This window comes from Pseudomonas sp. rhizo66 (assembly GCF_031931925.1).
GTDB lineage: Bacteria > Pseudomonadota > Gammaproteobacteria > Pseudomonadales > Pseudomonadaceae > Aquipseudomonas.
In genome coordinates, this window is sequence record NZ_JAUJWZ010000006.1 from 230,687 (window position 1) to 286,622 (window position 55,936).

At 59.1% G+C, this 55,936-nt stretch carries 54 protein-coding genes and 1 pseudogene (2 of these 55 cut by a window edge); 29 read left to right on the forward strand and 26 right to left on the reverse strand.

The window, feature by feature from the left end; translation table 11 throughout:
- Together pta and QZR14_RS09875 are read right to left on the reverse strand one after the other, a co-directional pair.
- A protein-coding gene (gene pta, locus QZR14_RS09870; RefSeq protein WP_250607656.1) for a phosphate acetyltransferase crosses the window boundary here: on the reverse strand, positions 1–1,450 show its 5' portion. It extends 650 nt beyond the left edge of the window; the window shows 1,450 of its 2,100 coding nt (coding positions 1–1,450); it begins with the start codon at positions 1,448–1,450; the stop codon falls past the left edge of the window.
- Positions 1,451–1,510: 60 nt separating this feature from the next.
- Complete coding sequence (locus tag QZR14_RS09875; protein WP_250607658.1) at positions 1,511–1,837, reverse strand: DUF3565 domain-containing protein; 327 nt, start codon at positions 1,835–1,837, stop codon at positions 1,511–1,513.
- On the opposite strand from QZR14_RS09875, the gene QZR14_RS09880 reads away from it, so the two are divergent.
- From QZR14_RS09880 to QZR14_RS09890, 3 genes are all read left to right on the forward strand, one after another.
- Complete coding sequence (locus QZR14_RS09880; protein WP_108591397.1) at positions 1,806–2,291, forward strand: FKBP-type peptidyl-prolyl cis-trans isomerase; 486 nt, start codon at positions 1,806–1,808, stop codon at positions 2,289–2,291. The two genes, QZR14_RS09875 and QZR14_RS09880, sit on opposite strands and share 32 nt — an antisense overlap.
- A gap of 124 nt (positions 2,292–2,415) precedes the next feature.
- Positions 2,416–2,898, forward strand: coding sequence for a glutathione peroxidase (locus QZR14_RS09885; RefSeq protein WP_123451724.1), 483 nt, complete (start codon positions 2,416–2,418; stop codon positions 2,896–2,898).
- 194 nt (positions 2,899–3,092) lie between these two features.
- Positions 3,093–4,196 (forward strand): NADH:flavin oxidoreductase, encoded by a 1,104-nt coding sequence (locus QZR14_RS09890; protein WP_311996446.1) that lies wholly within the window; start codon positions 3,093–3,095, stop codon positions 4,194–4,196.
- 136 nt (positions 4,197–4,332) lie between these two features.
- Here the strand turns inward: QZR14_RS09890 and QZR14_RS09895 are convergent, their stop codons facing one another.
- Entirely contained in the window at positions 4,333–5,532 is a 1,200-nt protein-coding gene (locus QZR14_RS09895; protein ID WP_123451728.1) for a glycosyltransferase family 4 protein, read from the reverse strand.
- 54 nt (positions 5,533–5,586) lie between these two features.
- Positions 5,587–6,339, reverse strand: coding sequence for a sulfate transporter CysZ (gene cysZ / locus QZR14_RS09900; protein ID WP_250607666.1), 753 nt, complete (start codon positions 6,337–6,339; stop codon positions 5,587–5,589).
- A 311-nt stretch (positions 6,340–6,650) separates the two neighbouring features.
- Between cysZ and trxB the strand changes: the two genes are divergently transcribed.
- Positions 6,651–7,613 (forward strand): thioredoxin-disulfide reductase, encoded by a 963-nt coding sequence (trxB, locus tag QZR14_RS09905; RefSeq protein ID WP_007912350.1) that lies wholly within the window; start codon positions 6,651–6,653, stop codon positions 7,611–7,613.
- A 187-nt stretch (positions 7,614–7,800) separates the two neighbouring features.
- Here the strand turns inward: trxB and QZR14_RS09910 are convergent, their stop codons facing one another.
- The 6 genes from QZR14_RS09910 to QZR14_RS09935 all read right to left on the reverse strand — a co-directional run bounded on the left by QZR14_RS09910 (position 7,801) and on the right by QZR14_RS09935 (position 10,888).
- Positions 7,801–8,139: a HopJ type III effector protein gene (locus QZR14_RS09910; RefSeq protein ID WP_311996447.1), complete on the reverse strand. Its 339-nt coding sequence runs from the start codon at positions 8,137–8,139 to the stop codon at positions 7,801–7,803.
- A complete protein-coding gene (locus tag QZR14_RS09915) occupies positions 8,132–8,428 on the reverse strand; it encodes a DUF1244 domain-containing protein (RefSeq protein WP_201235263.1) in 297 nt (98 codons plus the stop codon). Before QZR14_RS09915 ends, QZR14_RS09910 begins: the two co-directional genes overlap by 8 nt.
- A 96-nt stretch (positions 8,429–8,524) precedes the next feature.
- Positions 8,525–8,896, reverse strand: a complete 372-nt coding sequence (folX, locus tag QZR14_RS09920) for a dihydroneopterin triphosphate 2'-epimerase (RefSeq protein WP_007914273.1) — start codon at positions 8,894–8,896, stop codon at positions 8,525–8,527.
- Positions 8,897–9,457 carry a GTP cyclohydrolase I FolE gene (folE, locus tag QZR14_RS09925; protein WP_250607669.1) on the reverse strand — a complete coding sequence of 187 codons (561 nt, stop codon included), beginning with the start codon at positions 9,455–9,457 and terminating at the stop codon, positions 8,897–8,899.
- Between the two features lie 20 nt (positions 9,458–9,477).
- Positions 9,478–10,188, reverse strand: a complete 711-nt coding sequence (folM, locus tag QZR14_RS09930) for a dihydromonapterin reductase (RefSeq protein WP_311996448.1) — start codon at positions 10,186–10,188, stop codon at positions 9,478–9,480.
- Between the two features lie 133 nt (positions 10,189–10,321).
- Positions 10,322–10,888: an antibiotic biosynthesis monooxygenase gene (locus tag QZR14_RS09935; RefSeq protein WP_250607672.1), complete on the reverse strand. Its 567-nt coding sequence runs from the start codon at positions 10,886–10,888 to the stop codon at positions 10,322–10,324.
- Between the two features lie 214 nt (positions 10,889–11,102).
- Here QZR14_RS09935 and QZR14_RS09940 point away from each other — a divergent pair, with 214 nt between their 5' ends.
- Positions 11,103–12,062: a MerR family transcriptional regulator gene (locus tag QZR14_RS09940; RefSeq protein ID WP_311996449.1), complete on the forward strand. Its 960-nt coding sequence runs from the start codon at positions 11,103–11,105 to the stop codon at positions 12,060–12,062.
- 3 nt (positions 12,063–12,065) lie between these two features.
- On the opposite strand, the gene QZR14_RS09945 is transcribed toward QZR14_RS09940, so the two are convergent.
- Complete coding sequence (locus tag QZR14_RS09945; protein WP_016987019.1) at positions 12,066–12,671, reverse strand: hypothetical protein; 606 nt, start codon at positions 12,669–12,671, stop codon at positions 12,066–12,068.
- A 54-nt stretch (positions 12,672–12,725) separates the two neighbouring features.
- Complete coding sequence (locus QZR14_RS09950; RefSeq protein WP_250607676.1) at positions 12,726–13,202, reverse strand: PAS domain-containing protein; 477 nt, start codon at positions 13,200–13,202, stop codon at positions 12,726–12,728.
- Positions 13,203–13,356: 154 nt separating this feature from the next.
- On the opposite strand from QZR14_RS09950, the gene QZR14_RS09955 reads away from it, so the two are divergent.
- Positions 13,357–13,812, forward strand: coding sequence for a flavodoxin (locus QZR14_RS09955; RefSeq protein ID WP_250607678.1), 456 nt, complete (start codon positions 13,357–13,359; stop codon positions 13,810–13,812).
- Here QZR14_RS09955 and QZR14_RS09960 read toward each other — a convergent pair.
- Entirely contained in the window at positions 13,802–14,689 is an 888-nt protein-coding gene (locus tag QZR14_RS09960; RefSeq protein ID WP_250607680.1) for a LysR family transcriptional regulator, read from the reverse strand. The two genes, QZR14_RS09955 and QZR14_RS09960, sit on opposite strands and share 11 nt — an antisense overlap.
- Before the next feature lie 96 nt (positions 14,690–14,785).
- On the opposite strand from QZR14_RS09960, the gene QZR14_RS09965 reads away from it, so the two are divergent.
- The 5 genes from QZR14_RS09965 (at position 14,786) to QZR14_RS09985 (ending at position 18,783) form a co-directional block, all read left to right on the forward strand.
- Entirely contained in the window at positions 14,786–15,172 is a 387-nt protein-coding gene (locus QZR14_RS09965) for a CidA/LrgA family protein (RefSeq protein ID WP_250607682.1), read from the forward strand.
- Positions 15,162–15,848: an LrgB family protein gene (locus tag QZR14_RS09970; protein ID WP_250607684.1), complete on the forward strand. Its 687-nt coding sequence runs from the start codon at positions 15,162–15,164 to the stop codon at positions 15,846–15,848. The genes QZR14_RS09965 and QZR14_RS09970 overlap by 11 nt, the downstream gene beginning before the upstream one ends.
- A 131-nt stretch (positions 15,849–15,979) precedes the next feature.
- Positions 15,980–16,762, forward strand: coding sequence for a class II aldolase/adducin family protein (locus tag QZR14_RS09975; RefSeq protein ID WP_093436071.1), 783 nt, complete (start codon positions 15,980–15,982; stop codon positions 16,760–16,762).
- A complete protein-coding gene (locus QZR14_RS09980; RefSeq protein ID WP_250607688.1) occupies positions 16,762–17,664 on the forward strand; it encodes an alpha/beta fold hydrolase in 903 nt (300 codons plus the stop codon). Before QZR14_RS09975 ends, QZR14_RS09980 begins: the two co-directional genes overlap by 1 nt.
- A gap of 207 nt (positions 17,665–17,871) precedes the next feature.
- Positions 17,872–18,783: an SDR family oxidoreductase gene (locus QZR14_RS09985; RefSeq protein WP_311996450.1), complete on the forward strand. Its 912-nt coding sequence runs from the start codon at positions 17,872–17,874 to the stop codon at positions 18,781–18,783.
- 48 nt (positions 18,784–18,831) lie between these two features.
- Here the strand turns inward: QZR14_RS09985 and QZR14_RS09990 are convergent, their stop codons facing one another.
- From QZR14_RS09990 to QZR14_RS10000, 3 genes are all read right to left on the reverse strand, one after another.
- The gene (locus QZR14_RS09990; protein WP_250607690.1) at positions 18,832–19,455 is read right to left on the reverse strand and encodes a hypothetical protein; all 624 of its coding nucleotides are present in this window, start codon (positions 19,453–19,455) and stop codon (positions 18,832–18,834) included.
- 418 nt (positions 19,456–19,873) lie between these two features.
- Positions 19,874–20,134 carry a hypothetical protein gene (locus QZR14_RS09995; protein WP_311996451.1) on the reverse strand — a complete coding sequence of 87 codons (261 nt, stop codon included), beginning with the start codon at positions 20,132–20,134 and terminating at the stop codon, positions 19,874–19,876.
- Entirely contained in the window at positions 20,134–20,379 is a 246-nt protein-coding gene (locus tag QZR14_RS10000; protein ID WP_250607694.1) for a hypothetical protein, read from the reverse strand. The genes QZR14_RS09995 and QZR14_RS10000 overlap by 1 nt, the downstream gene beginning before the upstream one ends.
- 722 nt (positions 20,380–21,101) lie before the next feature.
- Between QZR14_RS10000 and QZR14_RS10005 the strand changes: the two genes are divergently transcribed.
- From QZR14_RS10005 to QZR14_RS10020, 4 genes are all read left to right on the forward strand, one after another.
- Positions 21,102–22,895, forward strand: coding sequence for a DUF1302 domain-containing protein (locus QZR14_RS10005; RefSeq protein WP_250607696.1), 1,794 nt, complete (start codon positions 21,102–21,104; stop codon positions 22,893–22,895).
- 23 nt (positions 22,896–22,918) lie between these two features.
- Entirely contained in the window at positions 22,919–24,286 is a 1,368-nt protein-coding gene (locus tag QZR14_RS10010) for a DUF1329 domain-containing protein (protein WP_311996452.1), read from the forward strand.
- 139 nt (positions 24,287–24,425) lie between these two features.
- Positions 24,426–26,972 (forward strand): helix-turn-helix transcriptional regulator, encoded by a 2,547-nt coding sequence (locus QZR14_RS10015; RefSeq protein ID WP_311996453.1) that lies wholly within the window; start codon positions 24,426–24,428, stop codon positions 26,970–26,972.
- Positions 26,973–27,124: 152 nt separating this feature from the next.
- Positions 27,125–30,589 carry a dermonecrotic toxin domain-containing protein gene (locus QZR14_RS10020; RefSeq protein ID WP_311996454.1) on the forward strand — a complete coding sequence of 1,155 codons (3,465 nt, stop codon included), beginning with the start codon at positions 27,125–27,127 and terminating at the stop codon, positions 30,587–30,589.
- A gap of 29 nt (positions 30,590–30,618) precedes the next feature.
- Here the strand turns inward: QZR14_RS10020 and QZR14_RS10025 are convergent, their stop codons facing one another.
- Positions 30,619–31,398 carry an IclR family transcriptional regulator gene (locus QZR14_RS10025; protein WP_311996455.1) on the reverse strand — a complete coding sequence of 260 codons (780 nt, stop codon included), beginning with the start codon at positions 31,396–31,398 and terminating at the stop codon, positions 30,619–30,621.
- A gap of 164 nt (positions 31,399–31,562) precedes the next feature.
- On the opposite strand from QZR14_RS10025, the gene hmgA reads away from it, so the two are divergent.
- The 4 genes from hmgA to QZR14_RS10045 all read left to right on the forward strand — a co-directional run bounded on the left by hmgA (position 31,563) and on the right by QZR14_RS10045 (position 36,327).
- A complete protein-coding gene (gene hmgA, locus QZR14_RS10030; protein ID WP_311996456.1) occupies positions 31,563–32,867 on the forward strand; it encodes a homogentisate 1,2-dioxygenase in 1,305 nt (434 codons plus the stop codon).
- A 3-nt stretch (positions 32,868–32,870) separates the two neighbouring features.
- Positions 32,871–34,175 (forward strand): fumarylacetoacetase, encoded by a 1,305-nt coding sequence (gene fahA, locus QZR14_RS10035; protein ID WP_311996457.1) that lies wholly within the window; start codon positions 32,871–32,873, stop codon positions 34,173–34,175.
- Positions 34,176–34,187: 12 nt separating this feature from the next.
- On the forward strand, positions 34,188–34,823 hold the full coding sequence (maiA, locus tag QZR14_RS10040) for a maleylacetoacetate isomerase (RefSeq protein WP_311996458.1): 636 nt from the start codon (positions 34,188–34,190) through the stop codon (positions 34,821–34,823).
- 148 nt (positions 34,824–34,971) lie between these two features.
- Entirely contained in the window at positions 34,972–36,327 is a 1,356-nt protein-coding gene (locus tag QZR14_RS10045; RefSeq protein WP_095125417.1) for an MFS transporter, read from the forward strand.
- 87 nt (positions 36,328–36,414) lie between these two features.
- On the opposite strand, the gene QZR14_RS10050 is transcribed toward QZR14_RS10045, so the two are convergent.
- Positions 36,415–37,218, reverse strand: coding sequence for a SirB1 family protein (locus QZR14_RS10050; protein ID WP_250607709.1), 804 nt, complete (start codon positions 37,216–37,218; stop codon positions 36,415–36,417).
- A gap of 185 nt (positions 37,219–37,403) precedes the next feature.
- Between QZR14_RS10050 and QZR14_RS10055 the strand changes: the two genes are divergently transcribed.
- The gene (locus QZR14_RS10055; RefSeq protein WP_311996459.1) at positions 37,404–38,423 is read left to right on the forward strand and encodes a Leu/Phe/Val dehydrogenase; all 1,020 of its coding nucleotides are present in this window, start codon (positions 37,404–37,406) and stop codon (positions 38,421–38,423) included.
- Positions 38,424–38,598: 175 nt separating this feature from the next.
- Here QZR14_RS10055 and QZR14_RS10060 read toward each other — a convergent pair.
- A pseudogene (locus QZR14_RS10060) lies at positions 38,599–38,853 on the reverse strand (YebG family protein); the annotation flags it as partial.
- A gap of 327 nt (positions 38,854–39,180) precedes the next feature.
- On the opposite strand from QZR14_RS10060, the gene QZR14_RS10065 reads away from it, so the two are divergent.
- A complete protein-coding gene (locus QZR14_RS10065) occupies positions 39,181–39,681 on the forward strand; it encodes a phosphate-starvation-inducible protein PsiE (protein ID WP_026000737.1) in 501 nt (166 codons plus the stop codon).
- On the opposite strand, the gene QZR14_RS10070 is transcribed toward QZR14_RS10065, so the two are convergent.
- The 3 genes from QZR14_RS10070 to QZR14_RS10080 form a co-directional block, all read right to left on the reverse strand.
- The gene (locus tag QZR14_RS10070; protein ID WP_311996460.1) at positions 39,678–39,995 is read right to left on the reverse strand and encodes a DUF3509 domain-containing protein; all 318 of its coding nucleotides are present in this window, start codon (positions 39,993–39,995) and stop codon (positions 39,678–39,680) included. The two genes, QZR14_RS10065 and QZR14_RS10070, sit on opposite strands and share 4 nt — an antisense overlap.
- Positions 39,996–40,240: 245 nt before the next feature.
- Positions 40,241–41,542 carry a serine/threonine transporter gene (locus QZR14_RS10075; protein WP_311996461.1) on the reverse strand — a complete coding sequence of 434 codons (1,302 nt, stop codon included), beginning with the start codon at positions 41,540–41,542 and terminating at the stop codon, positions 40,241–40,243.
- An 86-nt stretch (positions 41,543–41,628) separates the two neighbouring features.
- On the reverse strand, positions 41,629–43,005 hold the full coding sequence (locus QZR14_RS10080; protein ID WP_311996462.1) for an L-serine ammonia-lyase: 1,377 nt from the start codon (positions 43,003–43,005) through the stop codon (positions 41,629–41,631).
- A gap of 135 nt (positions 43,006–43,140) precedes the next feature.
- Here QZR14_RS10080 and QZR14_RS10085 point away from each other — a divergent pair, with 135 nt between their 5' ends.
- Positions 43,141–44,088: a LysR substrate-binding domain-containing protein gene (locus tag QZR14_RS10085; RefSeq protein ID WP_007914183.1), complete on the forward strand. Its 948-nt coding sequence runs from the start codon at positions 43,141–43,143 to the stop codon at positions 44,086–44,088.
- Between the two features lie 200 nt (positions 44,089–44,288).
- Positions 44,289–44,693: an HPF/RaiA family ribosome-associated protein gene (locus tag QZR14_RS10090; protein WP_250607718.1), complete on the forward strand. Its 405-nt coding sequence runs from the start codon at positions 44,289–44,291 to the stop codon at positions 44,691–44,693.
- Between the two features lie 395 nt (positions 44,694–45,088).
- Here the strand turns inward: QZR14_RS10090 and QZR14_RS10095 are convergent, their stop codons facing one another.
- From QZR14_RS10095 to QZR14_RS10110, 4 genes are all read right to left on the reverse strand, one after another.
- On the reverse strand, positions 45,089–45,457 hold the full coding sequence (locus QZR14_RS10095) for an endonuclease domain-containing protein (RefSeq protein ID WP_311996463.1): 369 nt from the start codon (positions 45,455–45,457) through the stop codon (positions 45,089–45,091).
- Positions 45,458–45,718: 261 nt separating this feature from the next.
- On the reverse strand, positions 45,719–48,052 hold the full coding sequence (fecA, locus tag QZR14_RS10100) for a TonB-dependent Fe(3+) dicitrate receptor FecA (RefSeq protein ID WP_311996464.1): 2,334 nt from the start codon (positions 48,050–48,052) through the stop codon (positions 45,719–45,721).
- Between the two features lie 91 nt (positions 48,053–48,143).
- Entirely contained in the window at positions 48,144–49,076 is a 933-nt protein-coding gene (locus tag QZR14_RS10105; protein WP_311996465.1) for a DUF4880 domain-containing protein, read from the reverse strand.
- On the reverse strand, positions 49,073–49,561 hold the full coding sequence (locus tag QZR14_RS10110; RefSeq protein WP_311996466.1) for a sigma-70 family RNA polymerase sigma factor: 489 nt from the start codon (positions 49,559–49,561) through the stop codon (positions 49,073–49,075). The genes QZR14_RS10105 and QZR14_RS10110 overlap by 4 nt, the downstream gene beginning before the upstream one ends.
- Positions 49,562–49,751: 190 nt before the next feature.
- Between QZR14_RS10110 and QZR14_RS10115 the strand changes: the two genes are divergently transcribed.
- The 6 genes from QZR14_RS10115 to QZR14_RS10140 form a co-directional block, all read left to right on the forward strand.
- Complete coding sequence (locus tag QZR14_RS10115) at positions 49,752–50,057, forward strand: DUF3649 domain-containing protein (RefSeq protein ID WP_311996467.1); 306 nt, start codon at positions 49,752–49,754, stop codon at positions 50,055–50,057.
- A complete protein-coding gene (locus QZR14_RS10120; protein WP_311996468.1) occupies positions 50,054–51,640 on the forward strand; it encodes a PepSY-associated TM helix domain-containing protein in 1,587 nt (528 codons plus the stop codon). Before QZR14_RS10115 ends, QZR14_RS10120 begins: the two co-directional genes overlap by 4 nt.
- Positions 51,640–51,966, forward strand: coding sequence for a DUF3325 domain-containing protein (locus QZR14_RS10125; RefSeq protein ID WP_311996469.1), 327 nt, complete (start codon positions 51,640–51,642; stop codon positions 51,964–51,966). The genes QZR14_RS10120 and QZR14_RS10125 overlap by 1 nt, the downstream gene beginning before the upstream one ends.
- Before the next feature lies 1 nt (position 51,967).
- Positions 51,968–52,534: an RNA polymerase sigma factor gene (locus QZR14_RS10130; protein WP_311996470.1), complete on the forward strand. Its 567-nt coding sequence runs from the start codon at positions 51,968–51,970 to the stop codon at positions 52,532–52,534.
- Complete coding sequence (locus tag QZR14_RS10135; RefSeq protein ID WP_311996471.1) at positions 52,531–53,520, forward strand: FecR family protein; 990 nt, start codon at positions 52,531–52,533, stop codon at positions 53,518–53,520. The genes QZR14_RS10130 and QZR14_RS10135 overlap by 4 nt, the downstream gene beginning before the upstream one ends.
- Before the next feature lie 200 nt (positions 53,521–53,720).
- A protein-coding gene (locus QZR14_RS10140) for a TonB-dependent siderophore receptor (protein WP_250607723.1) crosses the window boundary here: on the forward strand, positions 53,721–55,936 show its 5' portion. 214 nt of this gene lie beyond the right edge of the window; only the first 2,216 of its 2,430 coding nucleotides appear in the window; it begins with the start codon at positions 53,721–53,723; the stop codon falls past the right edge of the window.

Below are 55,936 nucleotides of genomic sequence, written 5' to 3' on the forward strand. Positions count from 1 at the left end.
CCAGCATCATGGTGCCGATCACCACGGTGTCTTCCAGTTGCTGCTCGGCCATTGGCGCGTTGAGGCTTTTAGTCTTGCGCAGGGCGACCATCGGCTCGACGTAGCGCTCGCGGATCAGATCCGGATCGAGAATCTCCAGGCCGGGCGGCAGCACGATGCCTTGGGCGCGGGCGACCGCTTCGACGTCTGCAGGTTTGGCCAGCAACACGCAACGGGCAATCCCGCGTTCCTGACAGATCGCCGCCGCTTGCACGGTGAACGGCTCGCTGCCTTCGGGCAGGACGATGCGCTTGTTCGCCGCTTGTGCGCGCTGAATCAATTGATAACGGAACACCGCCGGCGACAGGCGCATTTCCCGTGGTGTGCCACAGCGCTGGTGCAGCCACTTGGCGTCGAGATGGCTGGCGACGAAGTCGGTGATGATCTCCGCACGCTCGCGGTCGTCGATGGGGATTTCCTTGTTCAGGCCGTTGAGCAGGTTGGCGGTGTCATAGGAGCCGGTGCTCACCGACAACACCGGCAGACCGGCCTGCAACGCGCCACGGCACAGATCCATGATGCGCGGATCGGGCAGGGTGTCGCTGGTCAGCAGCAGACCGGCCAGCGGCACGCCGTTGATTGCTGCGAGGCTGACGGCGAGGATGATGTCGTCGCGATCGCCCGGGGTGACCACCAGCACGCCGGGCTTGAGTAGTTCGACGGTGTTGCGCATGGTCCGCGCGCAGATGATGATTTTGGTCATGCGCCGGGTTTCGTAATCACCGGCATTGAGCACTTGTGCGCCCATCAGGTCGGCGACGTCGCGGGTACGCGGCGCGTTGAGTTCCGGCTGATAGGGAATGCAGCCGAGCAGGCGGAAATCACCGCTGCGCAGCAACGGCGAATGTTCCTTCAGACGCGCAGCGAAGGCGTCCATGCTCTCGTCGGTCTTGACCTTGTTGAGGATCACCCCGAGGACTTTCGGGTCTTTCGGGCCACCGAACAATTGCGCCTGCAATTCGACTCGGCCGGAGAGTTCGGCGAGCACTTCGTTTTCCGGTGCCGAGACCAGAATCACCTCGGCATCCAGACTCTTGGCCAGGTGCAGATTGACCCGCGCGGCGTAACTGGCGCTGCGGGTCGGCACCATGCCTTCGACAACCAGCACGTCTTTGCCGATGGCGGCTTGCTGATAGAGGGTGATGATTTCTTCGAGCAGTTCATCGAGCTGACCATCGCCGAGCATCCGCTCAACGTGGGCCAGGCCCAGTGGTTGCGGCGGTTTCAGGCCGTGAGTGCGCGACACCAGTTCAGTCGAGCGCTCAGGGCCGGTGTCGCCCGGATGCGGCTGGGCAATCGGTTTGAAGAAGCCGACTTTCAGCCCGGCTCGCTCAAGCGTGCGCACCAGCCCGAGGCTGATGGAGGTCAGACCCACACCAAAATCGGTGGGCGCGATAAAAAAAGTTTGCATGCGAATTCTCTAAAGTTGCATGGCAATGGTGGCGTTCTATACGTGACCGCCTACCGAAATTCAGTCGCCAAGGTTATCGTTAACCGGGCCTTGTGCGCACCAACCACAGGCAAAGGGTTGGCCTATTTTTTCAATACGTTGCGCCGCATCAAGAACCCAGGCGCGCGATTGCCAGGGCGGCTGGTGGCGCAGGTGCTGGGTGTGGCCGCAGGAAAGCTCGACGACCCAGTGACCGTCCTCGTCCTGATGAAAGCCTGCGATCGTCGAAACCCGTTTGTCCGGGTTGTGTTCGCTTTCGCGCGATTGCTTCGCTAAACTTGGCCTTTCTATATTCTTATGCAAAAGGTCTCGCCCCATGCTGATCGCCGCCAATAAGGCTGTCTCCATCGACTATACCCTGACCAACGACGCTGGTGAGGTCATCGACAGCTCCGCCGGCGGCGCTCCGCTGGTCTACCTGCAAGGCGCAGGCAACATCATCCCGGGCCTGGAAAAAGCTCTGGAAGGCAAAGCTGTTGGTGACGAGCTGGAAGTCTCCGTTGAGCCGGAAGACGCTTACGGTGAATACGCCGCTGAGCTGGTCAGCACCCTGAGCCGCAGCATGTTCGAAGGCGTTGACGAGCTGGAAGTCGGCATGCAGTTCCACGCTTCGGCGCCGGACGGCCAGATGCAAATCGTCACCATCCGTGACCTCGACGGCGACGACGTTACCGTTGATGGCAACCACCCACTGGCTGGTCAGCGCCTGAACTTCAAAGTGAAGATCGTTGCTATCCGTGACGCCAGCCAGGAAGAAGTCGCTCATGGCCACGTCCATGGCGAAGGTGGCCATCACCACTGATTTTCTGCGCTAAGCTTCGAGTTACTGGAGAGGCGCCTGCGGGCGCCTTTTTAGTCCGCGGCTGTCCTTGGTGGTCTCGCCAAGTGGCTGTTTCGAGTAGAACACGGGAATCTTGGAGTTCGTCATGAGTGCTTTTCACGACCTTAAGTTGACAGCCCTGGATGGTCAGGAGCTACCGCTGGCACCGTTCAAGGGCCAAGTCGTGCTGGTGGTCAACGTCGCCTCCAAATGCGGCTTGACGCCACAGTATGCGGCGCTGGAAAACCTCCATCAGCAATTCAAAGGCAAAGGCTTTAGCGTGCTGGGCCTGCCGTGCAACCAGTTTGCCGGTCAGGAGCCAGGTACCGAACAAGAGATCAAGGATTTCTGCAGCCTCAACTATGGCGTGACGTTTCCGTTGTCGAGCAAGCTTGAAGTCAACGGTCATGATCGTCACCAGCTCTATCGTCTGCTGGCAGGCGAGGGCGCCGAGTTTCCCGGTGACATCACCTGGAACTTCGAGAAGTTTCTGCTCGGCAAGGACGGCCGGGTGCTGGCCCGGTTCTCTCCGCGCACGGCACCGGATGATCCGACCATTGTTCATGCGATTGAAAAAGCGCTGGGCTGAAACAGCAAGATCAAAAGATCGCAGCCTTCGGCAGCTCCTACAGGTGGCCTCAAACCCCGTGTAGGAGCTGCCGAAGGCTGCGATCTTTTGCTTTGCGTCTTTTAATCCTTAATCACCCAAATCAATAGTGCTGTTCAAAGGGTTCGCGTCTCCATATTATCGCCGTCATAAAGCCTTCTCTGTGGAGCCCTTCGATGCCCGTTCAAGCCTTGTTCAAACCGTTCCAACTCGGTGCCCTCGAACTGCCGACCCGCGTGGTCATGGCACCGATGACTCGCTCGTTTTCTCCAGGCGGCGTGCCTAATTCGAAAGTCATCGAGTACTACCGTCGTCGCGCGGCCGCCGGTGTTGGCCTGATCATCACCGAAGGCACCACCGTTGGCCACATAGCCTCCAACGGCTATCCGAACGTGCCGCAGTTCTTCGGTGACGCGCCATTGGCCGGTTGGAAGAAAGTCGTTGATGCGGTTCACGCCGAAGGTGGCAAGATCGTTCCGCAACTGTGGCACGTCGGCAGCGTGCGCCGCATCGGCACCGAGCCGGACGCCAGCGTGCCGGGTTACGGCCCGTCGGAAAAACTAAAGGACGGTCAGGTCGTAGTGCACGGCATGACTAAACAAGACATCCAGGACGTCATCGCGGCTTTCGCCCAAGCGGCCAAGGATGCACAGAACATCGGCATGGACGGCGTGGAAATCCACGGCGCCCACGGTTACCTGATCGACCAGTTCTTCTGGGAAGGCAGCAACCAGCGCACCGATGAATACGGCGGCAGCCTGGCCAACCGTTCGCGTTTCGCCATTGAATTGATTCAAGCGGTGCGTGCGGCGGTCGGCGAAGGCTTCCCGATCATTTTCCGTTTCTCGCAGTGGAAGCAGCAGGATTACACCGCGCGTCTGGTGCAAACCCCAGAGGCGTTGGGTGAATTCCTCCAGCCGCTGTCCGATGCTGGCGTGGATATTTTCCACTGCTCGACGCGTCGCTTCTGGGAGCCTGAGTTCGACGGTTCCGAGCTGAACCTGGCCGGCTGGACGCGCAAACTGACTGGCAAACCGACCATCACCGTAGGCAGCGTTGGCCTGGATGGCGAGTTCCTGCAGTTCATGGTCAACACCGACAAGGTCGCGCAACCGGCCAGTCTGGAGAACCTGCTGGAGCGTCTGAACAAAGAGGAGTTCGATCTGGTGGCGGTGGGGCGCGCTTTGCTGGTCGATCCGGACTGGGCGCAGAAAGTTCGTGAAGGGCGTGAACAGGATATTTTGCCGTTCAGCCGTGAGGCGTTGATGACGCTGGTTTAAGCGGCGCTTTCACTGGCCCCTTCGCGAGCAGGCTCGCTCCCACAGGTTTCTCTGCTGTTCACAAAATGTGTGTTCACCGAGGATCCCCTGTGGGAGCGAGGCTGCTCGCGAAAGCTGTTCTAAGGTCAGCAAAGATTCAAGGCAATGTCTGCGCATTCGGCACCACCTGCTCCCCCACACAAGCCCCGCGCAAGTGCTTTTCAAACTGCTCGATAACCGCCGGCCAACCCTGGCGACTCGCATGCTGCCGCGCATTCAGGCGCACACAGCGCAGCCGCTCATCCTCTTCCAGTAACCATGCAGCGGCATCGCAAAACGCCTCTTCATCTCCGGGCATCGCCAATACGCCGTTGTAACCGTGGCGAATATGTTGCGCCGCCGCAGCCTGATCGTAAGCCACCACACCCAACCCGGAGGCCAATGCTTCCAGCACCACGTTGCCGAAGGTTTCGGTCAGGCTGGGAAACAGAAAAACATCGCCGGATGCGTAATGCGCCGCTAATGCTTCACCGCGCTGCGCGCCGCAGAAAATCGCCTCGGGCACATCCTTTTCCAGCGCCAGCCGCTGCGGCCCGTCACCGACGACGACCAATTTCAGATTGCGCTGTGGATAAGTGTCGCGCAGTTTTTCGAAGCAGCGCTTGAGCAGGCCAAGGTTCTTCTCCGGCGCGAGGCGTCCTACGTGAATCACCGCAATGTCCTGCTCGGATAGGCCCCATTGCTCACGCAAGGCATTCAGCCGTTTGCTCGGGTGAAACAATTGGCTGTCCACGCCACGCGACAACAGCGCCAAGCGCTCGAAATGCCGTCGCTCCAATTCCAGCCGCTGGCTGACGCTCGGCACCAACGTCATCGCCGAGCGATTGTGAAACCAGCGCAGATAATGCGTGAGCATTCGCGTCAACAGACCGAGGCCATACTGACTGGTGTATTGCTGAAAGTTGGTGTGAAACCCGCTGACCACCGAAATCCCCAAACGCCGCGCCGCCCGTAACGCCGACAAACCGAGCGGCCCTTCCGTGGCGATGTACAGCACGTCCGGACGCTGACGTTTCCAGCGTCGCAGCAGCTTGTGCATCGACGACTGACCCCATTGCAGCCCCGGATACCCCGGCAATGGCCAGCCGCGACACAACAGCAGCGCGTCATCTTCACTGCGCTGTGGATCACCGGCCTGACGCGGGCGCACCAGTTCCACTTGGTGGCCACGCGCGCGCAAGCCATCGCACAAGCGTCCAAGGGTATTGGCCACCCCGTTGATTTCCGGTGGGAAGGTTTCGCTGATCAGGGTGATGTGTAGAGCTGTCGTCATGACCTCAGTGTCGACTGAGGCCATGTCGTGCTTGTGACGTTCGGATGATGGATTTGTGACGCGCTATCGGTCAGTGGCTCAGCGCTGAGTCACGAGGTTTTCTGAACCGCGTTCGCGCACCCAGAACAGCGTCGCCCCGGCCACAGCTGCTGGCATCATCAGGATGTTGACCACCGGAATCAGCAGTACCAGATAGACGATCCCGCCAAAACTCATGCTCTGCCAGCGCTTCTGCCGCAGCCAGGCGAGCATCTCGTTCCAGCCCAGCTTGTGGTTGTCCGCCGGGTAGTCGATGTACTGGATCGCCATCATCCATACGCCGAACAGCAGCCACAGCGGTGCGGCAATGATATTCACCACCGGGATGAACGAGAGAATGAACAGGCCGATGGCACGCGGCAGGAAGTAGCCGAGTTTGCGCATTTCCCGGGCGAGGGTGCGCGGGATCATCGCGATCAGTTCGCCCCAGCTGAATGCCGGAAAATCATCGGTGCCGCGTACCACCACTTCGACTTTTTCCGCGAGAAAGCCATTGAACGGCGCGGCGATCACGTTGGCCAGCATGGTGAAAGTGAAAAACACCATCAGTGCCACCAGCACCACAAACAACGGCCAAAGAATGTAGCTGAGGAAACTCAGCCACTCGGGTAGCGATGGCATCAGCGTATCGACCCACAGGCTGAACTGGTGGCCGGCCAGATAGATCAATCCGACGAACAGCACCAGGTTGATCGCCAGCGGCAACAACACGAACAGGCGCAAGCCGGGGCTGAGGACCAGTTTGAGGCCTTCGCGCAGGTATTGCGGGCCGGACAGAACAGGGGCGGGCATAAGGTGCTCCGAGCAAGGGAAAACGCGCCGACCTTACCGGCTTTGCACCAGTGGTGAAAGCGCGGCAGAGTGATCGACATGCACTGTAACAAAGACGTCCATCTCGTCAGTGTGTCGGCATAGAGACCACCTATGAGCTGGATTGTTAAACCGTATTTCCTTAATCTTGCCCCCCTCGATACGCTGCACCCAACTTTTTACAGGACTGTCGAGCTCAAGCCTTCCCCAAGGTTTTCCACGGTCCTTTTTTATTCCCGCCGGCAGTCCGGCGATCCGCGCCCGTTTTTCGGCCCGGTCAACAGGAGCAGGTCATGTCTGAAGTCCGTCATTCGCGAGTGATTATTCTCGGTTCCGGCCCTGCCGGTTACAGCGCTGCGGTATACGCGGCCCGCGCCAACCTCAAGCCACTGCTGATCACTGGCATGCAGGCTGGCGGTCAACTGACCACTACCACCGAAGTCGACAACTGGCCGGGCGACGTTCACGGCTTGACCGGTCCAGCCCTGATGGAGCGGATGCGCGAGCACGCCGAGCGTTTTGAAACCGAGATCGTTTTCGATCACATCAACGCTGTGGATTTCGCTGCCAAGCCTTACACCCTGACCGGTGACAGCGCGACCTACACCTGCGACGCCCTGATCATCGCCACTGGTGCCAGCGCGCGTTACCTGGGCCTGCCGTCGGAGGAAGCGTTCATGGGCAAAGGCGTTTCCGCCTGCGCCACCTGCGACGGCTTCTTCTACCGCAACAAGCCTGTTGCAGTGGTTGGCGGCGGCAACACCGCTGTTGAAGAGGCGCTGTACCTGGCCAACATCGCCAGCACCGTGACCCTGATCCACCGCCGCGAAACCTTCCGCGCTGAGAAGATCCTGATCGACAAGCTCAACGCCCGTGTGGCCGAAGGCAAGATCATCCTCAAGTTGAACGCCAACCTTGACGAAGTCCTGGGCGACAACATGGGCGTGACCGGTGCGCGTCTGAAGAATAACGACGGCAGCTTCGACGAAATCACCGTCGACGGCGTGTTCATCGCCATCGGCCACACCCCGAACACCTCGCTGTTCGAAGGTCAGTTGACCCTCAAAGACGGCTATCTGGTCGTGCACGGTGGCCGTGAAGGTAATGCCACTGCAACCAGCGTCGAAGGCATCTTCGCTGCCGGTGACGTGGCTGACCACGTTTACCGTCAGGCCATCACCTCGGCCGGCGCCGGCTGCATGGCGGCACTGGACACCGAGCGTTACCTGGACGGTCTGCAGAACGCTTCGTTCTAAATCGCAGACATAAAAAAACCGGCCACATTGGCCGGTTTTTTTGTGCCCGAGAATCACAGTCACCACAGATCAAATGTGGGAGCGAGCCTGCTCGCGAATGCGGTTTATCCGTCGACATCAATGTTGAATGTCAGTCCGTATTCGCGAGCAGGCTCGCTCCCACAGGGGATTGTGGTTGGCTATGGAATCAGCGGCGGGTCAGGGATTGGGTAGTGAACTTCACGCCGGCCAGGCCATGCTGGATCAATGCACGGATATTGCCGTGATCACTGCCCTCAGGCGTGGCCACCACCGAACGGTAATGCTCGCCAAACGCCAGCAGCGCTTCTTCATCGCTCAGACCTTCCAGCAGCGCCAGACCCAGGGTCTTGCACGAGCCTTCGTTCTGCCCGGCGGCGTTTTCCACGCCGCCGTTGTTGAAGGCCTGCGGCTGGTAGTCGTAACCGGCGGCGATGAACGTCAGGGTGTCGGCGAATGCGTGCTCGCCGCTCTTCAGGCTGCTGCGCAGGCTGTTCAGATCACTCATGGGTTTTTCCTTTGGCGAACGCGGCTTGTTGCTCGGCGTTGGCTTCTTGCTGATATTGGGCTTTCCACTCGGCGTACGGCATGCCGTAAACCACTTCGCGGGCGTCATCGAGGCTGACCTCGATCTGGCGCTCGTCAGCTTCGGCCTTGTACCACTTCGACAGGCAATTGCGGCAGAAGCCGGCGAGATTCATCAGGTCGATGTTCTGCACGTCCTTGCGGCTGTCCAGGTGGGCGACCAGCCGGCGGAAGGCGGCGGCTTCGAGTTCGAGGCGTTGTTGCTCGTTCATGGGAGTCTCTGCGAGACAGCTTCAAGCGACGAGCTTCAAGCTGCAAAATGGGTGGCGGTGATACGAAGTTTACAGCTTGCCGCTTTAAGCTTGAAGCTAGCGGCTCGCTGCAAGCGTGATTGACACCGACTCGGCAAAACGCAGCGCGTGCGGCTTGTCGACTTCGACTTCGGCATACAGCACTGAACCGTTGCTCATCACCAGATCGAGCAATTCCTGAGTCAGGCGTTCGAGCAGCGCAAAGCGGTTGCCCTCGACGTGGGCGATGATCGCTTTGGTGATCGTGCGGTAATTCAGCGCGTGGTCGATATCATTGTCACGCACCGCTTCCTGCGCGGCATACAGAATGGTCAGGTTGATCAGCACATCCTGCTTGTTGAGGATTTCGTCCTCGTTGATCCCGATAAAGGTGCGCAAGCGCAGATCCTTGACCCGGATGCGCGCCATTCCCGGCTGAAGTTGTGGCATTTACTTGCTCCGTCCAATCAATTGCAGGAACTCCTGGCGGGTGTTGCTCGACTCGCGGAACGCGCCGAGCATGACCGAGGTGTTCATGGTCGAATTCTGTTTCTCGACACCGCGCATCATCATGCACATGTGTCTGGCCTCAATGACGACCGCGACGCCGGCGGCATCGGTGACCTGTTGCATTGCGTCGGCGATTTGTCGGGTGAGGTTTTCCTGAATCTGCAGGCGCCGGGCGAACATGTCCACCAGTCGCGCGATTTTCGACAGACCCAGCACCTTGCCCGTCGGAATATAAGCCACATGGGCCTTGCCGATGAAGGGCAGCAGGTGATGTTCGCACAAAGAGTACAACTCGATGTCAGCGACGATGATCATCTCGTCACTGTCCGAGGCAAACAGCGCGCCGTTGACGATCTCATCAACGCTCTGTTCGTAACCATGACACAGGTATTGCATGGCCTTGGCCGCGCGCGCAGGGGTGTCTTGCAATCCTTCACGGTCGGGATCTTCGCCGAGGCCAATGAGGATTTCGCGGTAATTCTCGGGCAGTGAGCGGGTCATGGACATCCTCGCGAGTCGGCTTACTTGACGTGCCGTCCGCCGTTGACGGTCAGGGTCGTACCGGTGACATAAGGGTTGTCGAGCAGATAGCGCAGGCTCTGGTAGATCACTTCGCTGCCGGGTTCGATGCCCAGCGCGGACTTGGCCAGTGCCTTGGCGCGGTACGCCGCGTCGTCGTCGGGATTGAACAATAGCAGGGCCGGGGCGATGCCGTTGACCTTGATTGCCGGCGCATAGCGGGCGGCGAAGGACAGGGTCAGGCTGTCGAGCCCGGCTTTGCTGGCGCAATAGCCGATGTGTTTGCTACTGCCTTTGCGTGTGACATCGTCGCTGATGTGGACGATGTCAGCGGGCGTCGAGCGTTGCAGCATTTCGCCACAGTGCAGGTTGATCAGGTACGGCGCGAGCATGTGCAGATTGAACATCTGCGTGAACGCTTCGGCCTCATAGCCTGGGGTTTCGACCAGCCACTCGGAGGCGTTGTGGACGATGGCGCGCAAGCTGTCGGTGTGGGTTTTCAGTTCATTGATGAACGCGAGGATCCCGACCTCGCTCGAGAAGTCGGCGAACAGGCCAATGGCGCCCAGATCGCGCAGCGTTTGCACACCCGGGCGTTCGCTGCGGTAGGTGAAGATGACGCGATGGCCGTCTTCGAGCAACCGCTGCGCACAATGCAGGCCGACACGCTGGCCGGCACCGGTGATGAGGATCGGGGCTGAGGAATCAGGCATGAACGGCTCGCATCGCGGTTGGAGTAAAAACTATAACAGCGACGAGCCTGAAAAGATCGCAGCCTGCGGCAGCTCCTACCTTGGCCTGTATGCAGTCCTGTAGAAGCTGTCGAGTGCGACGAGGCTGCGATCTTTAATGTTTCTGAGGTGCCGCCGAAACAGGCAGTCGCACCGGCGTACTGTTCAGCCAGTTCGCCAGCAATCGGGTCGACAGCGGGATAAAGAAGTAAACCATCAACGGCGTCAGGCACGCGGTGCTGATCAAAATCCGCGGCAACAGGCTCAGTTCTGCGAGCAACGGGCCGAGGACAAAGTTGAACAGCAGTGACACCGGAAAGAACGCCAGCCAGATCGCAACGGCCTGCTTCCATCGTGGAGGACGTTGCCCGGCAGCGCCGAACCAGCCTTCGATGCCACTGACCCGATGCTCTTTGGGGTGGGCGAACAGATCGCTGCCACGGCTCAGCCACGCGGTACGTGAAACCGAATGCTCCCACGCATGCAACGTTTGCTCATCGACAAAGCGGAAGATGATCTGGAATTCGTTATCGCCGGGTGGCGGAGCGAGCACGCCGGAGCCCAGATAACCGGGGAAATCAGTGGCCAGTTGTTCGCCTTCGCGCAGCCAGGCGATCAAGTCTTGATAGCGGCCATCAGCGACGCGACGGGCAACCATCAGCGTGACGGGGGAAGTAGACATTATGTATCTCCGTATTTCGATTGCGTCGCTCCGGGTAGGAGTTTCGCCTGACGCAGGACCGGGGTAGAGGCCTACGCTTTTCAACAAGCAAGGATTATTCCGGATTTTCACGATTAAACCAGCGACGTTCTTCGCATTTCATCACTTGAACCCAATCGGGGCATAAGCGTTAGAATAGGATCCAATTGACCCGACATGGAAGTTGAACGCCCCTATGCCTGTGATCACGGACGCAAACCCTGCCACGCAGGCCTCTGTTGCGCTGGAACGCGCCGATTTGTTCCCGATTCGGGAGGTCGCACGCCTGACAGGTGTAAACCCGGTGACCTTGCGCGCGTGGGAACGGCGCTACGGTTTGATTCAACCAACACGCACTGAAAGTGGGCATCGGCTCTATTCGATGACCGATATCGAGCGTGTGCGCAGCATCGTCGACTGGATTGATCGCGGTGTTGCCGTGAGCAAAGTCGGCAAGATCCTCGCCAAGACCGAGCCGATGAAAGTATTGGCGCACATCATCCCGGATGACCTGGTGCAGGCCGATTATCTGCAATGGCAGGAGCAGATCCAGCAGGCGGTCAGTGCGTTCGACGACCAGCAACTGGATCGCGTCTATGGGCAGATTTTCTCTTCCTACGCATTGTCCGTGGTATTTCAGGACATTCTCATGCCGTTATGGCTGCAGATGTTGCAGCGCCAGGACGCGTTCGGACAAACCAGCGAGTGGCTGTTCTTCGACGGGTTCCTGCGGGCGCGGGTGTTGCAACGGATCGTCATGCTGCGTGGCACGCAACCGCGTCGGGTGATCGTCAGCGCACTGGCCGGGCAATGCCGGGAGCTGGAGTTGCTGGTGGCGGCGTTGTTCCTCAGTGATAGCAATTCCGGCGTTCGGGTGCTGACGACAGGTCAGCCGTTCGATGAACTGACGTTGGTGTGCGAAAAGATCAAACCTGATGCACTCGTGCTGTTTTCCAATCACGCCCCCAATGCCGAATTGCCTCGGCGTCTGAACCGCTTGGCGTTGAGTCTCGAATGTCAGTTGATGCTGGCGGGCGACGCTTCAGATCTGGCGCAGGACAGCCTGGCCGGATCGTCAGTTGCGTGCCTGGGCAATGAAGGCGCGAACATGCGTCAGCGCATGCTGCAGTTTCTCGCGGGGAATCTGGACACCTGAAACTCAGGTGTGAAGGGCGGGATGCGTCAGGCGATGTTGCTGCAGGATGAACTGGCGCAGACGCTCTGTTTCATCGGTGTCGGTCTGGCTCAGTTCGTAGGCGTAGAAACCGCTCTCGGTTTCCCGTTCGAAATTGCCCCGCAATGAAATCCGCTCGTAGCCCGAAGGGCTGAACCACAGCGCGAAATGCTTGGGTGGCTTGGTCTTGTTGCGCACTTCCAGCAGCACACCTTTGTGCGAAACCTCGTGGACCCACAACGTGCCCGGCTGCCCCTTGGCATTTTCCAGGGCAACCGGCTCTTCGAGAGTCAGTCGCCATGGCCGCACCATCGGGCCATCTTCATAAATACTCGGTACACCGAGACGCAGATGCAAAGCGTGGAACTCGTCTTCCACCAGATGCAACGGGAAAGTCATCTGCTGATTTTCGAAGTTGGCCTGAATGGTCACTTGCTCGTGAGCGGCAAGGCGGGTGAGCAAATCACGGATCTGCGAACCGCCGTTAACCAGCAGACTCGACGTCGCATCCCGCACGTTCAGTTGCGGGTTGTGCTGCATGGTCTGGATAAAATCCAGCTCATCCTGAGTGAGGAGGGCGTCGCGCTGCATGGCTAACTCGAAAGATATAGATACAAAGTCATTGGTGATTGTAGTTAATGACACTTAGTTCGCGATTTTGTTTTGACCGTTTGTCGCTTTCAATGCTGCCAATTCTGCTTTGAGGGCAGCGACTTCAGCTTCCAGTTGAATCACGCGCTGTTGCGCCTTGACCTGAACCGTGACGTCCTTCTGCACGCCAACGAAATAGGTCTGCCCGTCTTCGACGTTTTTCACCGTTGAAAGCGACAGTTCATTCCAGAACGGTGTGCCGTCCTTGCGATAGTTGCGCAGGATTTCCCGGCACGATCCATTGTTGCGCAAGACTTCGCGAATCAGCGCCAGACTCTCCTGATCACGATCACCGGCCTGCAGAAACCGGCAGTCCTGATAAAGAATCTCCTCGCTGGTATAGCCGGTCAGACGTTCGAAAGCCGGGTTCACATAAATCAGGATGTTGTCCTGTTCACCTTCCTTTTCAGCGACCACGATCCCGTCGTTCGACGCGTTGATCACCATTTGCAGCAGGTTGGCGTTGATCATCTTTGAATCCTTTCAGAGTTGTCAGTGGCACGCATTCTAGAAGAACCGCAGGCGCTGTCTACTGGCCATTACCGCCAATTGAGATCCAGTCGCAGCTTTGCGCTTGAGGCTGTTACTATCGCGGCTCTTTTTTTCCAGTTTCAGGATCAGATTGATGAAAGTCGCCATCCTCTCCGGTTCGGTCTATGGCACCGCCGAAGAAGTCGCCCGTCACGCCCAGAACCTGTTGAAAGCCGCGGGCTTTGAAACCTTCTACAACTCGCGCGCCAGCCTCGCCGACATCCAGGCGTTCGGCCCCGAAGCATTGCTCGCAGTGACCTCGACCACTGGCATGGGCGAATTGCCCGATAACCTGCAACCGCTGTATTCGGCGATTCGCGATCAGTTGCCAGCGCAATTGCTCGGTTTGCCGGGCGCGGTGATTGCCTTGGGCGACGCCAGTTACGGCGACACTTTCTGCGGCGGTGGTGAGCAAATGCGTGAACTGTTTGGCGAACTGGGCGTGCGTGAAGTGCAAGAGATGCTGCGCATCGACGCCAGCGAAAGCGTCACCCCGGAAACCGATGCCGAGCCTTGGCTGGCGCAGTTGATCGAAGCGCTCAAGGGCTGATTGCCCGTTCACGCAGCAGGCTCAGCCACGCCTGTGCGGCTTTCGACAGATAGGCGCCGCGCCGCCAGATAAACGCGATATCCCAACGCAGATAATCCGGCGCGCGCAAGGTCAGGCGCACCACGCCTGGCCGCACTAGCCCGCGAGCCACCACGCTGGGCAACAGCACCACGCCTTGCCCGGCGGCCACCAGCGCCGCAAGGAAATCCGCCTGACCGCTGCGTCCGCCTTCCTTCGGTGTGAAACCCAGTTGCTGGCACGCCTGCAGCAAGCGGTCGTTGAGCACGAAGCTGCGCTGATAGAGCAGAAAGGGGGTCTCGGCCAACTCCTCCAGACCAATCTCGCCTCGATCGGCCAGCGGATGATCCACGGGCAGCAGGGCGTCGAGTTTCTCATCGCAAAACGGCTGACAGTCGAATTGCGGATCCTTGGGCAACAGACTGCCACCCAACTCCAGTTCACCGCTGAGCACCGCCTGCTCGATGTTGCGGCTACCGCCCTCAAGTAACTGAATGCTGATATTCGGATAGCGTCGGCGGTATTCGGCAAACAATTCTGCGAACAGTGCATCGCTTCCCAGCAGTGGCAAACCCAGGCGCAGTTCTCCACGCGCCAGATGACTCAGATCATCCAGTTCCGCGAGCAATTCGTTGCGCAAGCGCAGCATGCCCTCGGCCCGTTGCAGCACCACGCTGCCGGCAGCGGTCAGGCGTAACTGTGAACCGAGCCGTTCGAGCAATGGCGTGCCGAGGCTCTGCTCCAGTTGTGCGATCTGTTTGCTCACCGCTGACTGGCTGATGTGCAGGGTTTTTGCGGCCTGGGTGAAACCGCCCTGATGCATGACTTCGACAAAACTGCGCAGCTGTTTGAATTCCATTGCTTGATTCCATTTTGGAATGGCATTGAGTCTAACAATTCGCTTCAGGGATGGCAGGGCACTTCATAAAATAAGTGCCTGTCTGGAGAGCAAAACATGAACACTGTCACCCTCAAACACCTGTCTCGTCTTCTCGCCGAACTCGCCGTGTTGCTCGGCCTCTACCTGCTTGGCTGCCAGCTCGGCGCCTGGCTGGCGTGGCCGATTCCCGGTGGCGTGATCGGCATGGCGCTGTTGCTGCTGGCTTTTGCCTTCGGCTGGATAAAACCCGCCGCCCTGCAATTGGGCGCGGGCTTGCTGATGGCCGAAATGTTGTTGTTCTTCATACCGGCGCTGATGAGTCTGCTCGACTACGGCGCGCTGCTGCGCAATGACGGCTGGCGAATCCTGTTGGTAATCGCCGCCAGTACATTAATGGTGATGCTGGTGACGGCTTTCACCGTAGAGCTTGCCGTGCGCATGAGGCGTTCCCATGAAGCTTGAATGGATGCCGATGTTCTGGCTGGCCTTTACCCTGTTGGCGTACTTGTTCAGTCGCTGGTTATATCGGCGCACCGGACGCTACGTGTTGTCGCCGCTGATACTGGTGCCGGCGTTGTTGCTGGCGCTGGCTGTGCCGTTGCACACCGCTTATGCCGAATACTCCAGCAATACCCATTGGCTGATGTTGGTGCTGGGCCCGGTGACCGTCGCCTTCGCCGTGCCGATCTGGCAGCAGCGTTGCTTATTGATGCGGCACTGGTCGGCACTGCTGCTGGGCATGGTGGCCGGCAGTGCGGCATCGATCGGTACTTCCTTCGGATTGGCCAAGGCATTGGCGCTCGACAGCTCCGTGACGATGTCACTGGTGCCACGCTCGATCACCACACCGTTCGCCATGCCGCTGGCACAAAACCTCGGCGGCGTGCCGGAGTTGACGGCGGTCTTCGTGATGTTCACCGGTGTGTTCGGCGCAATGCTCGGCGGGGTGCTGTTGAAGTGGTTGCCACTGCGCAGCGCCTTGGCCCGCGGCGCGTTGTTCGGGGTTGGCGCGCACGGAGCCGGGGTCAGCCGGGCCCATGAAGTGGGCGGTGAAGAAGGTTCTGTCGCCGGGCTGGTGATGGTGCTGACCGGGTTGCTCAACCTGTTTGCCGCGCCTTTGTTGGCGTCGTGGCTTTGACATGGATCCAAGGAGTTTGCATGGCTGACCCGTTCAGTCATCAAGCTGGCTGGCAATGCAACTACGCGATGCTCTGCGCCTGACTAGACTGCTCGTACGTGCAGAACAATAAGAACGCAGAGGTGCATACAGTGAGCGTAGCCCCCGTCCAATCGTCCCTTAATGTCAAAGACCAGGTCAGCGCCGCGGAATGGCAGACCCGCGTCGATCTCGCCGCTTGTTATCGTCTGGTCGCCTTGCATGGCTGGGACGATCTGATCTTCACCCATATTTCCGCCAAAGTGCCGGGAACCGAAGATTTCCTGATCAACCCGTTCGGTCTGATGTTCCATGAGATCACCGCCTCGAGCCTGGTGAAAGTCGATCAGGCCGGCAACAAACTCATGGACAGCCCCTACGAGATCAACCCCGCCGGCTACACCATCCACAGCGCCGTGCACGAAGTGCGGCACGATGTGGTTTGCGTGCTGCATACGCACACCGCTTCCGGTGTCGCGGTGTCGGCGCAAAAGCAGGGTGTGTTGCCGATCAGTCAGCAGTCGCTGTTCGTGCTCTCCAGTCTGGCCTATCACGGCTACGAAGGCGTGGCGCTGAACCACGAAGAGAAGGCGCGCCTGCAAGCCGACCTTGGCGAAAACAATTTCCTGATGCTGCACAACCACGGTCTGCTGACCTGTGGTGGCACCATCGCCGACACTTTTCTGATGATGTTCACCTTCCAGCGCGCCTGCGACATTCAGGTCATGGCGCAAACCGGTGGGGCTGAACTCATCGCCATCGAACCGCAAATTCTGGCGGGCGCCAAAGCGATGATCGCCGGCGTCACCAAAAGTGCTCAAGGCATGGGTGGCGCGCTGGCCTGGCCAGCGTTGCTGCGCAAACTCGATAAACAAGACCCCGGATATAAACTCTAATGCCTCTTGCCGAGATTCCTCTGTGTGTCTGGCGTAAACGCAGCCAGACGTTTGTCTTTCGTGGCCAGCCGATTCGCTACTGGACGGCGGGGCAGGGTGAGCCGCTGTTGCTGATTCACGGTTTTCCGACCGCCAGTTGGGATTGGCATTACCTGTGGCAGCCACTGGCCCAGCGTTATCGGGTGATCGCCTGCGACATGCTTGGTTTTGGCGATTCGGCCAAGCCGATCAATCACACTTACAGCCTGCTGGAGCAGGCTGACTTGCAGCAGGCCTTGCTCGCGCATCTGCAGGTCGAGGAACCCGTGCATGTGCTGGCGCACGATTACGGTGACAGTGTTGCGCAAGAACTGCTTGCCCGACACTACGAAGACAAGATCGAGATCGCCAGTTGCGTGTTTCTCAACGGCGGATTGTTCCCGGAAACCCATCGTCCGGTGCTGATGCAAAAATTGCTGCTCAGCCCGCTGGGCTGGATGATCGGTCGTGCGTTCACTCGCGACGCTCTGGTGAAAAGCTTCCGGCAGATCTTCGGCCCGCAAACCCGCCCAAGCGAAAGCGAACTGGACGATTTCTGGAGCCTGGTCGACAGCAATCGCGGGCCTCGGATCATGCATAAATTGATCAGTTACATTCCCGAACGCCGTGTGCAGCGTGATCGCTGGGTGACGGCGATGCAGCGCGGTGAAATTCCGTTGCGGGTGATCGATGGCGAAGTCGATCCGATTTCCGGGGCGCACATGGTCGAGCGTTACCGTGAATTGATCCCCGACGCCGACACGGTGTTGTTGCCGGGCATCGGCCACTATCCACAGACCGAAGCACCGGTGCAGGTGCTCAAGCACTATCTGGCGTTTCGCGATCGTTTTGTGCTGCCGCCGCGCAAAGTGGCCTGCTCCTGAAAATCAAAAGATCGCAGCCTGCGGCCCCTCTACACAAATCCAATGTAGGAGCTGCCGCAGGCTGCGATCTTTTGATCTTTTGTTTCTTTGACGGCCTCATCATCCCCCAACCTTATCGCGCACCATTCAGCCTCAGCCGTATTCGTTGTGACCCAAAGCCCTGTGCCTGACACTCAGGCTCAATACTGGCCTGCTGGAGTTGCTGCGATGAATGAGTCTGTGCGTTTCGAAGATAAAGTCGTGATCGTCACCGGAGCCGGTGGTGGCCTCGGACGCGCCCACGCATTGTTGTTCGCCAGGCAGGGTGCCAAAGTGCTGGTCAACGACCTCGGCGGCTCGACCCAGGGTGAAGGCGCCAACGCCTCCGCCGCCGATCGCGTGGTGGCAGAAATCCGCGAAGCCGGCGGCATTGCCGAAGCCAACCACGACTCGGTCACCGACGGCGACAAACTGGTGCAGAACGCCCTCGATGCCTTTGGCCGCGTCGACGTTGTCGTCAACAACGCCGGGATCCTGCGCGACAAGACTTTCCACAAAATGGACGACGCCGACTGGGATCTGGTTTACCGCGTCCACGTCGAAGGCGCCTACAAAGTCACCCGCGCCGCCTGGCCGCACCTGCGCGAGCAAAACTACGGCCGGGTGATCTTCACAGCCTCAACTTCAGGTATCTACGGCAACTTCGGCCAGTCCAACTACGGCATGGCCAAACTGGGTCTTTACGGTTTGACCCGCACCCTGGCCATCGAAGGTCGCAAGAACAACATCCTCGTCAATGCCATTGCGCCGACTGGCGGCACGCGCATGACCGAAGGCCTGATCCCGCCGCAAGTGTTCGAGCAACTGAAACCGGAACTGGTCAGCCCGCTGGTGGTGTATCTGGCCAGTGAACAATGCCAGGAAACCTCCGGACTGTTTGAGGTCGGTGGCGGCTGGATGGGCAAGGTACGCTGGGAGCGCAGCCTCGGTGCAGGGTTTGATCCACTAGTGGGCTTCTCGCCGGAAGATGTCGCGGCGCACTGGCAGCAGATTTGCGACTTCGAAGGGGCGGCGCATCCGAAGGACAATATTGAGGCGCTGAAGGAAATGATGGCGAATTTGCAGAAGTATTCGCTTTAAAAGACGTTTGAGCCTCGCTGCGTTCTCGATGCGGCGAGGCTCGTTCCATTATTCCTTGTACCGTTTATCAATCATGAACTCCGGGATTTTCCAGTTTGGACCCGGAATGGCGACAGCCGCATTGCCCTCAGCCAATACACCCTCATGAAATAATTCCTCATACGCTCTCCACAATTCACCGCGCGCGATGACTTCAAATCGATAACGCCCGAACAGTGTGTCGATTGAGGGAAATGCCAAACCGATAGCCAAAACTGATAACAAGTCTCTGAGATTTTCTTGCCTGACAGCTTGTTCGAGTTTTGCAATCGAACTCTTGGATCCGCTGACGCATTCAAATGCTTCCACCTCCTGTTTTTTCGCAGCGTCGATGGCCTCGTCGGTATAGCGTAATGACTCATCGTCGCTCAGTTTGAAGTCTTCAAGTGTGGCCGTATGGAGGTTATTCCAAAGGGATGGATTACTTTTGGGAATGTAGTCGTCGGCGAATCCCATCGCTCTGAATCGCTCCATCATTCGAAGTGAATAGGCATAGAACCGTCGATCGGTATCGCTCATCTCGAGCTTGCGCTCCAGTATGGCGTCAAGACGCTTGATCATGATGAGGTTGGCTGCAGACCCTTTTCCTTCAATTTTTGTTTCGGCTCCCTCAACAAAACTTTGCTCCAACATTCGTTTTACTCACTGCGAATTTTTCGGTTTGCGGAGCAATTAACCTACATCAGCTTTCGAACGGAAATATCTGCATCAATCGTCAGTAATGAACTGTTTAGTTGTATGAATAGTGGGGAGGGCGGTTTGATAGCTTGGCATTAGAAGATCAAACAAGGAGATTTCCTACAGCAATGGGGGAATCTTCCCGCTGATGCAGGTGAGGTGGCTAAAACGGCACCCATAAAATAGGCCGCTGCAAACGCAGCGGCCAAGGTAAGACGTTTGATCAAGGAGCGACAAATCACCCTGAGCAATAATTTCTCCCTAGCATTGGCAGCAGATTAGTGATTTCGAAGAAACGGCGCATCCGAAGAACAATATAGGTGCGCTGAAAGAGATGAGGCCACCAAGCTCGAGCTTGGCGGCCAACAACCCATTAAACGTATCGTTTTTCGGCCATAAATTTTGGAGCCTTCCAGTTGGGGCCTTTAATAGCTAAGCCTTTATCCCCGTGTGCCAGTACTCCAGACGCGATAAGTCGAGTGTAGGCATCCTCTAGGGCTCCATATTTACTGATCAAATCTCGGTTGTATTGTCTGATCATCATGTCCAGGTGCGGATTTGGTTTGAACAGTGAAAATACGGTGACGATGTCATCCAATGGTTCATTTTTCACAATTTGCTCAATGGTATTCATTACCACATCTCCTTAAGCAACTTCTGGTACTCACGCTCTTCTTGCCGCCTTGCAGCTTCCAGCGCCTCTGGCGTATATAACAACGTTGGATCATCTTTAAGCTTGTAATCCTCCAGTGTTGCAGTGTGGACGTTGTTCCATACGGAAGAGTCTTTATCGGGCATTTCCGTGTCGCCATATCCCAAGGCTTTAAGCCTTTCGAATTCTCTGATCTTATGAGTGTAAAAGCGTTTGTCGGTACGCATATTCATGTCCTTTTGAATGTGCGTGATAACTCGCTGGTAAGTCAGCGCGGCCGATAGTGACGTCCGTGTCACCAGCGAGGGGTTGAGGTGTTTCAAGTTACATCAGACTTGCGGTTACAAAATCTGAGAAGCCCGTAAGTAACAGGGCGTTGTTTCGAGAGGGTTTTCGCAGGCTAATAACAAAGCAGGGAGAATTCTTCTGCGACGCAGGAAAGGTCCTACGTCGTTCTCGGAAAGTGTTTGCAGGCAGTAGGGAATACTTTTTCAACGCCCATAAAAAAGGCCGCTGCAAACGCAGCGGCCAAGGTAAGACGTTGGATCAAGGAGCTACAAATCAACGTCAGTGAACACCGGGGCGATAAACCGAAGTCTTCGATTCATCTGAAATCTGTCAGCAATGGCCTGAGTTGCTCAAAGGTCAGTGCTGCGTGCTTCGCGGTGTGTGCCGTGAAAGCCCGCTCAGAATAAGGTCTTGAACGCGTAGGAAAAATACCGATTCCGGACATGCACTGTTGCGGGGCACGTAACAGTCCCGTGATCCCATGTGCACCATGCGCGGCACTGATGATCCGCCATCCAGCCGATCCATGAGCGGCGCAAAGCCCCGTCGCGCAAGGCCATTCATTCTTTCGAGCGACAACACGAATACCTCCTTGGTGCGCTTATCGACGCGCTTGTCCGGCAGTAGGGTGAGGCCTTCTGTCACTCACCGGGGAAGACGCATGACAAAAACAACAATGCGCGCCATCTTCACACCGCAGGCGCTGGCAGCCGCGGTGGCTCTGGGTTGCTGCGCCCAGGCGCAAGCAGTTGCGTTCAACATTGGCGAAATCGAGGGCACCTTCGACTCGTCGCTGTCGATCGGTGCGAGCTGGGGCATGCGCGATGCCGACAAGTCGCTGGTCGGCACGGTCAATGGGGGCACCGGGCAATCCTCGACCGGTGATGACGGGCGTTTGAATTTCAAGAAGGGCGAGACCTTCTCGAAAATCTTCAAGGGCATTCACGACCTCGAACTCAAGTACGGCGACACCGGTGTCTTCGTGCGCGGCAAGTACTGGTACGACTTCGAGCTGAAAGACGAAGACCGCGAGTTCAAGCCGATCAGCGACAGCGGCCGCAAGGAAGGTGCGAAGTCTTCCGGTGCGCAGATTCTCGATGCGTTCGTCTATCACAACTATTCCATCGCCGACCTGCCGGGCACTGTGCGTGCGGGCAAGCAGGTGGTGAGCTGGGGCGAAAGTACGTTTATCGGCAACTCGATCAACAGCATCAACCCGGTCGACGTCTCGGCGTTTCGTCGCCCCGGCGCCGAGATCAAGGAAGGCCTGATTCCGGTCAACATGCTGTTTGGCTCCCAAGGCCTGACCGATCAACTGACCGTTGAAGGTTTCTATCAACTGGAATGGGACCAAACCGTTCTCGACAACTGCGGCACCTTCTTCGGTGTCGACGTGGCGGCGGACGGTTGCAACAACGGCTACACGGTCGGCAACCCGGCGATCGCGCCGTTGGTGCCGCTGACCCAAGCCTTTGGTCAGGGCATTCAGGTCACCCGTGAGGGGGTGGTGATTCCCCGTGGCGGCGACCGCGATGCGCGTGACTCCGGGCAATGGGGGACCGCGTTGCGCTGGCTCGGTGACGACACTGAGTACGGTCTCTACTTCATGAACTACCACAGCCGTACGCCGACGGTAGGCACGACCACGGCCGGTCTTTCGACACTGGCTGCCTTGCCGGGCATGGTCGGGATCGCCAATGGCCTGGCCCCCGGCAGCGGTTCCGGCCTGGCCCAGAGCGTGATGCTCGGACGCGGTGGCTACTACCTTGAGTACCCGGAGGACATTCGTCTCTACGGCGCGAGTTTTTCCACTACATTGCCCACCGGCACGGCATGGACCGGCGAGATCAGCTACCGGCCCAACGCTCCGGTGCAGGTCAACACCAACGACCTGACGCTGGCGCTGCTCAACCCGATTGCCGGCGGTGCCGCGTCACCGATCGCCACCGATCCGGGGTCTGATAACAAGGGTTATCGGCGCAAAGAAGTTACGCAGATCCAGAGCACCCTCACGCACTTCTTCGATCAGGTCTGGGGCGCTCAACGCCTGACCTTGGTGGGTGAAGCAGCGGTGGTGCGGGTCGGCGGTCTGGAGTCGCGCGACAAGCTGCGTTATGGCCGTGACTCGGTGTACGGCCAATACGGTTTCGGCGGCGACACCGACGGTTTTGTCACCTCGACGTCGTGGGGCTACCGCGCCCGGGCGATCCTCGACTACGCCAACGTGATTGGTGGGATCAACCTCAAACCGAACCTGTCGTGGTCGCATGACGTCGCCGGTTATGGCCCCAACGGCCTGTTCAACGAAGGCGCGAAAGCGATCAGCGTCGGCGTCGATGCCGACTACCGCAACACCTACACCGCGAGCCTCAGTTACACCGACTTTTTCGGTGGCGACTACAACGTCCTCGAAGACCGTGACTTCGTCGCCCTGAGCTTCGGCGTGAACTTCTGATCTGCCCGAGAAGGATGAATGCAATGCGCAAAATGATTCTGCAATGTGGTGTGCTGGCCCTGAGTCTGCTGGCGGCCAATGTGATGGCGGCGGTATCTGCGGAGGAGGCCAACAAACTTGGCACCAGCCTGACGCCGCTCGGCGCCGAGAAGGCCGGAAACGCTGACGGTTCGATCCCGGCATGGACCGGCGGCATCCCGAAAAACGCCGGGGCGGTGGACAGCAAAGGCTTTCTCGCCGACCCGTTTGCCAATGAAAAACCGCTGTTCACCATCACCGCAGCCAACGTCGACAAGTACAAGGACAAGCTCTCCGACGGTCAGGTGGCGATGTTCAAACGCTACCCGGAAACCTACAGGATCCCGGTCTACCCGACCCACCGCACGGTCGCCGCACCGGCGGAAATCTATGAGTCGGCCAAACGCAGTGCGCTCAATGTCACCAGCATTAACGACGGTAACGGCCTGGCCAATTTCACTGGCAACCGCTACTACGCCTTCCCGATTCCGAAGAACGGCGTGGAGGTGTTGTGGAACCACATCACCCGGTATCACGGCGGTAACCTGCGGCGCATCATCACCCAGGTGACACCGCAGACCAACGGCAGCTACACACCGATCCGCTTCGAAGAAGAGATCGCCGTGCCGCAATTGATGAAGGATCTCGACCCGGAAAAAGCCGCCAACGTGCTGACCTTCTTCAAGCAGTCGGTGACCGCGCCGGCACGTCTGGCCGGTAACGTGCTGCTGGTCCATGAAACCCTCGATCAGGTGAAGGAACCGCGTCTGGCATGGATCTACAACGCCGGCCAGCGCCGCGTACGCCGGGCGCCGCAAGTGGCCTATGACGGCCCGGGTACCGCCGCCGATGGCCTGCGCACATCGGACAACTTCGACATGTTCTCCGGCGCACCGGATCGCTACGACTGGAAACTGGTCGGCAAGAAGGAAATGTACATCCCGTACAACAGCTACAAACTCGACTCGCCGAAGCTCAAGTACGACGACATCGTCAAGGCCGGGCATATCAATCAGGACCTGACCCGTTACGAACTGCACCGGGTGTGGGAAGTGATCGGCACGGTGAAACCGAACGAGCGGCACATCTACGCCAAGCGTCACATGTACATCGATGAGGACAGCTGGCAGGTGGCGCTGGCGGACCACTACGACGGTCGCGGGCAACTGTGGCGTGTCGCCGAAGGCCACGCTCAGTATTACTACGATCACCAGGCCCAGGCCTACACGCTGGAAGCGCTCTACGACATCATCGCCGGTCGCTACATTGCCTTGGGCATGAAGAACGAAGAGAAGCACAGTTTCGAGTTCGGCTTCGAAGCCAAGGCTGCCGATTACACCCCATCGGCCCTGCGCGCAGAGGGTGTGCGGTAACGTTTTTGCTACAAGGGCAAGGCAAAAGGCGACCGCACGGTCGCCTTTTTTATGGGCGTCAATCAGCGTGCTGAATACTCGTCAACAAGCGCGCAGGAGAGGGCTAGGGTGAGCGCACAATGATAAGAAGGCTCACCCGATGACCGCCATGACCCCGTGCCTGGATCGACCCGGATTTTTGCCAAGACTTTCTTCATATCATCAGCCTCGCAGTCGTTTGAGTGCACCTCTGCTGGCATCGAGTGCGCGGGTCAGGCTGTTGTGCGCACCCGCTGGCAGTGGCAAAACCGCTCTGCTCACCGAATGTCTTCTGCAGGTGCGTGCAGACTGCGAGGCGATTTGGCTGCCGCTCGCGGGAGCAGTGCTCAGCCGCGAGGAGTTTTGCCTGCGTCTGACTCGGGCGCTCGGGCTGGTCGAAGGCCTTGACGTTACGCATCTGATGACGGAACTGGCAGGTTGGTCCAGGCCGACTTCGCTGTTCATCGACGATTACAGTCGTCTGCCGGATCCGGCTCTGGATGCTTTGCTGGATCGTTTGCTGGCTGTCAGCAGCCCGGCGCTCACCTGGTGGATCAGCACGCGCCGCCGGCCGCAGTGCAACTGGCCGCGCCTGTTGCTCGATGACGAACTCTACGAATCCGAGCGCGCCAACCTGGCGCTGACTCACGATGAGGTTGTACCGGTGTTGCGCCATTTGCCGCCAGATCAGGCGGACCGTGTCGCCGCCCGTATCATCCAGCGTACCGGCGGCTGGTGCGCGGGTGCGCGCATGGCGCTCCTGCAAAAGTGCGACTGGTCGCAAAACCTGCAGCCGCAACAGCGTGTCGACACTCTGCTCGATTATCTGCAGCACGAACTCTTCAGTAATCTGACACCCGAGCAGGACGAGGCGTGGCGTGTTCTGGCCCACCTGCCACGGTTTAACGCGGCATTATGCGAGCATTTGTTCGGCGCCGGTGAAGGCGCACAGTTGCTGCATGATCTGCAGATGCTGGGCTGCTTTATCGAGCCATGGCAGGAGTCCGCCGACTGGCTGCAGGTCTTCCGCCCGCTGTCGCGAATCATGCAGGAGTCGCACTGGCCGTGTGCGCGTTCGTGGCACCGGCGCGCCTGTCAGTGGTTCACTGTTGCGCAGGATTGGCGAGCGGCGTTCGAGCAAGCGTTGTTGGCCGAAGAATACGAAACCGCCGTGAGCCTGTTGCAGCATTTGAGCTTCGAGGATTTGTTGGAAGATCAGACGGTCGTCCTGCTGTTGCGCTTGCATGAGGAGCAAAGCCGGGAGCTGACCTTGATGACACCGCAACTGATCAGGCTGGTCACGGGGGCATTGCTGTTCGCCGGCCGATTCGACCAGGCCGCGCAATGCATGGCCCATCTTGCCCGCTTCATGCCACAACCGACGGCGCACCTGGAGCAGCAACTGCTGGCACATTGGCAGGCGCAACACGGTTGGCTCTGTCACCTGCAAGGGCAAATGGAGCCGGCGCGCGCCTGTTTTCAGGAGGCATTGTCAGCGCTGAATGATGATGCCTGGCAGGGCCGTTTGATGTGTCTGTCGGGGCTCACGCAGCAGGCATTACTGTGCGGTGAACTCGATCAGGCCCATGCTCGCAACCGCGAGGCGCTGTGCCTGGCACGCGCGCACGGCTCCCTGTTGTTCGAAGGGTTGCTCGAGCTTGATCATGCGCAATGGCTCGAGCAGCGAGGCGCGCCTGTGCGTGCCGAAAACCTGCTGGTGGACATTGAGCATTTGCTGCGCCAGCGCACCCTGGTACCCACGCCGCTGCTGGGCCGGATTGCCCTGCGACGAGGCCGGCTGGCGCTGTGCATGGGGCTTGAAAAGCAGGCTGCGGATCTGTTCAGCCGAGGCCTTGAAGACTGCTTGCGCAGTCAAGACAAACGGGTTTTGTATGGCTACCTGGGGCAGGCTCAACTGGCCGGCAATCGAGGCGATTATGCCTGCGCTTTCGAACGCCTGCGCGAGGCCGAAAGGGTCATGCAGCAGCGGCAGATTCCCGATACGGTCTATCGCGGTGTTGTGCTTCAGGTCAGCAGCCAGTTCTGGTTGCAGCAGGGCCGACCGCAATTGGTGCAAGAGGCCTTGGGCCGGCTGTTACGGCACTACCGTGGACCCTCTGCACTCCAGGCGCCGCCCGCGACGTTCGAGCTGATTATTCGCATTGAATACCTGCTGGCCTGCGCGCATACGCAATTGAATCCGGGTGAAAACTGTCTGCCAAGCCTTGAGCGTTTGTTGAATGAGGCTCAGGCCAGAGGCATGTTGACGGCGGAAACGGAGTTGCTGCTGGCCTTCGTCCAGTTGGCTGAATCGAGCGGTGACACGTTGGCGGCGCAGCAAGCTTTCCAGCGAGCCGGGATGCTGGTGGAACGCTGCCAATTGCAGCAAGCCATGCGGGAGTGGGAGTTACGCAGAGCCACAGTGTCTGACAAGCAGTTTCCTGCCTGGCAATGCGACAGCCATGATCTTGTTCCGGTCCTCAGTCGACGTGAGCGCGAAGTGCTGATGTTGATTGCTCAAGGTGCTTCGAATCAGCAAGTTGCCGAACAACTTTTTATTTCGTTGCATACAGTAAAAACCCATGCGCGGCGGATTAACGGAAAGTTGGGTGTGGAGCGCAGGACTCAGGCTGTGGCGAAAGCAAAGTTGATGGGAATACTGGTTTGATATTGTGGTTTTCTGTGGGTGTAAATGTTTTTAGTTGTTTGCTGGCATGTTTTGTAAATTGTTCGGACTTCATATTGATTTGAAAAGAAACTACCTTGCGGCCATCTACAGGGCTGTACTCGCAGCTCTGGATAAACAAGTAAGGAAGTACTGTGGTTAAGTTATTTAAAAGTCTGATGCGCGGCTCGAAGGGCGAGCAAGTGTCCTGGGCTGAAGAGTGGAACAAGGCAAGCCAGGCAAAAGCAGACCTGTTCAAAGTCATCGACGCGATGCCGAGCGTGCTGGATATTCTTCGCAACATGCTTGAAAGTGAATTGAAACGTTTGGGCAAGACAGTCGATATCGACAAAGTCTATGTCAATACGGATCCTGCTTTTCCTGCCAACGAAAACCGACCTTCGGGCAGCCTTTGGGACGTCACTGTGCATTGTCTGAATAACAACGTCAGCCCCGCTTACATAGTGGGCGGTGATGGTGTGTTTTTTCTGCCTGACACGTTCAGTGAGCAATTCAAAGTCAAGGTTCTGAATACGCTTATTGTCGAAGATCTGATCGCTGCTGTTTCTGCCGGTCTGGAAAAAACGTTGCGAACCGAGATCACAAAGTTCTGGGCGGCGCCAGCGAAAACCCTTCGCCCGGACACTGCACCGCTGTCGAACAAGCAGACTTTCATCGAAGCGTACGCCGTGGTCACGAGTGCAGAGCTTTCCCTGTCGGTCATGGCCAACAATTTTGATGCCTGGTTGGGGGAGCGATTTGCCTATCTGCTCGACGCAGACGCCGGACGCGCAGTGTTTGAAGTGAAGTTGCAACCGGCGCAGGATTACCTTCTGTCGCTACAGCCCTGTTTCGTTCTGGACAATGCCGAGCGTCCGCAGGCAGAAATGCCGCTGGTCAACGAGTCGACTTCCTATCTTATGCACACGCCGGAAAACGGCTTCGAGTTCTTTGAAAAAAATACCGAGCTGCACAGCAAACTACAGCAGCGGCTGTCTTTGGGTAGCGACCAGATCCGCTACCTGAAAGCCACACAAAGTCCTTACGCCTTCTGCGTAGAGACTCATCTCAAAGGCCAGCTGGAAAGCGTGTCGTCCTTGCTCGGTGCCCGGGAACAACTGGAAAGTCCGCTCACCTCCGCGCTGCAGGAGAATCAAGGCTTGCACGTGCTGCGCTACGGTATCAACACCCGCTTCTATCTGCTTTGGGCTGCATTGAAACGCACCGACTGGCCGCTCTGGCTCCATGCCGCCGGTAGCGATATTCAACAGCGATACAAGGAGCTTGATGAGTCCAGGGATGAATACCAGGCAGCTTATTCAACTGTCTTCGATGCGTACTTTTCGTTTAAGGATTATGTGGTGCGTACGTTTGCCGAATGGGCGGACAGGACGCTCGGGGAAGACCTTGATCCAGAAACGATCAGTGTCCATAGCTCGTACACGCTGAAAATTGCCGGACGTACGGTTGAACAGGAAGACACCCGGACGCTGACGGAATTTATCGTTTTCGGACTGCATGACAATGGTTATAAAGCGACGCTGACTATCATCGGCGCTCCCGAGGGAAGTCGGCTGACGGTAGTAGCGCTTGAACAGTGGCTGGAGAGTCGTAACCTGCGACTGACATTTACCGGCAGCCTGGCATCCTCGCCCTCGCTTGATTACCAGGAGGCTTACCGCAACTACCTCTTCAGCCAGATGGAGTTTGCAGTTTTTGTTGCTCGTCACTCCGGAAAGCTGGACTCCACCGATGCGAATATCATCGCGCGAGCCATGGCCAATGACCCTGCGGTGACTATTCATGGATTGAAAATCAGTTATCAAGTACCAGCCTTGAAAGATGTTCTGATGATTTCGACCAGAGAATATGTACCGTCGCTGATGTTGGTCAAAACGCCTGTCGGGGAATTTGAACTGATAAAATTTGCCGATGTTTGGGCGGCGCTACGCTGGCTGGAGACAGCATTCTCATCAGATCGTGAATACGCTGCACGGATGATCCATCCAGACTACCTGTACGAATCAGGCAAGTTGCTCGGCAGAGATCGCACAGAGCTGGAGTACCGCTATGAACTCGACAGCCGGCCAGTCAATCTTGGCCTGAATCCCGCGGCACCGTTGGCAGACTATGTAAATGTCGCTTACCGAGCCGAAGTTGCTCTGCACAAGGCGATTGCTCCGGTAGGTTATCGGGCGCTTGGCATCGAAGGCCGCAAGCGCTACTCGCGTCTGACAACCGAACTCAAGGCGCTGTCTACGGTTGATGGACGAGAAAATGGTTTTCCGACATTCGAACAGTTCACTTATGACGCGGTGAAAGCTCAGATAGAAGACACTTTGCGTCAGCGTGGCAGCAACGTATCGGTCAATCCCGACCATATCATTGTGCAAACCGAAGATTTTCGTAAGAGCGTTACCGATGTTTTGCTTGAGGGACTCGCCTTTGAAGCGGTGCATCCGGCTTACGAAACCAAATTCAGCCCGAAATACTATTTGGTGAATGGCCATCCCGACGTTGAAAAACTGGATATCCGAGACCTGTCCTCGCTGTCGAAAACTTTCCGTCCCGGCGACAGATATGCCGCGATGCTGAAAGCGCAATATCAGAACAAGGCTCATCCTGATTACGCCTTCAAGCGCGCAGTACACGCCCGAAAAATTCGCTGTGAAATGTACTGCAGTGCTTTTGCCGACTATACCAATGGCAGATTATCGACAGAGTCTTTCACTGCTATCCAACGAATTATCGATAATCTGAAAGAAAGCGGCGGCTATCAGTCAATTGTGGATAGCGTCTCCGAAGGTGACGTCGGGCTGTATAAATTCAATATCGGCAAGTTGGGGTTGACGGCTGCCTATGACCGCACGGTGGGCGGCGTTTATATTTTCCGGCTGAAGTTGTCTTCAGGTTTCGTCGATTTGCTCTACACGCCTGACGCGCCAGACATGGTCAGTTTCCGGCCGATCGCTGAGTTCATTCCTTCTATTCGTTTCCGATACGGCCCGTTCAGGAGCTACTACAGCGAGCGGATACTGCTGGTCGACCAAAAGGTGATCAACGACTATTTCGCCAGTCTGGTCGCAACCGTCGATGCTAAACCGGACATTCGCACGCAGCAGCGTTCGTTACTGCCTGATCTGTTCACTTTCCATGACGAGCGAGTGCGCCGTGTATTGAGTGATATCGACGAACGCACCACCAGTCTCAATGAAATTGTCGCCGGTATTGTTTACGACAACCTGTTGAAGGCGGCGAACATCGTGAGCCTGCTGGTGCCTCCCGTGGGCACTGTCGTGGTGGCTGTGCAGATGATGAAAAGCATCTACGACGCTTCGCAGTCGCACCGACGGGGTGATTATTCCGCCGCGCTGGGACATATACGGGATGTATTGAGCGAACTGCTGACATTGGGTCAGGCAGCGGCGGCGGGCGCACCGGTTAAAGAACTGACTCGCGCGCAACGTTCGTTCCTCAGTTTGTTTGAAGACGCTCGGACAGTCGCCGAACTCGTTACGTATTACACCGGCCATGAAGACCCCACAGATGAACTGCTTGGTTTCTTCAAGTCACTGATGGAAGGTGCTGACTCCGCATTGAGCAAGACCACGGTTCGTTGAGCCGTTTCGAGCGCTCTTAGTCCGCGGATTTATCTTTCATAACCCATTCGCCAACTCACGGCCCGCGTCGCCGCCAGCAACCGCTGCGCCGCCGGGCCGTTTTCGTCGGCGTGGAACAATGAGGCCGGGCCGACGATGGTCAACACGGCGGCGACATGGCCGACGGCGTTGAACACGGGGGCGGACAACGCATCCACACCCGGCATCAGCAGGCCATGCACATGATGCAGACCGCGTTCGCGGATCTGTTCGCACAGGGTTGCGTAGGTTTTTTCGTCCTTCAACGGATGATCCACAGCGGCAATTTCCTGCTCGCGCAACTCATCGGTTTCCCGATGGGGCAGGTAGGCGCTGAACACCAGTCCGGTGGATGAACTGAGCAGTGGCAACACTGAACCCAGTTGCGTCACCACCGTCACCGCGCGCACCGCAGGTTCGATATGCACCACGGTCGCGCCCTGATTGCCCCACACCGCCAAAAAGCAGGTTTCGTTGAGTTCGTCGCGCAGCTCGGACAACGGCAGGGCGGCGACTTTCAGCACGTCCATACTGTTGAGTGCGGCGAGGCCGACGCGCAGCGCTTCACGGCCGAGGCCGTAATGGTTGGTGGCGGCGTTCTGCTCGGCAAACCCCGAGGCGATCAGCGCTTGCAGATAGCGGTGCACCTTGCTCGCTGGCATCTGTACGTGTTCTGCCAGACGCGACAACGAAGTGGACGGTGACAACTCGGCCAGCGCCTTGAGGATGTCGGTGCCGACTTCGGCGGAGCGGACTTTCTGTTTGCCGTTGCTGTCGCTGGTTTTTTCCATGGTGCGGCCGGGTTCCGAAACGAATGGGCGTCTTTATAGCTTGACGCTGGATAGCGAGCAAATTACGTTATGCGTAATCAGATTACGATAATAACAACCCCGGCGTGCCGAGACCTCTGAGCCAGAGCGATGGGCCACTGCCGACTCCCTGTTCAGGAGGCTCCATGAACCTCGATTCAACCGCCCAGGTGCTGGCGTATCAGTCCGGTTTCGGCAACGAATTCAGCTCTGAGGCGTTGCCCGGCGCGCTGCCTGTCGGCCAGAACTCCCCGCAAAAAGCCCCGTACGGCCTCTACACCGAATTGTTTTCCGGCACCGCGTTCACCATGACCCGCAGTGAAGCGCGGCGCACCTGGATGTACCGGATCCAGCCGTCGGCCAATCACCCGGCCTTCGTCAAACTGGAGCGGCAACTGGCCGGCGGCCCGCTGGGCGAAGTGACGCCCAATCGCCTGCGTTGGAATCCGCTGGATGTTCCAGCCGAACCGACCGATTTCATCGACGGTCTGGTGAGCATGGCCGCCAATGCCGGTGCCGAGAAACCGTCCGGCATCAGCATCTACAACTACGTCGCCAACCGTTCGATGGAGCGTGTGTTCTTCAATGCCGACGGCGAACTGCTGCTGGTGCCGCAGCTCGGTCGTCTGCGCATTGCCACTGAGCTCGGCTTGCTGGACGTTGCGCCGCTGGAAATCGTCGTGCTGCCGCGCGGCCTGAAATTTCGTGTGGAATTGCTCGACTCGCAGGCACGCGGTTACGTCGCCGAAAACCACGGCGCGCCGCTGCGCCTGCCGGATCTGGGGCCGATCGGCAGTAACGGTCTGGCCAATCCGCGTGACTTCCTCACCCCGGTCGCCGCCTACGAAAACCTCCAGCAACCGACCACATTGGTGCAGAAATTCCTCGGTCAGTTGTGGGCGACAGAACTCAATCACTCACCGCTGAACGTGGTCGCCTGGCACGGCAATAACGTGCCGTACAAATATGACCTGCGCCGTTTCAACACCATCGGCACGGTCAGTTTCGATCACCCGGACCCGTCGATCTTCACCGTGCTGACCTCGCCGACCAGCGTGCACGGTCTGGCCAACCTCGACTTCGTGATCTTCCCGCCACGCTGGATGGTCGCCGAGAACACCTTCCGTCCGCCATGGTTCCACCGCAATCTGATGAACGAATTCATGGGCCTGATTCAGGGCGAATACGACGCCAAGGCCGAAGGCTTTGTGCCCGGCGGTGCATCGCTGCACAGCTGCATGAGTGCCCACGGCCCGGACGGCGAGACCTGCACCAAAGCGATCAACGCCGAGCTCAAACCGGCGAAGATCGACAACACCATGGCCTTCATGTTCGAGACCAGTCAGGTGCTGCGCCCAAGCCGCTTCGCCCTCGACTGTCCGCAACTGCAATCCACTTATGACGCCTGCTGGGCCACTTTGCCCGCCACGTTCGACCCGACCCGGAGATAACCCATGACGCAGACTTCCATCACCCGCAGCTGGGTTGCCTCGGCCAACGGCCACGCGGACTTCCCGTTGCAGAACCTGCCGCTCGGTGTGTTCAGCACCAATGCTGCGGCGCCGCGCGCTGGCGTGGCGATTGGCGACCACATCTTCGATCTGCAAGTCGCGCTGGAAGCCGGGCTGTTCGACGGCGTCGCGCGCAGTGCGGTCGAAGCCATGCACGGCGGCCAGTTGAACGCGTTCTTCGAACTCGGTCGCGAGGCACGTGTGGCTCTGCGTTCGCGTCTGCTGGAACTGTTCAGCGAAGGCAGCACACACCGCGGCAACATCGAAGCCCAGGGCGCGAAACTGCTGCCACTGGCCGCCGATTGCCAGATGCATCTGCCAGCACGCATCAGCGATTACACCGATTTCTATGTGGGCATCGAGCACGCGCAGAACGTCGGCAAACTGTTCCGCCCTGACAACCCGCTGCTGCCGAACTACAAGCACGTGCCGATCGGTTATCACGGTCGCGCCTCCACCGTGCGTGCTTCCGGTACCGACGTGCGTCGCCCGAAAGGCCAGACGCTACCTGCCGGTCAGACCGAGCCTGTGTTCGGCCCGTGCGCACGCCTGGACTACGAGTTGGAACTGGGCATCTGGATCGGTCAGGGCAACGAAATGGGCGATTCGATCGCCATCGGCGATGCGGCTGAACACATCGCCGGTTTCTGCCTGCTCAACGACTGGTCGGCGCGCGATATCCAGGCCTGGGAATACCAGCCACTGGGTCCGTTCCTGTCGAAGAGTTTCATCACCAGCGTCTCGCCGTGGGTGGTCACAGCCGAAGCGCTGGAGCCATTCCGCACCGCTCAACCGAAGCGTCCTGAGGGTGATCCGCAGCCGCTGCCTTACCTGTTCGATAAACGTGATCAGGATGGCGGTGCCTTCGACATCGAGCTGGAAGTTCTACTGCTCACCGAAGCCATGCGCGAGCAGAACCTGCCGGCCCATCGTCTGACCCTGAGCAACACCCGTTACATGTACTGGACCGTTGCGCAAATGGTCGCTCACCACAGCGTCAACGGTTGCCAGTTGCAGGCCGGTGACCTGTTCGGTTCGGGCACCTTGTCTGGCCCGGAGAGCGGTCAGTTCGGTAGCCTGCTGGAAATCACCGAGGGCGGCAAAAAACCGATCGAACTGGCCTCTGGCGAGGTGCGTAAATTCCTCGAGGACGGCGATGAAATCATCTTGCGTGCGCGTTGCGCCCGTGACGGTTTTGCTTCGATCGGCTTCGGCGAATGCCGCGGCAAAGTGCTGGCGGCGCGCTGACAGGAGCGGCTTATGGATCTCTATACCTATTACCGTTCGACCTCGTCGTACCGGGTGCGGATCGCGCTGGCGCTGAAGGGTCTCGACTATCAGGCGTTGCCGGTCAATCTGATCGCGCCGCCGGGTGGCGAGCATCGGCAGGCAGCGTATCTGGCGATCAATCCACAGGGGCGGGTGCCGGCCTTGCGCACTGACGAGGGCGGTTTGCTGACTCAGTCGCCGGCCATCATCGAGTACCTGGAAGAACGTTATCCACAGGTGCCGTTGCTGCCGGAAGATCTTTTCGCCCGTGCGCAGGTGCGCGGTGTGGCGGCGGTGATCGGTTGCGACGTACATCCGCTGCACAACGTCAGCGTGCTCAATCGCCTGCGCCAGTCGGGGTATGACGAGCCGCAGGTGGTGGAATGGATCAGTCACTGGATCAGCCAAGGGCTGGCGACGGTGGAGCAGTTGATTGGCGATGAGGGCTTTTGTTTCGGCGAGTGGCCGTGTGTGGCGGATGTGTACCTGATTCCGCAGTTGTATGCGGCTGAGCGCTTCAACGTCAGCCTTGAGGCGTATCCGAAAATTCATCGGGTTGCCGCACTGGCGGCTGAACATCCTGCGTTCATGAAGGCCCATCCTGCCAACCAACCCGATACCCCGTAATTCCCCTGTGGGAGCGAGCCTGCTCGCGAAGGCTGAGTGTCAGTCACCGTTCATTTGGCTGACACAGCGCATTCGCGAGCAGGCTCGCTCCCACAAGATTTGGCGTTGAACTACCCAAAAATCATAAAAACAAAACAGGTGCCTTGCGATGCATAACCAGATTGCCAGCTTCCGGGCGGCACTCGACGCCCGTCCTGTGTCCCGATATCAGTGGTTGCTCTTGATCCTGCTCGCCTTGCTCTTGGTCACCGACGGCTATGACGCCCAGGTGCTCGGTTATGTGGTGCCTGCGCTGGCGCAGGACTGGGGTCTGGAAAAATCTGCATTCGGGCCTGTGTTCAGTGCCAACCTGCTCGGCCTCACCCTTGGTTCCCTGGCCGTCACGCCGCTGGCCGACCGCTTTGGCGTGCGGCGCATTCTGCTCGCCTGCGTACTGATCTACGCCACGCTGACGGTGCTGATGGTTTTCGCCGACTCGCTGAACACGCTGATGATCGCGCGCTTCATCTGTGGCATCGGTATGGGCGGGGCGATGCCCAGTGCCATGGCATTGATGTCGGAATACTCGCCACCGCGTTTGCGCACCTTGATGGTGACGCTGGCGGCCTGTGGCTTCTCGTTCGGTGGCGCGGCGGGTGGTTTCGTCGCCGCCGGGTTCATCGATCAGTTCGGCTGGCAGGCAGTGTTCCTCGCCGGTGGTGTCACGCCGTTGCTGCTGTTTCCGTTTCTCTGGTGGATGCTGCCGGAGTCCCTGCCACGTCTGCTGCGTGATGCACCGCCGTATGCGCGGCTGCGCAAAGTTACTGCGCGCATGCTGCCGGACTGGCAACCGCCCGTTGCAAGCGTCGAACAGAACGAGCGCGAGCAGGGCAGCAAACTGACGGTGGTCGAGTTGTTCCGCAATGGCTACGCGCGGCCGACCTTGCTGATCTGGGCGACGTTTTTCGTCAGCCTGATTCTGTTGTATTTCATGATCAGCTGGCTGCCGACGCTGCTGCTGGAAAGCGGCCTGAAGCTCAACGAAGCCAATCTGGTGACGTCGATGTTCCTCTTCGCCGGCACCTTGGGCGCGATCTGCATGGCCTGGTTCGCGGACCGCTTGAAGCGCAAGGTTCGTTTGTTGTCTGCGGTGTTGGCAGGGGCGGCGCTGTGCACGATTCTGCTTGGGCTTAATCACGACAATCCGCGTTATCTGGTGGCCTGTGTTTTTGCCGCCGGGTTCTGCATCATCGGCGGGCAACTGACGCTGAATGCGTTTGCCAGTAATTTCTACCCGGCGCATGTGCGTGCGACCGGCACCGGTTGGGCGTTGGGCGTGGGGCGTTTTGGTTCGATTCTCGGGCCGCTGTTTGGCAGCCTGCTGCTGGCGATGCACATTCCGGTGGCGCAGATTTTCTTCTTCTGTGCGATCCCGGCGGTGATTGCTGCATTGCTGATCATTCAGGTGCGTTCGCCCACCGAAGGAAGTTCGGCAGTTGGAATGGGGATATCTGTCAAATCCTGAAGAGCAAAAGATCGCAGCCTTCGGCAGCTCCTACATTGAAATGTGTATTCCCATGTAGGAGCTGCCGAAGGCTGCGATCTTTTGTTTTTAATGAACGACGGAATTGGGCGGCAGGTGCCCGAGGCGCTCGGTCAGGCGCAGGCGCTGAATCGGGTCGTCACTCAGCAATAACGCTCGCTCCAGGTCGAAGCGCTCGGCATTCGGGCAGTCGAGCCGCTGATAAAGACTGGCCCGAGCCAAGTAATCCGCGGCGCCGGCGTCACCCAGTTCGAGCACGCGTTCGGCGTCGATCAGCGCGGCGATGAAATCATCGTGAGTCAGGTGCAACTGGCGCAGGTTGCGCGACAAGCGCTGGAGCATCTGCTGGGGGCTGGCGGTCAGCAGGTGTTCGGCGGTCAGCTTCATGTTTGGCCCGTACTGGCGCTGCAACAATTCGCGACAATCATTGGGGTACAAGCGCCGGCCGCCGCACGGATCGAGCAAGTGGTCGGCACCGGGTACGCGCAACAGGAAGTGCCCGGGGAAGTTGACCCCGACCAGAGGTATCTCCAGGCGACGCGCCAATTCCAGAGCAATCAGCGCCAGTGCCAGCGGTTGGCCGCGACGGGTCTGTAACACTTTGTGCAACAGCGCCGCCTGCGGACGCAGCGGCAGAAAGTCGTCTTGGGCAAAGCCCAGATCCGTCATACGGCGCAACAGGGGCTGCGCCAGTTCACTGACCGGCAGCATCGGCAAGCCGTAGCTGACACGTTGTTGCAGGTCTTTGAATTCTTGTAACAGTGCCTCGGGATCGACCGCTTTTTCGTGCTCGGCCGCCATCCACAGCGCAGCTTCGAACAGCGCAGGCGGTGAACGGTGCAGGCATTCGAAAAAACGTTGTCGCGCACTCATCGAAATCTCCGGGGAATGCCTCGTTTTAGCCCCGTCCGCGAGATTCGTCCAGTGCCCCGCTGTGTGGCTGTCGGGTTATTCCGCAAAGCTGTTGTCGGCGCGGACGCTTATTCCGGTGCGCTCCAGCAATTTTCAGGCGCAGGCCTATACTGGCGTTCTACAAGAAGTGATTCGGGAGCCCAACGATGTTTGCGCTCATGCAAAGCACTCGCCTGGAATCGCTGCACCTTAGCGTCGACCCGATCACCGGGTTGAAGGCGGTCATTGCCATCCATAACAGTCGCCTCGGGCCAGCCTTGGGCGGATGTCGTTATCTTGCCTACCCCAATGACGAATCTGCCGTCGAGGACGCCATTCGCCTCGCTCAGGGCATGAGTTACAAGGCTGCGCTGGCGGGGCTGCCGCAGGGCGGTGGCGTGGCCGTGATCGTGCGTCCGGTTCATGTGGAAAGTCGTGGCGCGCTGTTCGAAGCCTTTGGCCGCTGCATCGATCAGCTCGATGGCCGCTACATCACCGCCATCGACAGCGGCACCTCGGTCGCGGACATGGATTGCATCGCCCAACAGACCCAGCATGTCACCAGCACCACGTCAGCCGGCGACCCGGCACCGCATGCTGCCATGGGCGTGTTTGCCGGCATTCGCGCAACGGCGATGGCCCGGCTGGGCAGCGATAATCTCGAAGGCTTGCGCATCGCCATTCAGGGCTTGGGCAATGTCGGTTTTGCCCTGGCCGAACAACTGCACGCCGCCGGGGCGGAGCTGCTGGTCAGCGATATCGACCACGGCAAGGTGCAACTGGCGATGGAGCAACTCAACGCTCACCCGATCGCCAACGACGCGCTGCTCAGCACACCGTGCGACATCCTCGCGCCGTGCGGTCTGGGCGGGGTACTGAACAGCCACACCGTCACGCAACTGCGTTGCTCGGCGGTGGCGGGTTCGGCGAATAATCAACTGACGCATCTGGATGTCGCCGATCAACTGGAGCGGCGCGGGATTCTGTATGCGCCGGACTACGTGATCAATGCGGGTGGGCTGATTTACGTCTCGCTGAAACACCGTGGTGAGGAATTGCCGACGATTACCGCGCATCTGTCGAAGATCAGTTCGCGGCTGACTGAAGTATTTGCTCACGCGCAGGCGGAAAAACGCTCGCCGGCGCGGGTGGCGGATGAGTTGGCAGAGAAAGTTTTGTATCGCTGAAACGCAAAAGATCGCAGCCTTCGGCAGCTCCTACAGGAAATACGTATTCCAATGTAGGAGCTGCCGAAGGCTGCGATCTTTCAAGGGGCGCTGATTACTTCGCGGCTTTTGCCGCTTTGGCTGGCTTGGCCTGCGCTTCAGCAGGTTCTGCCGCCTCAGCTTGTTCAACGGGCTCGGCCGGTGCGTTGATCAGCTCCGACAGTGCATCCGGCTGGCTCTTGAACGCCCGGGCGAACACATCGCGATTCTTCGCCATGTAGATCCCGGCTTCTTCCACTTGCTGTTCAGTCAGGGACGGAACGGCTTTTTGCAGGACATCGGCCAGATATTCGGCCAGTTCGAGCATTTTGTCATGACGGTCAGCTTCGGCTTTATCCATGAACAAGCGCTCCAGATCTCGGCTGCTGCGGTATACCACTTCGACGGCCATTCACCACCTCACATGCCTTCACATTAAGTTGTCTTGACGACTACTGTATCCATATACAGCGAAAAGGATAAGCGAATCCCTGCGCCATGGGTAGTGGCTTTTTAATGTAGACCGGATTCAGGGTTTGTCAGGGGATCGTGTTGCAGCATTCGCAAGCAGGCTCGTTCGCGCAAAAGCACAAGAGGTGCGACCAAACGCCACGGCGCGGGTTTGGCGGCGGCTCGCCATGATGGCGTGGCCTCTTTTCTGCATGAAAACCGTTACGTGCAGAAAACCGTCACGTCCAACACGCACCATCCGCTCGCATTCGAGCTAAGGAACATCATCGTGAAAATCAACTGGGCCGAGAAACTGCGGCAAAACGTGCATCAACTGGCCGAGTCCCTGGGCAACCTGTTCGTCGAGACCTTCCACTATCTGGCGTTGTTCGCCATCGGTGCGGTGACGGCGTGGGCGGCGGTGATGGAGTTTCTCGGGATGCTCGAGGAAGGCCATATCAAGATCGATGACATTCTGCTGCTGTTCATTTATCTCGAATTGGGCGCCATGGTCGGGATCTACTTCAAGACCAACCACATGCCGGTGCGCTTCCTGATCTACGTGGCAATCACCGCGTTGACTCGTTTGCTGATCTCCAACGTCTCGCACCACAACCCGCCGGACATGGGCATCATCTACCTGTGCGGCGGCATTCTGCTGTTGGCGTTCTCGATTCTGGTGGTGCGTTACGCCTCGTCACAATTTCCCTCGGTGAAGATCGAGAAACCGCAACGCAAACTCGGCGCCGGTTCCAGCGAGCATCCGGAAGTCGAGAAGGGCGAGCTTTAAAGCCCGGCCGCTTGTCCGGGCTGGCCGACGATGCGTGGCGGTGGCGGGGTCAGCCCGTCGCCGCTGGTCATCGCTTCGAGGATCGCCATGGCACTGTGGCCCTGTTCGATGGCAATGCCGAATTGAATGCTTTGCACCAGGCGCTTTAGGCGCACGGGGTCGTTGCGCTGCTCGGCGCTGATCATGCGTTTGGCCACGATCCGGCCGCTGTTGGACAGGGTCAGCATGATGCTGCCGTCCAGGCCCTGAATGCTCAGGTTGATCTGATAGTCCGGCGCGAAGGCATCGGTAATGATCTGAAAAGGATTGTCCATGATGCGTCACCGCCTGATTGAACGTGCAGTTGTTGACCGGCCGTGATCGGGTTGGTTCGCCCAACCGGATCATCGGCCATTCCGTGGCCTGTATTTGTTGCTTCATGTCGCAGCTGTCGAGTGAAACGAGGCTTCGACAGCTCCCACAGGGGTATAGCAAGGGCTGTGCCGGGAAAATTGTCGAACAATGAACACGGGGATAAAAAAGGCGAGCCACGCGGCTCGCCTTTTTTAATGGCCCGTTTTCAGGGCAGAACCGAGTAGATGATCGCTGACAGTGCAATCAGGCCGATCAGCACCACAAACACGTTGGACACCTGGCCAGAATACTGGCGCAAGGCCGGCACGCGGCGGATGGCGTACATCGGCATCAGGAACAACAGACACGCAATCACCGGTCCGCCGAGGGTTTCGATCATGCCGAGGATGCTTGGGTTGAACGTCGCCACGGCCCAGCAGCTGAGGATCATGAACACGGCTGTGGCGCGGTTCAGCCAGCTCGCCGACATCACCCGGCCACGGCTGCGCAGGCTTTTCACGATCATGCCTTGAAAGCCTTCGCTAGCACCGATGTAGTGGCCGAGGAAGGATTTGGTGATGGCCACCAGCGCAATCAGCGGCGCGGCGTAAGCGATGACCGGGGTCTGGAAGTGGTTGGCCAGGTACGACAGGATCGAAATGTTCTGCGCCTTGGCCGCAGCCAGGTCGGCCGGCGACAACGCCAACACACAGCTGAAGCAGAAGAACATCACCGTCACCACCATCATGCCGTGGGCCATGGCGAGGATGCCGCTGCTCTTGCGTTCGGCCTGCGCGCCGTAGCGTTGTTTCTGATCAACGGCAAACGCAGAGATGATCGGCGAATGGTTGAACGAAAACACCATCACCGGGATCGCCAGCCACAGGGTCTTGAAGAAGGCGGACATTGGCATGGCTTCTTGGGCACTGGCGAAAAACGCGCCGTTCCAGTTCGGAATCAGGCTGAGCGCCAGCAGTAACAGCGCGGCAACAAAGGGATAAACCAGCACGCTCATGGCTTTGACGATGACGCTTTGCCCACAACGCACAATCGCCATCAACCCGAGGATCAACACCAGCGAGAGGATCGCGCGGGGTGGCGGGGCGATGTGCAATTGGTGTTCGAGAAAGCTGCTCAGGGTGTTGGTCAGCGCGACACTGTAAACCAGCAGGATCGGGAAGATCGCAAAGAAATACAGCAGTGTGATCAGTTTGCCGGCACCGATGCCGAAGTGCTCTTCGACCACTTCGGTGATATCCCCGGAGCGTCCGGACAACACGAAACGGGTCAGCCCACGGTGGGCGAAAAAGGTCATTGGGAATGCCAGTACGGCGAGAATCAGCAACGGCCAGAAACCGCCGACGCCGGCGTTGATCGGCAGGAACAAGGTGCCAGCACCGATCGCGGTGCCGTACAGGCCGAGCATCCAGGTGGTGTCGAATTTGCTCCAGCCCTTGTGGGCCGTTTCTGCATTGCGTGTGCGGTCTACAGCGGGATTTTCGGCAGCAGGTGTACGTACATCGGTCATCGGTATCGCCTCGTTATTATTTTTGCTCGGGCTCACGGTTGGCAGGCCGCTCTGTGCGGCCTGCCGGGGCGGTCAGGGAATGCGCCTCAGCATTCCACCCAGCTCACGGCCAGGCCGCCCCGTGAAGTCTCTTTGTATTTGTCGTGCATGTCGGCGCCGGTATCGCGCATGGTGCGGATCACCCGGTCGAGGGAAATGAAGTGTTTGCCGTCGCCGCGCAGGGCCATTTGCGTGGCGTTGATTGCTTTCACGGCGGCGATGGCATTGCGCTCGATGCATGGCACCTGTACGAGGCCACCGACCGGATCGCAGGTCAGGCCGAGGTTATGTTCCAGGCCGATTTCGGCGGCGTTTTCCAGTTGCTCCGGGGTGGCGCCGAGCACGTCGGCCAGGCCAGCGGCCGCCATCGCGCAGGCCGAACCGACTTCACCCTGGCAGCCCACTTCTGCACCGGAGATCGAGGCATTTTTCTTACACAGAATGCCGACGGCGGCCGCGCCCAGAAAGAAAGCGACGACATCATCGTCAGACGCGTCCGGATTGAACTTCATGTAGTAGTGCAGAACGGCCGGGATGATTCCGGCTGCACCGTTGGTCGGCGCAGTGACCATGCGCCCGCCAGCGGCGTTTTCTTCGTTGACGGCGAGGGCGAACAGGTTGACCCACTCCATTGCCGACAGCGTCGAACTGATCACATTCGGCTTGCCGATTTCCAGCAGGCTGCGATGCAGTTTCGCTGCACGACGCGGCACGTTCAGGCCGCCTGGCAGGATGCCTTCGTGGCGCAGGCCTTGTTCGACGCACTCACGCATCACCGACCAGATGTGCAGCAGGCCCTGGCGAATTTCCGCGTCGCTGCGCCATGCGCGCTCGTTGGCCATCATCAGTTCGGAGACGCGCAGGTTGTGCTGTTTGCACAGCGCCAGCAGTTCGGCGGCGCTGGAAAAATCGTACGGCAACACCACGTCACCGGCGGAGGCGACTGCGGACTCGGCTTCCGCTGCTTCGATGATGAAGCCGCCGCCGACCGAGTAGTACGTCTGCTCGAACAGCTCGGCTGTTTCGCCAAAGGCTGTCAGCGACATGGCGTTCGGGTGGTAGGGCAGACTCTCATCCAACAGCAGGAGATCTCGCTGCCAGTTGAAGGCAATTTCCCTTTGTCCGGCGAGGGACAGGTGGCCAGTTTCACGCAGTTGCTGAATGCGCGGATCGATGGTCGAAGGGTCGATGCTGTCCGGCCATTCGCCCATCAGGCCCATCACCGTAGCGCGGTCGGTGGCATGGCCGACGCCAGTGGCCGACAGCGAGCCGTACAAACGAATTTCGACACGGCGTACATCGTTCAACAAATGCTGATCGATCAGCGCCTGAGCGAAGGTCGCAGCAGCGCGCATCGGGCCGACGGTGTGGGAACTGGACGGGCCGATGCCGACTTTGAATAGATCGAAAACACTGATAGCCATGCTAAACCCTTACAAGCAATGGAGTGGGAATCGCTGCCATTTTTTGTAGGACAAGCGCAATGTCGGCGATACTGCCTACCTCGGTCCTACGTGACTAACGAAACTTCCTAAGTAAGCCTTTAGCAGGACTAAACGATGAGTCGTCAATTGCATGCCCAGACCTATGTCTGGCTGCAGGTGTTTTCCTGTGCCGCGCGGCACCTGTCGTTCACCCGTTGTGCCGAAGAACTGCACATCACCCCGGGTGCGGTCAGTCAGCAGATTCGTCAACTGGAAGAGCGCCTCGGCTTCCGTCTGTTCCATCGGCGGGCGCGTGGTGTGGAACTGAGTGCGGAGGGGCAGCGGCTGGCGATCACCGTCAACGAGGCGTATGGCAGTATCGATGCCGAGTTGCGTCGACTGGACGCCGGGATGATCAGCGGGATTTTGCGCGTGCGCTCGATTCCGTCGTTCCTCAGCAAGTGGCTGACCCCGCGTCTGCCACGCCTGCAACAGCGCTATCCGGATATTCAGCTTCGGCTGGTCGCCGAGGACAGTAGCGTGCCGTTGCACGAAGGCGACTTTGATCTGGCGATCGATTTGAACGACGGCAGTTACCCGGGGCTGTTATCCACAGCCTTGCTCGACGAGCAGATTTTCCCGGTGTGCGCGCCGAGCCTGTTGCGCGGGCGACCCCCCTTGCACGGGCCGGCGGATCTGGTGCATTTCCCACTGCTGCACGACATCACCGCCTGGCGTGGCAGTTATGAATACGCGGAGTGGGAATTCTATTTGAACGCGATCGGCTTTGAGGGCGCCGACGTACGGCGTGGGCATACGTTCAATCGCAATCACCTGACCATCGAAGCGGCGATCGCCGGCATGGGGGTGGCGATTGCCCGCCGCACCTTGCTTAACGATGAGTTGGAGCGGGGGACGTTGATTGTGCCGTTTGGCCTGTCGGTGCCCAATCACAAACGCTACGTGTTGCTCTATGCGCCGGGCGCTTTAAGCCATCCGGGTGTGCGCGCGGTGCATGATTGGCTGGTGGAGGAGGCGGGGATTTTTCGCAGCTTGCATCCGTTGAATGACGGGCAATTGTGAGCAGATTTTGCCGGGTTGCGAAGCGACCCAACTCCCGACCTTACCAGTGCTTTGCTCGGTTGTCCGGCTTTTTTTGCGAATGAATATTTATCTTTTTTCAGGGGTTGAAATGTTCGGCAGTCGGGCCGATTGTTGTAACCAGGAGGTCAGGAAATTCAACTCAAGGCCTCTCACGAGCTAGCTGAAATAAGGGATGAACTATGCAAATCCAAGTCAACAGCGATAACCATATTCAAGGCAGTAAACGACTGGAGGAGTGGGTACGTACAACCATTGAGAGCACGCTCGAACGTTATGAAGAAGACCTGACCCGTGTCGAAGTCCACCTGAGTGACGAGAACGGTGACAAACCAGGTCCCCATGACTTGCGCTGCCAGCTGGAAGCGCGGCCGAAAGGCCATCAAGCGATTTCCGTGACCCATAAGGCCGATTCGCTGGAACAGGCGATCGACGGTGCAGCCGAAAAACTTGAGCATGCACTGGAGCACCTGTTTGGCAAGCTGCGAGGCAAACCCCGCGCCGCCATCGTGCCATTTAGCAAGGCGAATGACGCTCTGCTGGAGGAAGAATTTCTGGAGAACGAACAGGCAGCGATCAACAGTTGATGCGCTGATTTTATAAGCCAACCAATGAGAACGGGCCTGCCAATGCAGGCCCGTTTTTGTTTGTGTGGTTGGATGGTTTTCGGTTATGGCATGAGAAAGCAGGCCCTCACCCCAGCCCTCTCCCGGAGGGAGAGGGGGCCGACCGAGGTGTCTGAAGAGGTACGTCGACCTGAAAGACCGAGTCGATTATGGATTCGGTGAAGCAGAATCAGATCAGCGTATCTCGCAAGCGTCCCCCAATCAGGCCCCCTCTCTCCGGGAGGGGGCCGACCGAGGTGTCTGAAGAGGTACGTCGACCTGGAAGACCGAGTCGATTATGGATTCGACGCAGTACTTTCAGGTCGGTGTATTTCTCAAGCATCCCCCAATCAGTTCCCTCTCCCTCTGGGAGAGGGTTAGGGTGAGGGCATTTTTCGATTCGCTGCAATTCTTATGATCTGCTCCAGCACATCGTCCATCTGCTGGATCACCTCAAGATTACTGAAACGCACGACTTCAATGCCCTTTTGATTCAGATAGCGCGTCCGGCGCTGGTCATGAATTAGCCCCTGCGTTTCAGCGTGCTGGCCGCCGTCCAGTTCGATCGCCAATTTCAGCTCGGCACAGTAAAAATCCAGCACATAGGGCGGACAGGGAAACTGCCGACGAAATTTCAGATGGGCGATTTGGCGTGAGCGGATTTTTTGCCAGAGCAGGTGTTCGCAGTCGGTTTGCTTGGCGCGTAACTGGCGGGCGAATTGGGCGAGGGTGGGGCGGGTTTGCATGCTTCACGATCCTTGTGAAGTTGGTTTGAAGTTTTACTTTAGACCATGACCTGCTGACCTGCTGACCTGCTGACCCTCACCCCAGCCCTCTCCCGGAGGGAGAGGGGGCCGACCGAGGTGTCTTGCGGGGTACATCGACCTGTAAGACCGAGTCGATTATGGATTCGGCACAGCACGTTCAGGTCGGCGTACCTCGCAAGCATCCCACGATAAGTCCCCTCTCCCTCTGGGAGAGGGCTAGGGTGAGGGGCTTTTCAATCTTCAGAACGCTACAGACGTCTGCACATAAACCGTGCGCGGCTCACCCACATACTTGCCCTTGTTGTTGTCATCAAACGAGCGCGTGAAGTACTGCGTGTTGAAGATGTTCTTCACCCCCACCGCCACATTCAGATCCGACAACTGCGGGCCGAAGTCATACCCCGCGCGGCTGCTGAACAGCATGTAACCGGGGATCTTGCCGGTGCTGCCATCGGCACTTTCCTTCGAGGTGTTGGCGTTGTCGGCAAACTGGTCGCTCTGGAAGCTGCTGTCGAGATTGAGCTTCCACGGCCCTTCGGTGTAACCCACACCAATCGTGCCTTTGTGTTTCGACGAGAACGGTACGCGATTGCCCTTGTTCGGTCCGTCTTCGCGGATAGTCGCGTCAACATAGGCGTAAGTGGCGTAGACATCGAAACCGGCCAGCGCCGGGCTCAAGTCATCCAGTGCGTAGTTGACGCTGGTCTCGATGCCTTGATGGCGGGTTTCGCCTCGTGCGATCACCGAATCGTTGGTCTGGTTGCTTTCGTACTGGTTGTCGAAGTTGATCAGGAACGCGCCGATCTCCGCGCGCAACGCGCCGTTGTCATAGCGCGTGCCGAGCTCCCAGGTGCGGGCCTTTTCCGGTTTCACTTCGCCGCTGGTTACACGGTTGGGCATCTGGCTGTATTGCACGCTGCCGAACGAGCCTTCGGTGTTGGCGTACAGGTTCCAGCTGTCCGTCAGTTGATAGAGCACGTTCAACGCCGGCAACGCGGTGTTGTAATCGCCTTTGTATTTGGCGTTGGTCAGGTTGTTGGTCTGCTGCGATTCGATCATCTCGTAGCGCACACCCGGGGTGATCGTCCATTTGCCGATGTCGATGCGGTCGTCGACAAAGAACGCATTGGCCTCAGTGCCGCCACGGGTGTCACGATCATTACGGCTGTTGGTGGTCGGGTATTGGTTGCTGCTGATCGGCGTGCGATAGCGCAATTCGTGACCGGCCTCGTTGATGTAGCGGTAGCCGACGCCGACTTCATGGCTGGTCGGGCCGAGGTCGAAACCCTGAGCGAAACGGGTTTCCAGACCGCGTACCCAGTACTCGCGCGGCGACAGCGAGAGGAACGTGCCCTGATCCAGATAGCCGCTGCGCAGGGTCTTGGTGAAGAAGGTGTTGGCGGTGAATTCGCGGCGATCTTCCTGATAGCGATAGCCGAAATTGAACATCGTGCGGCGGCCCCAGAACTGGTCTTTCGGCCGCGTCGACTGATACGGATCGGCGTCGTAATCGGCAACGTTCAAACCGCCGGGCATGTCAGCCTTGCCTTCGTAATACTGGGCCATGGCGTTGAAGCTGTTGGCTTCGTCGAGCTGGTATTTGCCTTTGAGGATCAGGTCGTCAATCTCGGTGTCGCTGTGTTCGCGCCAGTCGCCGCCACGAGTGCCGGAGTACAACAGCGCACCACCGAGGCCATTGGCGTTGGTGCCACCGGCCAGCAGGTTGGTGCTGGTCTTGAAACCGTCATGGCTTGACGATGGGCTGGTTTCCGTCTGGAAGCCGCCCTTGACCGTAGGCTCGTCGGGGATCGCCCGGGTGACGAAGTTGACCACGCCGCCGACGTTCTGCGGGCCGTAACGCACCGCACCACCGCCGCGCACCACGTCCACGGCATCCATGTTGCCCATGCTGATCGGGGCGAACGACAGTTGTGGCTGACCGTATGGCGCGAACGGCACCGGAATGCCGTCCATCAGCACGGTCGAGCGTGCAGCCAGTCGCGGATTCAAACCGCGAATGCCGAAATTCAGCGCCATGTCATGGCTGCCGGTGCCGTTGTTTTCCGGAGCGTTGACGCCGGGAATACGGTTGAGCACATCACGCGCCTGCGTCGCGCCCTGGCGTTCGAATTCCTCGCGGCGGATTACATCGCGAGCACCGGGATGTTCGAACACATTGATTTGCGCGGCGTCACCCAGCCAGTCGCCGACGACGGTCGAGGTGTCCAGTTCCACCGCGCCATCCACCACCGGTTGCAGGCTGAAGGCATTGTTGCCCTCGGCGCGGGCTTGCAGGCCGCTGCCTTCGAGCAATGCATTCAATCCCTGCTCAGGTGTGTAACTGCCTTGCAGGCCACGGCTTTGCACACCGCTGGTGACTTGCGAACCAAACGAAATCAGCACGCCTGCTTCACGGCCAAACTGGTTGAGGGCGTTTTCCAGCGACGACGGCGCGATGTGGTACGCCTTGGCATCGGCAGCCATTGCGACGGGCAGGGCGCTGAAGCTCAGGCTGGCGCCGAGGACGAGATTGCGCAGGCTGCGAGCCAGTGGCGAGAGGCGGGTGGGGTGCATGGTGGATGATCCTGAGAAGGTTGAATCAAGGGGGGCTTTCCTTCTCTGTCACGCCAGATCTGAAAAACGGCTCATTTATTTTTGAGTTTTTTCAAACCCGCGCTTCGACGCTCACCCAGTAGCGGGTAAAGCGCCTCACCTTCACCGGCAAACTGATTTCCAGCAGATCAAGAATCCGCTCGCTGTCGTCCAGCGGGTAAGTCCCGGAGATCAGCAGGTCGGCGACGTTCCGGTCGCAATTGAGCTGGCCGCGACGGTAGCGGCCGAGTTCGTCGAGGAAGTCACCGAGGCGCATGTGCGCGGCCACCAGCATGCCGTCGGCCCAGGCGCCGCTGTTGGCGTCCAGCGGTTTGGCTTCGCCGACGGATGTCGAACTGAAACTCAGTTGACGAGCGACTGACAGCCAGATCGGTGCGCGTCCGTTAGCGCTCAGTTCGACCCGGCCCTCAAACAGCGCAACCTGCGTGCGGTCGGCAAACTGGCGCACATTGAGGCGTGCGCCTTGGGTTTTCAGCGTCCCTTGGGCCGTGCGCACTTCGAACGATTGCGCAGCCGTCAGGAGTATTTCGCCTTCGAGCAAGCGAACCAGTCGCGCCGAAGTGTCGACATCCGCAGCACTGGCCGTGTTGAGTTGCAGCTGATCGCCGCCACCGAGCGCGACCTTGCGCCGTTGTCCGATCGGACTGCTGTAGTCAGCGAGCAACGACGGCAGCGGATTGTGCTCGCGCATGCCCCAGGTGACCGCCGAACCGGCGCCAAAAATCAGCAGCAGTTTCAGCGCCTGACGACGGCTGCCGGACTTCGCTCCGTTCAACGCCGCATGCGCCAGTGGCGATGACACACCGCGCAAACGCTGATTGACCCGCTGAATATGCTCCCACGCCCGCCGGTGTTCGCTGTGCGCCTCCAGCCATTGTTGCCAGGCCTGTTGCTGGCGCGGGGAGAGCGTGCCCTGCTGCATTTCCATCAGCCAATGCACGGCCTGCTCAGCCACTTGGGCGGAGAAATCCGGCGCGCGGTTCATAGGGCGAAGTAGCAGCGCATGGCGGCTTTGTTCAGATGACGTTTGACCGTGGCCACGGAAATGCTGAGTTCGGCGGCGATCTGTGGATAGGTCAGGCCATCGACCTGCGCCAGCAGAAAGGCGCGTTTGACCAGGCGCGGTAAACCGTCGAGCAACTCATCCAGTTCCATCAGGGTTTGCAGGATGATCGCTTTGTCTTCTTCCGACGGCGCGGCCATTTCCGGCATCTGCGCCAGCGTCTCGAGGTAGGCGCGCTCCAGATCCTGGCGGCGGTAATGATTGAACAGAACGCGCTTGGCCAGCGTCGTCAGAAAGGCGCGCGGCTCGATGATTACCGGCGGCTCGCGGGCGGTCAGCACTTTGATGAAGGTGTCCTGCGCCAGATCCGCCGCGTTGTCCGGGCAGCCGAGTTTGCGCCGCAGCCAGCCGGTGAGCCAGCCGTGATGGGCCTGATAGAGCGATTCGACGGGATGGGCGGACGACAACGGTGGACTCCGGGCGCTTTCTTGACGCGGTAGAGAGTGTGCGTTAGAGAACAAGAACTGTTCGCATTGTAGTGGGCGAAGCGCTCAACCGGCAATCAGATGCTTTTGCGTATGAGAATATTTATCATTAATATTGCTCGCTTGTAGGTTCGGCTCATCGGCCGGACGTTTTTCGTTTCAGGGTCGAAACATGAAAGGCAAACTCGCCACACTCCCCATGTCCTATCGCCTGGCCGTCACCTCACGGGTCCTGGCTGCGGTGTTTGGCGGCTATCTCGTTGCGGCGCTGGCCAGTGTCACCCTGACGCTGTGGCTGCCGTTGAGCCGCGCCGAAGCGGTGGTGACCGGCATGACCATTTCCTTTCTGGTCTATCTGGTGGCGGTGCTCTGGTGTTTCGCCTGCCGCACGGCGTGGTCGGCCTGGGTTGGTTTGCTGGTGCCGAGCGTGATTCTGGCCACCATCTCTGGTGTGGCACGCGGATTGGGTCTGGCATGAAAGCGGGCTTTCGTCAGGCGATGGCCTGGCTGCACACCTGGGCCGGACTGGTGTTCGGCTGGTTGCTTTTCGCGATTTTTCTGACCGGGACGCTGGCCTATTTCAAGGATGAGATCAGCCACTGGATGCAGCCGGAAATCCCCGCACGATCGGTGAGTGCCGAGACGAGCCTGACGCTGGCCCAGGATTATCTGCAGCAACACGCGGCTGGCGCCTCACGCTGGCTGATCGATTTGCCTGATGCCCGAGATCCCGGCCTGACCGTGCGCTGGCAGCCAGCGCCGGCCAATCCCGGCGAGCGCGGGCGTTTCGAGTCGAAAACCCTCGACGCGCAAACCGGCGCCGAAGTGCAGGGTCGCGACAGCATGGGCGGCGAGTTCTTCTATCGATTCCACTTCCAGTTGCAAATGCCCTATCCGTGGGGCCGCTGGTTGGCGACGATTGCCGCGATGGTGATGTTCGTCGCGCTGATCACCGGAATCATCACCCACAAGAAAATCTTCAAGGACTTCTTCACCTTCCGCCCGCGCAAGGGCCAGCGCTCTTGGCTCGACGGGCATAACGCAGTGGGTGTGCTGGTGCTGCCGTTTCATTTGATGATCACCTACAGCAGCCTGGTGATTTTCATGTCGATGGTCATGCCGGCGAGCATCGTCGCGTCGTACGGCAATGACGTGCGCAAGTTCTATGACGAAGTTTTCCCGGCATCGAAAACACCGGAGCGCGCCGACATTGCGGCACCGCTGGCGGCCATGGCGCCGCTGTTGAGCAAGGCCAGCGAGCAATGGTCGGGCGGCCACACGGCGCGCCTGTCGGTGAGCAATCCGGGGGATGCCAATGCGACGGTGGTGCTGTCCCGTGCGGGCGATCGCGTGGTGCATGATTTCGGCCGCGCCGTGACCTTCAATGGGGTGACCGGGCAGATGCTCGGCAGCACACCGGAGCAACCGCTGGCGATGGCGGTCGGTGGTGCGTTCTACGGCTTGCACATGGGCCACTTCGCCGGGCCGCTCTTGCGTTGGCTGTATTTCATTTGCGGACTGGCCGGCACGGCGATGATCGGCACCGGGCTGGTGATCTGGCTGGGCAAGCGTCAACTCAAACATGCCAAGAGCGGCGTGATGCCGTTCGAGTTGCGGCTGGTGGAAGTATTGAATATCGCCAGCATGGCCGGGCTGGTGTCGGCGGTGGCGGTGTTCTTTCTGGCCAATCGTCTGTTGCCGGTGAATCTCGCCGGGCGTGCAGATTGGGAAGTGAACGCGTTCTTCATGGCTTGGGGCTTGAGCATGCTGCACGCGCTGTTACGACCGGGACGCAAAGCCTGGGTTGAGCAGCTTGTGCTCGGCGCCGCGCTGTTTGTCGCGGTGCCGCTGATCAATGCGCTGACCACCCCTTGGAATCTCGGCGCCAACTTGATGCGGGGCGACTGGGCGTTGGCCGGTGTTGATCTGACGTGCCTCGCAACAGGTCTGTTTCTGGCGTGGGCCGCATGGAAAATGCAGCGCGCCAGCAGCACCGTCAGCGTTAAAAAGCCTCGTCGCGAAAAAGCCCGGCCGATCACCCTTGAACAAGGGGTGAACTGATGCTGTTGCCATTGTTGCTCACCTACGCCGGATTCACCGCGTTATGCCTGTCGATGCCTCGCCGCCACGACGAATTGCTCGGTCGCAAACCGTCCACCCGTCGCCGTCAGGGCCTGAAAGTCGGCGGATGGTTATTGCTGTGTTTGTCGCTTTGGGCGGCGGTGAAGGTCAACGGCTGGAGCTTCGGCCTGGTCGACTGGTTCGCCGTGCTGATGCTCAGTGCCTTGGCGTTGGTCTTGTTGCTGCCGTATCGCCCGCGGCTGGCCTTGGCGCTGGCCGGGTTCAGTCTGCTGGCCAGCCCGGTCGCCGCATGGGCGCAGTGCTGACGTGCTGATCGGTCTGCCGCCGGAATCCCGCGACGATGAGCCGCGCGGGGCGCGTGCGCATTTTCTTCAGGTGTTCCTGTCCCAGCGTGCGCAAATGGAAGCGCTGGTGAACCGGCGTGTCGGTTGCCGCGCGACGGCGGCAGACCTGGTGCAGGATCTGTTTCTGCGTTTCTGGCGGCGGCCGCTGGTGCAGGTCGAAGAACTCAGTACCTATCTTTTGCGCTGCGCCGGCAACATCGCCATCGATCATCTGCGCAGCGAAGGCACGCGCACGCGGGTCAACGAAGGCTGGCAACCGGACGCGCCGCACAGCCACGGCAGCGAACCGCAAGCGGCGCTGGAAGCGGGCAATGATCTGAAGCATGTCGAAGCGGCGTTGCGCGCCTTGCCCGAGCGCACCCGACAGATCTTTTTGCTCAATCGCATCCACGGCCGCAAATACGCGGACATCGCCAAGGCCATGGGCCTGTCCCAAAGTGCCGTGGAAAAACATATGATGCGCGCCCTCGAGGCCTGCAAGGCCAGTCTGCGCGAACCCGCGCCACGCCTGCCAGGGAAAGCACCGTGAAGCCCGCCGATTCCGTTACCCCCACGCCCGCGCAAGAGCAGGCCGCGTTTGCCTGGTTGAGCCTGCTGCATGATCGGCCGAGTGCCGGCGATCAACTGACCTTCAGCCAATGGCTGCGCGCCGACCCGGCCCATGCCGAGGCGTATGCGCAGGCGCAGGTGCTTTGGGAACTGAGCGAAGGCCCGGCACGAATGCTGGCAGATGAAGAAGCCTCGGCGTTGCAGGGTTATCTTGATGCGATGGATCGCCCGCGTCGTCCAGCGCTGTTGCGTTGGTCGGCGGCGCTGGCGATGGCGGCGTGCCTGCTGCTGATGGTCAGCCTCGGCACCGGCTGGCAAGCGCAGCGCTGGCTCGATGATCTGGGCGCCGATTATGTCTCGGCACCCGGCGAGATCCGCACGGTGACGCTGGCCGATCAATCGCAAGTGACGCTGGATGGCGACAGTGCGATTGCCGTGGATTTCAGTCATGGCGAGCGCCGTGTGCAGTTGCGCCGTGGTGCCGGGTTCTTCAGCGTCAGCCACACCGGCGAGCCGTTTGTGGTCGCGGCGGAGCAGGGCGAGGCGCGGGTGCTCGGCACGCAATTCGAAGTGCGTCTGCAACCTCACGGTGCGCAGGTCACGGTGTTGACCGGGAGCGTTGGTGTGACGGCGGATCGTGATGCTGAACAGCAGATTCTTACGGCCGGTCAGCAGGTCGCTTTTGCTGGCGGCACCGCAGAAAAACTGCACGCGGTGGACAGTGAGGCGCAACTGGCCTGGCGTCAGGGCTGGCTGACTTACTACAAGTCGACGCTGGCCGATGTGGTCGAGGATCTGCGGCGTTATTACCCGGGGCGGATTGTGTTGCTCAACGAGGAGCTGGCGGCGCGCAAGGTCAGTGGCAGTTTTCCCAGCAAGGATCCGCAGGCGGTGTTGAATTCTTTACAAGGGGTGATGGGGTTTGAGCAGCATCAGGTGTTGGGGCATCTGATTATTTTGCGCTGAAGCAAAAGGCAAAAGATCGCAGCCTTCGGCAGCTCCTACAGGGGATCGCATTTCAATGCAGGCGCTGCCGAAGGCTGCGATCTTTTGATCCTGAAAAATATTTTCAGATTTGTGGTGAGGTAAACCCGAACCCCATCCGTGTAGTGACTGAAACTGCGAGTCATTCGCATCCGTTGCGGTTCTACACAGGTCATTGAGCAATGAAGTCCAGGGCAAAATCGGGTTCGGTCAAACAATGGTTAGGCGTGTCGGCACTGAGCTTTTCGGCATTGGCGCTGTTGCCGCTGAGCGTCGCGCTCGCCGCTGAAACCGTCAGCAGCCAAGCGCAAAAGCAGTTCAATTTTTCCCTGGCCGCCAAACCGCTGCCGCAAGCCTTGAGCGACTTCAGCCGCGTCACCGGGCAGAGCGTGGTCTACACCGACGAAGCGCCGTACGGTCTGACGGCACCGGCCGTCAATGGCCAGATGAGTGCCGAACAGGCCCTGCAACGTCTGCTCAGCGGCTCCGGCCTCAACTTCCGCCGCACCGACAGCCACACGCTGGCGCTGGAGCCCAAACCCACCGAAGGCGCGTTGAACCTCGGCGCCACCACCATCACCTCGACCCGCGACGAATCGATGAGCTATCAGCCGCCGGAAACCAGTTCGGTGATGCGTTCGTCGGCGTCGTTGCAGGAAGTCCCGCAGACCGTCAACGTCATCCCGGCGCAAGTCATCCGCGATCAAGCGCCGCGTAATCTGGACGATGCACTGGCCAACGTCAGCGGCATCACTCAAGGCAACACCTTGGGCAGCACCCAGGATTCGGTGATGACGCGCGGTTTCGGTGACAACCGCAACGGCTCGATCATGCGCGACGGCATGCCGATCGTGCAGGGGCGCGGCATGAATGCCACGGTCGATCGGGTTGAAGTGCTCAAAGGCCCGGCCTCGCTGCTATACGGCATTCAAGACCCGGGTGGCGTGGTCAACCTGGTCAGCAAGAAGCCTGAACTGACGCAATACAATGCCCTGACCTTGCGCGGCTCGACTTACGGCGACGGCAAGAACGGCAGCGGCGGCAGCCTCGACAGCACCGGCCCGTTGGGCGATTCCGGGCTGGCCTATCGCATGGTGCTCGACCACGAAGACGAAGATTACTGGCGCAACTTCGGCACTCACCGTGAAACCCTGATCGCCCCTTCGCTGGCCTGGTTTGGCGAAAGCACCAAGCTGTTGTTCGCCTACGAGCATCGCGAATTTCTCACGCCGTTCGACCGTGGCACGCTGATCGATCCGCGCACCAATCACCCTTTGGACATCTCGCGCAAAGAGCGCCTCGACGAGCCGTTCAATAACATGGAAGGCCGTTCGGACCTGTACCACTTCGAAGCCGATCACGAGCTCAACGACGACTGGAAAGCCCACTTCGGTTACAGCTGGAATCGTGAAACCTACGACGCCAGCCAGGTCCGCGTGACCGCTATCGACACCAAAAAAGGCACGCTGACCCGCAGCATGGACGGTACCCAGAATGCGATCAGCACCGACCGCTTCACCACCGCCAGCCTCGAAGGCAAGGTCAACGTGCTGGGCATGCAGCATGACCTGGTGTTCGGCGTCGATGACGAGTACCGCAAGATCTATCGCGAGGACTTGATCCGGCAGAAAAGCCTGACCACTTTCAGCTACATCAATCCGGTGTACGGTCGTGAAGTCGCCGGTACGACCGTCAGCGCTCCCGACAGCGCGCAGACCGATGAGCTGCGCAGCGATTCGGTGTTCATGCAGGACTCGATTCACCTCAATGACCAGTGGATTCTGGTCGCCGGCGGGCGCTTTCAGGAGTACGACCAGTACGCCGGCAAAGGTGTGCCGTTCAAGGCCAACACCGACAGCAACGGGCAGAAATGGGTGCCGCGCGCAGGTCTCGTGTATCGCTACACCGACGCCTTGTCGTTCTACGGCAGCTACACCGAATCGTTCAAACCCAACTCGACCATCGCCCCGCTGAGCGGCAGCAGCACCGTGCTCGATGGCAGCATCGCCCCGGAAGAAGCCAAGTCGTGGGAGCTGGGTGCGCGGCTGGACATGCCGGGGCGTGTCACCGGCAACATCGCGTTGTTCGACATCAAGAAACGCAACGTGCTGGTGGCCAATTCCGAAGGCCCGACGACGATTTACAGCGCCGCCGGTGAGGTACGTTCGCGCGGTCTGGAAATGGACCTGACCGGTCAATTGACTGACCACTGGAGCATGATCGGCAGCTACGCCTACACCGATGCCGAAGTGACCGAAGACCCGGATTACAAAGGCAAGCGCCTGCAGAACGTGGCGAAGAATTCCGGTTCGTTGTCGGCGGTGTATGACTTTGGCAGCGTGATTGGCGGCGATCAATTGCGCGTCGGCGCGGGTGCGCGGTATGTCGGCGAACGTGC

Excerpts from the sequence above, each read along its gene's own strand:
- QZR14_RS09915 (WP_201235263.1), bottom strand. The coding sequence starts at position 8,428 with ATGAACGAGCAACAACGCCTCGAACTCGAAGCCGCCGCCTTCCGCCGG.
- QZR14_RS09965 (WP_250607682.1), top strand. The coding sequence starts at position 14,786 with ATGAACACTGTCACCCTCAAACACCTGTCTCGTCTTCTCGCCGAACTC.
- QZR14_RS10050 (WP_250607709.1), bottom strand. The coding sequence starts at position 37,218 with ATGAGTGCGCGACAACGTTTTTTCGAATGCCTGCACCGTTCACCGCCT.
- folX (WP_007914273.1), bottom strand. The coding sequence starts at position 8,896 with ATGCCACAACTTCAGCCGGGAATGGCGCGCATCCGGGTCAAGGATCTG.
- fecA (WP_311996464.1), bottom strand. The coding sequence starts at position 48,052 with ATGCACCCCACCCGCCTCTCGCCACTGGCTCGCAGCCTGCGCAATCTC.
- QZR14_RS09895 (WP_123451728.1), bottom strand. The coding sequence starts at position 5,532 with ATGGCCTCAGTCGACACTGAGGTCATGACGACAGCTCTACACATCACC.
- hmgA (WP_311996456.1), top strand. The coding sequence starts at position 31,563 with ATGAACCTCGATTCAACCGCCCAGGTGCTGGCGTATCAGTCCGGTTTC.
- folE (WP_250607669.1), bottom strand. The coding sequence starts at position 9,457 with ATGACCCGCTCACTGCCCGAGAATTACCGCGAAATCCTCATTGGCCTC.
- folM (WP_311996448.1), bottom strand. The coding sequence starts at position 10,188 with ATGCCTGATTCCTCAGCCCCGATCCTCATCACCGGTGCCGGCCAGCGT.
- QZR14_RS09970 (WP_250607684.1), top strand. The coding sequence starts at position 15,162 with ATGAAGCTTGAATGGATGCCGATGTTCTGGCTGGCCTTTACCCTGTTG.
- QZR14_RS09955 (WP_250607678.1), top strand. The coding sequence starts at position 13,357 with ATGAAAGTCGCCATCCTCTCCGGTTCGGTCTATGGCACCGCCGAAGAA.
- QZR14_RS10010 (WP_311996452.1), top strand. The coding sequence starts at position 22,919 with ATGCGCAAAATGATTCTGCAATGTGGTGTGCTGGCCCTGAGTCTGCTG.
- QZR14_RS09960 (WP_250607680.1), bottom strand. The coding sequence starts at position 14,689 with ATGGAATTCAAACAGCTGCGCAGTTTTGTCGAAGTCATGCATCAGGGC.
- QZR14_RS09990 (WP_250607690.1), bottom strand. The coding sequence starts at position 19,455 with ATGTTGGAGCAAAGTTTTGTTGAGGGAGCCGAAACAAAAATTGAAGGA.
- QZR14_RS10015 (WP_311996453.1), top strand. The coding sequence starts at position 24,426 with ATGACCGCCATGACCCCGTGCCTGGATCGACCCGGATTTTTGCCAAGA.
- QZR14_RS10025 (WP_311996455.1), bottom strand. The coding sequence starts at position 31,398 with ATGGAAAAAACCAGCGACAGCAACGGCAAACAGAAAGTCCGCTCCGCC.
- trxB (WP_007912350.1), top strand. The coding sequence starts at position 6,651 with ATGTCTGAAGTCCGTCATTCGCGAGTGATTATTCTCGGTTCCGGCCCT.
- QZR14_RS10005 (WP_250607696.1), top strand. The coding sequence starts at position 21,102 with ATGACAAAAACAACAATGCGCGCCATCTTCACACCGCAGGCGCTGGCA.
- QZR14_RS09885 (WP_123451724.1), top strand. The coding sequence starts at position 2,416 with ATGAGTGCTTTTCACGACCTTAAGTTGACAGCCCTGGATGGTCAGGAG.
- cysZ (WP_250607666.1), bottom strand. The coding sequence starts at position 6,339 with ATGCCCGCCCCTGTTCTGTCCGGCCCGCAATACCTGCGCGAAGGCCTC.
- QZR14_RS09945 (WP_016987019.1), bottom strand. The coding sequence starts at position 12,671 with ATGCAGCGCGACGCCCTCCTCACTCAGGATGAGCTGGATTTTATCCAG.
- QZR14_RS09880 (WP_108591397.1), top strand. The coding sequence starts at position 1,806 with ATGCTGATCGCCGCCAATAAGGCTGTCTCCATCGACTATACCCTGACC.
- QZR14_RS10090 (WP_250607718.1), top strand. The coding sequence starts at position 44,289 with ATGCAAATCCAAGTCAACAGCGATAACCATATTCAAGGCAGTAAACGA.
- QZR14_RS09935 (WP_250607672.1), bottom strand. The coding sequence starts at position 10,888 with ATGTCTACTTCCCCCGTCACGCTGATGGTTGCCCGTCGCGTCGCTGAT.
- QZR14_RS09940 (WP_311996449.1), top strand. The coding sequence starts at position 11,103 with ATGCCTGTGATCACGGACGCAAACCCTGCCACGCAGGCCTCTGTTGCG.
- QZR14_RS10095 (WP_311996463.1), bottom strand. The coding sequence starts at position 45,457 with ATGCAAACCCGCCCCACCCTCGCCCAATTCGCCCGCCAGTTACGCGCC.
- QZR14_RS09950 (WP_250607676.1), bottom strand. The coding sequence starts at position 13,202 with ATGATCAACGCCAACCTGCTGCAAATGGTGATCAACGCGTCGAACGAC.
- QZR14_RS09890 (WP_311996446.1), top strand. The coding sequence starts at position 3,093 with ATGCCCGTTCAAGCCTTGTTCAAACCGTTCCAACTCGGTGCCCTCGAA.
- QZR14_RS10080 (WP_311996462.1), bottom strand. The coding sequence starts at position 43,005 with ATGGCTATCAGTGTTTTCGATCTATTCAAAGTCGGCATCGGCCCGTCC.
- QZR14_RS10055 (WP_311996459.1), top strand. The coding sequence starts at position 37,404 with ATGTTTGCGCTCATGCAAAGCACTCGCCTGGAATCGCTGCACCTTAGC.
- QZR14_RS10115 (WP_311996467.1), top strand. The coding sequence starts at position 49,752 with ATGAAAGGCAAACTCGCCACACTCCCCATGTCCTATCGCCTGGCCGTC.
- QZR14_RS09980 (WP_250607688.1), top strand. The coding sequence starts at position 16,762 with ATGCCTCTTGCCGAGATTCCTCTGTGTGTCTGGCGTAAACGCAGCCAG.
- QZR14_RS10085 (WP_007914183.1), top strand. The coding sequence starts at position 43,141 with ATGAGTCGTCAATTGCATGCCCAGACCTATGTCTGGCTGCAGGTGTTT.
- QZR14_RS10070 (WP_311996460.1), bottom strand. The coding sequence starts at position 39,995 with ATGGACAATCCTTTTCAGATCATTACCGATGCCTTCGCGCCGGACTAT.
- QZR14_RS10125 (WP_311996469.1), top strand. The coding sequence starts at position 51,640 with ATGCTGTTGCCATTGTTGCTCACCTACGCCGGATTCACCGCGTTATGC.
- QZR14_RS10105 (WP_311996465.1), bottom strand. The coding sequence starts at position 49,076 with ATGAACCGCGCGCCGGATTTCTCCGCCCAAGTGGCTGAGCAGGCCGTG.
- QZR14_RS09875 (WP_250607658.1), bottom strand. The coding sequence starts at position 1,837 with ATGGAGACAGCCTTATTGGCGGCGATCAGCATGGGGCGAGACCTTTTG.
- QZR14_RS09910 (WP_311996447.1), bottom strand. The coding sequence starts at position 8,139 with ATGAGTGATCTGAACAGCCTGCGCAGCAGCCTGAAGAGCGGCGAGCAC.
- QZR14_RS10075 (WP_311996461.1), bottom strand. The coding sequence starts at position 41,542 with ATGACCGATGTACGTACACCTGCTGCCGAAAATCCCGCTGTAGACCGC.
- fahA (WP_311996457.1), top strand. The coding sequence starts at position 32,871 with ATGACGCAGACTTCCATCACCCGCAGCTGGGTTGCCTCGGCCAACGGC.
- maiA (WP_311996458.1), top strand. The coding sequence starts at position 34,188 with ATGGATCTCTATACCTATTACCGTTCGACCTCGTCGTACCGGGTGCGG.
- QZR14_RS09985 (WP_311996450.1), top strand. The coding sequence starts at position 17,872 with ATGAATGAGTCTGTGCGTTTCGAAGATAAAGTCGTGATCGTCACCGGA.
- QZR14_RS09995 (WP_311996451.1), bottom strand. The coding sequence starts at position 20,134 with ATGAATACCATTGAGCAAATTGTGAAAAATGAACCATTGGATGACATC.
- QZR14_RS10000 (WP_250607694.1), bottom strand. The coding sequence starts at position 20,379 with ATGCGTACCGACAAACGCTTTTACACTCATAAGATCAGAGAATTCGAA.
- QZR14_RS10120 (WP_311996468.1), top strand. The coding sequence starts at position 50,054 with ATGAAAGCGGGCTTTCGTCAGGCGATGGCCTGGCTGCACACCTGGGCC.
- QZR14_RS10045 (WP_095125417.1), top strand. The coding sequence starts at position 34,972 with ATGCATAACCAGATTGCCAGCTTCCGGGCGGCACTCGACGCCCGTCCT.